The sequence below is a fragment of the Paenibacillus sp. FSL R5-0407 genome (assembly GCF_038009185.1).
In the GTDB taxonomy this organism is placed as follows: Bacteria; Bacillota; Bacilli; order Paenibacillales; family Paenibacillaceae; genus Fontibacillus; species Fontibacillus vini.
The window spans coordinates 2,457,672-2,515,342 of record NZ_JBBPAX010000001.1; the positions used below are offsets into that span (position 1 = coordinate 2,457,672).

General features: G+C 48.8%; 60 protein-coding genes and 1 riboswitch (2 of these 61 cut by a window edge). Of the genes, 17 read left to right on the top strand and 43 right to left on the bottom strand.

Translation table 11 applies throughout. The features are described 5' to 3' along the window. The 6 genes from NYE70_RS11855 to NYE70_RS11880 all read right to left on the bottom strand — a co-directional run. On the bottom strand, positions 1–6 hold the beginning of the coding sequence (locus tag NYE70_RS11855; protein WP_341046135.1) for a GT-D fold domain-containing protein. Its footprint begins 1,125 nt before the window's first position; only the first 6 of its 1,131 coding nucleotides appear in the window; its start codon is at positions 4–6; its stop codon lies off the left edge, out of view. 27 nt (positions 7–33) lie between these two features. Beyond that, entirely contained in the window at positions 34–765 is a 732-nt protein-coding gene (locus NYE70_RS11860; RefSeq protein WP_211023397.1) for a sugar phosphate nucleotidyltransferase, read from the bottom strand. A 14-nt stretch (positions 766–779) separates the two neighbouring features. Next, positions 780–1,523, bottom strand: a complete 744-nt coding sequence (locus NYE70_RS11865) for a glycosyltransferase family 2 protein (RefSeq protein ID WP_341046136.1) — start codon at positions 1,521–1,523, stop codon at positions 780–782. Further along, complete coding sequence (locus NYE70_RS11870) at positions 1,520–2,689, bottom strand: glycosyltransferase family 2 protein (protein WP_341046138.1); 1,170 nt, start codon at positions 2,687–2,689, stop codon at positions 1,520–1,522. Before NYE70_RS11870 ends, NYE70_RS11865 begins: the two co-directional genes overlap by 4 nt. A gap of 10 nt (positions 2,690–2,699) precedes the next feature. Beyond that, on the bottom strand, positions 2,700–3,518 hold the full coding sequence (locus NYE70_RS11875; RefSeq protein WP_213656156.1) for a glycosyltransferase family 2 protein: 819 nt from the start codon (positions 3,516–3,518) through the stop codon (positions 2,700–2,702). A 208-nt stretch (positions 3,519–3,726) separates the two neighbouring features. After that, positions 3,727–4,911, bottom strand: a complete 1,185-nt coding sequence (locus NYE70_RS11880) for a glycosyltransferase family 4 protein (RefSeq protein WP_213656157.1) — start codon at positions 4,909–4,911, stop codon at positions 3,727–3,729. Positions 4,912–5,400: 489 nt separating this feature from the next. Between NYE70_RS11880 and NYE70_RS11885 the strand changes: the two genes are divergently transcribed. Then, positions 5,401–6,504 (top strand): YheC/YheD family endospore coat-associated protein, encoded by a 1,104-nt coding sequence (locus NYE70_RS11885; protein ID WP_290406537.1) that lies wholly within the window; start codon positions 5,401–5,403, stop codon positions 6,502–6,504. Between the two features lie 70 nt (positions 6,505–6,574). Here the strand turns inward: NYE70_RS11885 and NYE70_RS11890 are convergent, their stop codons facing one another. From NYE70_RS11890 to NYE70_RS11900, 3 genes are read right to left on the bottom strand one after another with little or no spacing between them, the layout of a single operon-like run. Then, entirely contained in the window at positions 6,575–7,387 is an 813-nt protein-coding gene (locus tag NYE70_RS11890) for an energy-coupling factor transporter transmembrane component T family protein (protein ID WP_211023410.1), read from the bottom strand. Beyond that, positions 7,384–8,988 carry an ABC transporter ATP-binding protein gene (locus NYE70_RS11895; protein WP_341046141.1) on the bottom strand — a complete coding sequence of 535 codons (1,605 nt, stop codon included), beginning with the start codon at positions 8,986–8,988 and terminating at the stop codon, positions 7,384–7,386. Before NYE70_RS11895 ends, NYE70_RS11890 begins: the two co-directional genes overlap by 4 nt. 2 nt (positions 8,989–8,990) lie before the next feature. After that, a complete protein-coding gene (locus NYE70_RS11900) occupies positions 8,991–9,623 on the bottom strand; it encodes an ECF transporter S component (RefSeq protein ID WP_211023414.1) in 633 nt (210 codons plus the stop codon). 108 nt (positions 9,624–9,731) lie between these two features. Continuing rightward, positions 9,732–9,843: riboswitch (TPP riboswitch) on the bottom strand. 156 nt (positions 9,844–9,999) lie between these two features. Here NYE70_RS11900 and asd point away from each other — a divergent pair. After that, positions 10,000–10,794, top strand: coding sequence for an archaetidylserine decarboxylase (gene asd, locus NYE70_RS11905; protein WP_341046142.1), 795 nt, complete (start codon positions 10,000–10,002; stop codon positions 10,792–10,794). Positions 10,795–10,807: 13 nt separating this feature from the next. On the opposite strand, the gene NYE70_RS11910 is transcribed toward asd, so the two are convergent. The 3 genes from NYE70_RS11910 to pdxR form a co-directional block, all read right to left on the bottom strand. Beyond that, positions 10,808–11,689 (bottom strand): hypothetical protein, encoded by an 882-nt coding sequence (locus NYE70_RS11910; protein ID WP_290406540.1) that lies wholly within the window; start codon positions 11,687–11,689, stop codon positions 10,808–10,810. Positions 11,690–12,168: 479 nt separating this feature from the next. Continuing rightward, on the bottom strand, positions 12,169–12,954 hold the full coding sequence (locus NYE70_RS11915) for a helix-turn-helix domain-containing protein (RefSeq protein ID WP_211023418.1): 786 nt from the start codon (positions 12,952–12,954) through the stop codon (positions 12,169–12,171). 276 nt (positions 12,955–13,230) lie between these two features. Next, the gene (gene pdxR, locus NYE70_RS11920; RefSeq protein WP_341046144.1) at positions 13,231–14,703 is read right to left on the bottom strand and encodes a MocR-like pyridoxine biosynthesis transcription factor PdxR; all 1,473 of its coding nucleotides are present in this window, start codon (positions 14,701–14,703) and stop codon (positions 13,231–13,233) included. A 147-nt stretch (positions 14,704–14,850) separates the two neighbouring features. Between pdxR and NYE70_RS11925 the strand changes: the two genes are divergently transcribed. From NYE70_RS11925 to NYE70_RS11935, 3 genes are all read left to right on the top strand, one after another. Further along, the gene (locus NYE70_RS11925) at positions 14,851–15,465 is read left to right on the top strand and encodes a pyridoxamine 5'-phosphate oxidase family protein (RefSeq protein ID WP_341046145.1); all 615 of its coding nucleotides are present in this window, start codon (positions 14,851–14,853) and stop codon (positions 15,463–15,465) included. Positions 15,466–15,578: 113 nt separating this feature from the next. After that, positions 15,579–16,874: an aminotransferase class I/II-fold pyridoxal phosphate-dependent enzyme gene (locus NYE70_RS11930; protein WP_213656165.1), complete on the top strand. Its 1,296-nt coding sequence runs from the start codon at positions 15,579–15,581 to the stop codon at positions 16,872–16,874. A 110-nt stretch (positions 16,875–16,984) separates the two neighbouring features. Then, positions 16,985–17,101, top strand: coding sequence for a YjcZ family sporulation protein (locus NYE70_RS11935; RefSeq protein ID WP_211023426.1), 117 nt, complete (start codon positions 16,985–16,987; stop codon positions 17,099–17,101). Positions 17,102–17,294: 193 nt separating this feature from the next. Here the strand turns inward: NYE70_RS11935 and NYE70_RS11940 are convergent, their stop codons facing one another. From NYE70_RS11940 to NYE70_RS11950, 3 genes are read right to left on the bottom strand one after another with little or no spacing between them, the layout of a single operon-like run. Next, complete coding sequence (locus NYE70_RS11940; RefSeq protein WP_341046146.1) at positions 17,295–18,512, bottom strand: ABC transporter permease; 1,218 nt, start codon at positions 18,510–18,512, stop codon at positions 17,295–17,297. A 3-nt stretch (positions 18,513–18,515) separates the two neighbouring features. After that, entirely contained in the window at positions 18,516–19,262 is a 747-nt protein-coding gene (locus NYE70_RS11945) for an ABC transporter ATP-binding protein (protein WP_211023430.1), read from the bottom strand. 60 nt (positions 19,263–19,322) lie between these two features. Then, a complete protein-coding gene (locus tag NYE70_RS11950) occupies positions 19,323–20,849 on the bottom strand; it encodes a DEAD/DEAH box helicase (RefSeq protein WP_341046149.1) in 1,527 nt (508 codons plus the stop codon). Between the two features lie 398 nt (positions 20,850–21,247). Here NYE70_RS11950 and NYE70_RS11955 point away from each other — a divergent pair, with 398 nt between their 5' ends. After that, entirely contained in the window at positions 21,248–21,544 is a 297-nt protein-coding gene (locus NYE70_RS11955) for a transposase (RefSeq protein WP_211022752.1), read from the top strand. Between the two features lie 11 nt (positions 21,545–21,555). Then, a complete protein-coding gene (locus NYE70_RS11960) occupies positions 21,556–22,413 on the top strand; it encodes an IS3 family transposase (RefSeq protein ID WP_341047575.1) in 858 nt (285 codons plus the stop codon). A 278-nt stretch (positions 22,414–22,691) separates the two neighbouring features. Here NYE70_RS11960 and NYE70_RS11965 read toward each other — a convergent pair whose 3' ends face one another. After that, positions 22,692–23,468: an SDR family NAD(P)-dependent oxidoreductase gene (locus NYE70_RS11965; RefSeq protein WP_213656169.1), complete on the bottom strand. Its 777-nt coding sequence runs from the start codon at positions 23,466–23,468 to the stop codon at positions 22,692–22,694. 33 nt (positions 23,469–23,501) lie between these two features. Then, positions 23,502–23,963: a chemotaxis protein CheX gene (locus NYE70_RS11970; RefSeq protein WP_211023436.1), complete on the bottom strand. Its 462-nt coding sequence runs from the start codon at positions 23,961–23,963 to the stop codon at positions 23,502–23,504. A 236-nt stretch (positions 23,964–24,199) separates the two neighbouring features. Between NYE70_RS11970 and NYE70_RS11975 the strand changes: the two genes are divergently transcribed. Together NYE70_RS11975 and NYE70_RS11980 are read left to right on the top strand one after the other, a co-directional pair. Beyond that, complete coding sequence (locus NYE70_RS11975) at positions 24,200–25,102, top strand: LysR family transcriptional regulator (protein WP_211023438.1); 903 nt, start codon at positions 24,200–24,202, stop codon at positions 25,100–25,102. Between the two features lie 36 nt (positions 25,103–25,138). Continuing rightward, positions 25,139–25,948, top strand: a complete 810-nt coding sequence (locus NYE70_RS11980) for a histidinol-phosphatase (RefSeq protein WP_341046152.1) — start codon at positions 25,139–25,141, stop codon at positions 25,946–25,948. Between the two features lie 122 nt (positions 25,949–26,070). Here NYE70_RS11980 and NYE70_RS11985 read toward each other — a convergent pair whose 3' ends face one another. The 6 genes from NYE70_RS11985 to NYE70_RS12010 all read right to left on the bottom strand — a co-directional run bounded on the left by NYE70_RS11985 (position 26,071) and on the right by NYE70_RS12010 (position 29,818). Then, complete coding sequence (locus tag NYE70_RS11985; RefSeq protein WP_341046153.1) at positions 26,071–26,685, bottom strand: GNAT family N-acetyltransferase; 615 nt, start codon at positions 26,683–26,685, stop codon at positions 26,071–26,073. A 31-nt stretch (positions 26,686–26,716) separates the two neighbouring features. Continuing rightward, positions 26,717–27,391 (bottom strand): potassium channel family protein, encoded by a 675-nt coding sequence (locus NYE70_RS11990; RefSeq protein ID WP_211023445.1) that lies wholly within the window; start codon positions 27,389–27,391, stop codon positions 26,717–26,719. Between the two features lie 77 nt (positions 27,392–27,468). Further along, positions 27,469–27,912, bottom strand: coding sequence for an aminoacyl-tRNA deacylase (locus NYE70_RS11995; RefSeq protein WP_341046154.1), 444 nt, complete (start codon positions 27,910–27,912; stop codon positions 27,469–27,471). Continuing rightward, entirely contained in the window at positions 27,866–28,657 is a 792-nt protein-coding gene (locus NYE70_RS12000) for a DUF1361 domain-containing protein (RefSeq protein ID WP_341046155.1), read from the bottom strand. The genes NYE70_RS11995 and NYE70_RS12000 overlap by 47 nt, the downstream gene beginning before the upstream one ends. A gap of 98 nt (positions 28,658–28,755) precedes the next feature. Then, entirely contained in the window at positions 28,756–29,262 is a 507-nt protein-coding gene (locus tag NYE70_RS12005; protein WP_341046156.1) for a GNAT family N-acetyltransferase, read from the bottom strand. A gap of 1 nt (position 29,263) precedes the next feature. Further along, the gene (locus tag NYE70_RS12010) at positions 29,264–29,818 is read right to left on the bottom strand and encodes a GNAT family N-acetyltransferase (protein ID WP_211023451.1); all 555 of its coding nucleotides are present in this window, start codon (positions 29,816–29,818) and stop codon (positions 29,264–29,266) included. 48 nt (positions 29,819–29,866) lie between these two features. Between NYE70_RS12010 and NYE70_RS12015 the strand changes: the two genes are divergently transcribed. Then, positions 29,867–30,175 (top strand): MGMT family protein, encoded by a 309-nt coding sequence (locus NYE70_RS12015; RefSeq protein WP_211023453.1) that lies wholly within the window; start codon positions 29,867–29,869, stop codon positions 30,173–30,175. 407 nt (positions 30,176–30,582) lie between these two features. On the opposite strand, the gene nagZ is transcribed toward NYE70_RS12015, so the two are convergent. Beyond that, positions 30,583–31,899 carry a beta-N-acetylhexosaminidase gene (gene nagZ, locus NYE70_RS12020; RefSeq protein ID WP_341046159.1) on the bottom strand — a complete coding sequence of 439 codons (1,317 nt, stop codon included), beginning with the start codon at positions 31,897–31,899 and terminating at the stop codon, positions 30,583–30,585. After that, entirely contained in the window at positions 31,896–32,438 is a 543-nt protein-coding gene (locus NYE70_RS12025) for a hypothetical protein (RefSeq protein ID WP_341046161.1), read from the bottom strand. Before NYE70_RS12025 ends, nagZ begins: the two co-directional genes overlap by 4 nt. Positions 32,439–32,594: 156 nt before the next feature. On the opposite strand from NYE70_RS12025, the gene NYE70_RS12030 reads away from it, so the two are divergent. Together NYE70_RS12030 and NYE70_RS12035 are read left to right on the top strand one after the other, a co-directional pair. Next, positions 32,595–33,185, top strand: coding sequence for a bifunctional transcriptional activator/DNA repair enzyme AdaA (locus NYE70_RS12030; RefSeq protein ID WP_341046162.1), 591 nt, complete (start codon positions 32,595–32,597; stop codon positions 33,183–33,185). A gap of 1 nt (position 33,186) precedes the next feature. Next, on the top strand, positions 33,187–33,720 hold the full coding sequence (locus NYE70_RS12035) for a methylated-DNA--[protein]-cysteine S-methyltransferase (protein ID WP_341046163.1): 534 nt from the start codon (positions 33,187–33,189) through the stop codon (positions 33,718–33,720). A 388-nt stretch (positions 33,721–34,108) separates the two neighbouring features. On the opposite strand, the gene NYE70_RS12040 is transcribed toward NYE70_RS12035, so the two are convergent. The 4 genes from NYE70_RS12040 to NYE70_RS12055 form a co-directional block, all read right to left on the bottom strand. Further along, positions 34,109–35,851 (bottom strand): ATP-dependent helicase, encoded by a 1,743-nt coding sequence (locus tag NYE70_RS12040; RefSeq protein ID WP_341046165.1) that lies wholly within the window; start codon positions 35,849–35,851, stop codon positions 34,109–34,111. Between the two features lie 6 nt (positions 35,852–35,857). Beyond that, a complete protein-coding gene (locus NYE70_RS12045) occupies positions 35,858–38,008 on the bottom strand; it encodes an ATP-dependent nuclease (protein ID WP_341046166.1) in 2,151 nt (716 codons plus the stop codon). Between the two features lie 289 nt (positions 38,009–38,297). Further along, on the bottom strand, positions 38,298–39,176 hold the full coding sequence (locus tag NYE70_RS12050) for a hypothetical protein (RefSeq protein ID WP_341046168.1): 879 nt from the start codon (positions 39,174–39,176) through the stop codon (positions 38,298–38,300). Between the two features lie 403 nt (positions 39,177–39,579). Then, complete coding sequence (locus tag NYE70_RS12055) at positions 39,580–39,855, bottom strand: DUF6809 family protein (RefSeq protein WP_341046169.1); 276 nt, start codon at positions 39,853–39,855, stop codon at positions 39,580–39,582. Positions 39,856–40,002: 147 nt separating this feature from the next. Here NYE70_RS12055 and NYE70_RS12060 point away from each other — a divergent pair, with 147 nt between their 5' ends. Both NYE70_RS12060 and NYE70_RS12065 read left to right on the top strand, forming a co-directional pair. Continuing rightward, entirely contained in the window at positions 40,003–40,227 is a 225-nt protein-coding gene (locus NYE70_RS12060; protein WP_290406557.1) for a helix-turn-helix domain-containing protein, read from the top strand. 237 nt (positions 40,228–40,464) lie between these two features. Then, positions 40,465–41,277 (top strand): class I SAM-dependent methyltransferase, encoded by an 813-nt coding sequence (locus NYE70_RS12065; RefSeq protein WP_341046170.1) that lies wholly within the window; start codon positions 40,465–40,467, stop codon positions 41,275–41,277. A 29-nt stretch (positions 41,278–41,306) separates the two neighbouring features. On the opposite strand, the gene NYE70_RS12070 is transcribed toward NYE70_RS12065, so the two are convergent. Beyond that, positions 41,307–41,948 (bottom strand): hypothetical protein, encoded by a 642-nt coding sequence (locus NYE70_RS12070; protein WP_341046172.1) that lies wholly within the window; start codon positions 41,946–41,948, stop codon positions 41,307–41,309. Positions 41,949–42,121: 173 nt separating this feature from the next. Here NYE70_RS12070 and NYE70_RS12075 point away from each other — a divergent pair, with 173 nt between their 5' ends. Further along, on the top strand, positions 42,122–42,580 hold the full coding sequence (locus NYE70_RS12075) for a hypothetical protein (protein ID WP_341046173.1): 459 nt from the start codon (positions 42,122–42,124) through the stop codon (positions 42,578–42,580). Between the two features lie 2 nt (positions 42,581–42,582). On the opposite strand, the gene NYE70_RS12080 is transcribed toward NYE70_RS12075, so the two are convergent. From NYE70_RS12080 to NYE70_RS12090, 3 genes are read right to left on the bottom strand one after another with little or no spacing between them, the layout of a single operon-like run. Next, the gene (locus NYE70_RS12080) at positions 42,583–43,203 is read right to left on the bottom strand and encodes a sugar O-acetyltransferase (RefSeq protein WP_341046174.1); all 621 of its coding nucleotides are present in this window, start codon (positions 43,201–43,203) and stop codon (positions 42,583–42,585) included. A 16-nt stretch (positions 43,204–43,219) separates the two neighbouring features. Next, entirely contained in the window at positions 43,220–43,810 is a 591-nt protein-coding gene (locus tag NYE70_RS12085; RefSeq protein WP_341046176.1) for an MATE family efflux transporter, read from the bottom strand. Further along, positions 43,776–44,594, bottom strand: coding sequence for an MATE family efflux transporter (locus NYE70_RS12090; protein ID WP_341046178.1), 819 nt, complete (start codon positions 44,592–44,594; stop codon positions 43,776–43,778). The genes NYE70_RS12085 and NYE70_RS12090 overlap by 35 nt, the downstream gene beginning before the upstream one ends. A 118-nt stretch (positions 44,595–44,712) precedes the next feature. Between NYE70_RS12090 and NYE70_RS12095 the strand changes: the two genes are divergently transcribed. Beyond that, positions 44,713–45,633: an AraC family transcriptional regulator gene (locus NYE70_RS12095; protein WP_341046179.1), complete on the top strand. Its 921-nt coding sequence runs from the start codon at positions 44,713–44,715 to the stop codon at positions 45,631–45,633. Positions 45,634–45,654: 21 nt separating this feature from the next. Here NYE70_RS12095 and NYE70_RS12100 read toward each other — a convergent pair whose 3' ends face one another. The 9 genes from NYE70_RS12100 to selD form a co-directional block, all read right to left on the bottom strand. Further along, positions 45,655–46,671, bottom strand: coding sequence for a serine hydrolase domain-containing protein (locus NYE70_RS12100; protein WP_341046180.1), 1,017 nt, complete (start codon positions 46,669–46,671; stop codon positions 45,655–45,657). Positions 46,672–46,697: 26 nt separating this feature from the next. Continuing rightward, positions 46,698–47,522, bottom strand: a complete 825-nt coding sequence (locus NYE70_RS12105; protein WP_341046181.1) for a MerR family transcriptional regulator — start codon at positions 47,520–47,522, stop codon at positions 46,698–46,700. A gap of 137 nt (positions 47,523–47,659) precedes the next feature. Beyond that, entirely contained in the window at positions 47,660–48,286 is a 627-nt protein-coding gene (locus NYE70_RS12110) for a DNA-3-methyladenine glycosylase family protein (RefSeq protein ID WP_341046182.1), read from the bottom strand. Between the two features lie 132 nt (positions 48,287–48,418). Continuing rightward, positions 48,419–49,087, bottom strand: a complete 669-nt coding sequence (locus NYE70_RS12115) for a DinB family protein (protein ID WP_341046183.1) — start codon at positions 49,085–49,087, stop codon at positions 48,419–48,421. Positions 49,088–49,099: 12 nt separating this feature from the next. Continuing rightward, positions 49,100–49,852, bottom strand: a complete 753-nt coding sequence (locus tag NYE70_RS12120) for a MerR family transcriptional regulator (RefSeq protein WP_341046184.1) — start codon at positions 49,850–49,852, stop codon at positions 49,100–49,102. 142 nt (positions 49,853–49,994) lie between these two features. After that, positions 49,995–50,189: a hypothetical protein gene (locus NYE70_RS12125; RefSeq protein ID WP_341046185.1), complete on the bottom strand. Its 195-nt coding sequence runs from the start codon at positions 50,187–50,189 to the stop codon at positions 49,995–49,997. A gap of 551 nt (positions 50,190–50,740) precedes the next feature. Then, entirely contained in the window at positions 50,741–53,134 is a 2,394-nt protein-coding gene (locus NYE70_RS12130; protein ID WP_341046186.1) for an S-layer homology domain-containing protein, read from the bottom strand. 164 nt (positions 53,135–53,298) lie between these two features. Then, positions 53,299–54,333, bottom strand: a complete 1,035-nt coding sequence (gene mnmH / locus NYE70_RS12135) for a tRNA 2-selenouridine(34) synthase MnmH (protein ID WP_341046187.1) — start codon at positions 54,331–54,333, stop codon at positions 53,299–53,301. Between the two features lie 27 nt (positions 54,334–54,360). Continuing rightward, positions 54,361–55,410 (bottom strand): selenide, water dikinase SelD, encoded by a 1,050-nt coding sequence (gene selD, locus NYE70_RS12140; RefSeq protein ID WP_290406566.1) that lies wholly within the window; start codon positions 55,408–55,410, stop codon positions 54,361–54,363. A 176-nt stretch (positions 55,411–55,586) separates the two neighbouring features. Between selD and NYE70_RS12145 the strand changes: the two genes are divergently transcribed. Next, complete coding sequence (locus NYE70_RS12145) at positions 55,587–56,651, top strand: permease (RefSeq protein ID WP_341046188.1); 1,065 nt, start codon at positions 55,587–55,589, stop codon at positions 56,649–56,651. A gap of 52 nt (positions 56,652–56,703) precedes the next feature. Here the strand turns inward: NYE70_RS12145 and NYE70_RS12150 are convergent, their stop codons facing one another. After that, positions 56,704–57,671 carry the 3' portion of a LacI family DNA-binding transcriptional regulator gene (locus NYE70_RS12150; RefSeq protein WP_213655972.1) on the bottom strand. 61 nt of this gene lie beyond the right edge of the window, so the window shows 968 of its 1,029 coding nt (coding positions 62–1,029); the start codon falls outside the window, past its right edge; its stop codon occupies positions 56,704–56,706.

Sequence of the window (57,671 nt, forward strand, 5' to 3'; positions counted from 1 at the left end):
CCTCATCGTCCATCCTCCGCCTCAAACATCTCCTTACCGCTTGAATCTCTTCATCCGCCGCGAAGCCTCGAGCAATGAATCAAACGTCCCCGCATCCGTCCACCAGTTGCGAAGAATATCGTATTCGAGCTTTCCTTCCATCGCATACAAGTTATTAACGTCTGTTATTTCAAGCTCGCCCCGGTCCGACGGGTTCGTGGCCGCAATATGCTCAAACACACGGTCATCGTACATATAAATACCGGTTACGCAGTAATCCGATTTGGGTTGCTGGGGTTTCTCTTCAATGAAAGAGATCAGTTTCGGATGATCCTGATCGAACACCGGGACCCCGTATCTTCCGGGATCGCTCACTTTTTTCAGCAAAATTCTTGCAGTTCCTGCAGGCTGTCGTTGAAACTTCTCCGCATAAGGCTTCAAGGGGTCCAGAAACAGATTATCGCCAAGCAAGACCACGAACCGCTCCCCGGGAGCGATAAAGCCTCGGGCTAGTTCCAGCGCCTCGCCGATTCCTCCGGCTTCCTCCTGGATCTTGTAGGTTAAATTAATGCCCATAGTGCTCCCGCTGCCCAAAAAGTCGGTGTACAACCCGGCGGACTGTTTGCTGATGACAAGCAGGATATCCGATATTCCGGCCAATTTCAGCTGTTCTATTCCATAAGTGATCATCGGCGAATTGCCGACGGGGAGCAAATGTTTGTTAATTAGCCTTGTCAGCGGATATAGTCTCGTACCCGTTCCTCCCGCCAAAATGACACCTTTCACGAACTCTCCTCCTTTTAAATGAACTGACGTGGATCGATACCCCATTTTTCTATAAATCGACTGCGGTTCTTCTCGATGATCCAGTCCCATTCTTCCGAATGCTTCTCCTTAAAGCTCGCGCTGCCCTTATGGTAAATGAAGGTATCCTTGCAAATCAGAAGCCGGAAGCCCCCCATAACCGCCCGGAAGCAATAATCATCATCCTCGTAATGGCCGGGGGAATAAGCCTCATCCAGCGCTCCGATCTCATCATACAGACTCCGTTTGAACATAAAACAATAGCCGATGAGCCGTCTGACTTCCGTCCACTTGGAGGCATCGGTCCGGTTAAATGTCCGGGCATACTCGATCAGTTCATCGGGTTCGCTTAAACCGGTATCTATCTGCTGTTGTCCGCTGGCATAGTTCGTAATCGGACCCACAATTCCGATATCGGGCGAACTTTGCAAAGCGGCCGAAAGCTGCGAAAGCCAGCGCGGGGTCACCTGACAGTCATTGTTCAGCAGCAGAAGCTGGTCTCCGGCAGCAACCGCCAGCCCTTTGTTGCAGGCAACCGGGAAGCCCGTATTCTCGGGCAGCGAGATCAAAATCAGCTTTTCCTTCACGCAATATTCCTTGGTCCCGTCTTTCGACCCGTTATCCACCACAATGATTTCGTAGGGGGCATCCGTATGCTCACGAATGGACTCCACACAGTCAGAGAGTAAGTGAAGGCCGTTATAGGTAGGAATAATGATGCTCGTTAATATTCCGTTCATGGGCGGTTCCTCTCTTTCGCGAGCTGCGGACGTGACGAGGTCTGCCAGAACAGCCTTGCGCCTTTTCGGCGCATCGCCTCGTTCAACGCTTCAAGATGATCGCCCAAAATAAGCTGGAGAACGCTATTGCCTGCGCCGGAATTCCCTTCACGCATCCGGTTGCGCCCGATAACATCGGCTGTGCAGGGAGCGGATACCGTCAATCCTTCGAGCAGGGCCGCTGCCTGCGCCTTAGGTGGTACGGCAAGGATTCCTGTCCCGATGGTGTTTATCGCCTTGCGGGATAGTACATGCGGAACCGCGGTCAGCGAATTGCTCTTCAAATCCTGGCGCCCCAGAACCTGATTCAAAAACAACTTGCAACGGGTCACCTCATCCTGTCGTTCATAAAGAGGAAGATAGCCTGAAATATCATTCAGCACCACGTCAATACCTCTCTCTTGTTCATATAGAAAAGCCGCCAATTCTTCGGCAGGTACAGCCATATCCCCATCAACGAACAGCAAGGAATCACCACATGCCAGAGCCGCCCCGACGGAACGGCCGACGTCATGTCCAAGCCGCTCCGGATAATAGGCCAGAATCACGTTTTTCCGATCTTTCACTTTGCCGAAGCTGTTATCGGTGCACCCGTTAAGCACGACGACCATTTCCTGAAGCGGAATGCGTTCCAATTCATCCAGCAAGTTTCCAAGCGTTCTCTCCTCGTTGCAAGCGATGATGACTACCGACGCTTTTCCTGACAGGGGGACCGGAACCCCGTACAGACGGGGATTCTCTCTTTTGGAAGCGGCATAACCATCCCGGAAAGCTGTTCCCAACGCAAGGGCACGATCATAGGAAGGAGACGGATCTTCCGCTCGGCTGCGGAACCATTCAGTCAACAAGGACCGAAAATGCTCCCTTGGAGGGAGTGAGGTTCCAAGCCGCTCCAATCGCAAAGCTTCCGCCCCGGCGGAGACCCCGGCTCCATAAGCTCCTTTTAAATCGACTTTGGGCTCAATTTGGATTACATATTTCTTTGGCAATCTTTGTTTGACCCGGGCCTTGCGATTCGCTAGAAAAGGAGATCTTCGCTTGCCCGACCGGACGCGTTTGAGACGATTCGCCCGAATGACGGGCTTTTGGCGGTATTTCCGCGTTCTTCCAAGTACGGTTTTGTTCACGGTATTTTAATCACCTTGCCCTTTCGCGGAGTCGTCCCAGATCAGAGAAGCCGCCGCGCGAGCCCCGTTGCTTCATAGCTAACCCTGCCGCTTCCAAGTGATCTCCCAATACCAGCCCGGTCAGCAAATCTCCATGTTTGGAACGGAGCCTCGGGCGATTCAAACGGCCGACATCCACGGAATGCACCGGTCGGATCTTCAATCCTTCCAGGATAGCGGCTGTCTGGGCCAACGGCGGTTTCTCCAGCTTTTCATAACCGATTCGGCTAGCCGCCTGTCTGCTGAGCGCATGCGGCACCGCGGTTAGGGACGCGCCTTTCAAATCGGACCTGTTCAGCAATGTATTCAGAGTATGCTTAGCGCTGACAACCGGATGAACCTCCCGAGTCTGAACCGGGCCTTCGTAATCATTCAGGGCCAAATCACTGCCGGATAGAATGGCTGCAGTGAAAGGCCGAAGATCTTTGGCGGGAATCACCATATCCCCGTCTAAGAACAGCAGCACTTCCCCTTTAGCCTGCCTTGCGCCGACCGCTCTCGGGACATCATGCCCGAGCGGTTCTTTGTATTCGAGAACGATAGCCCCGAGCTTCCTGGCAAGCTGCGCGCTCCGGTCCGTACAGCCATTCGCCACAACAATGATTTCGGTCTTAGGATGAACTTTGGTCGCTTCCCGGATGACCCTCCCGAGCGTCCGATGCTCGTTCATAACCGGAATGATGACAGATACCACCGGTTCTGGAGAGCTGCGAAATGTGGCCTGATCCCGCCTCGTTCTACGGCGGGCAGGCCGGGTTTGCCGGGCTCGAAACCGGCGTCTCTTATCCATCAGGACCCATCCTTCCCGGATATTATTAATAGACGGAATATAAGATAGTTTATGCTCTTCTCTGTCCCACGCAACGGCAAACGTACAGAGGAGAGCCGAAGCACACCCAAATTAGCAAACAAGCAGAATGCCGCGGCGAAAGCCCGCAAACATTCTGCTCGATCGGCAACGAGGTGACGCTGCCATAAACATTCATATAAACTTGCAACTACTGATATAGTGAAGCGGCGGATGTAACAGGCTCTTTACCCTGTTTGGTCATGAGGCGGACCCATCGGTCAGCCGCATGATGCCAGCGGAAGCGGCTGCGCGCACTTTCAGCACCGGCAAGGCCCATGCTTCTGCAAAGCTCCGTATTGTCCAGCAGCCGGATGATTGCAGCAGGCAATTCATCATTCAGGCGCTCCGCAGGCAGCAGCAACCCCGATTGTCCATGCTCAACGACTTCCGGGATACCGCCGGCGCGGGAGGCTATCACGGGTACGCCCGACGCCATGGCTTCCACATTGACCAAGCCGAAAGCTTCTTCTTTGCCTGACGGAACGACTACCATATCAGCCAGATTGTAGCAGTCGGCTACCCCGGGATATGGCGTGAACGGCTGAAAAACGACATGCTCCGGCCAAGAGTCCGCCAGCGATTTCAAGCTGCGCACATACATGGTTTCCCGCAAGCTTCCATAAAAAGCGCTGCCGACAATTAAAAAGAGAGCCTCCGGATGTCTTTGGACAACGGCCGGGACTGCTTGAAGCAAGGCATGCACCCCTTTTTCGGGAATCAGCCTTCCTACAAACAGAACCACTTTACGCCCGTTCCAGCCGTAATCGTGAAGTCTCGCCCGACGCAGCGCTTCGCCTGCGGGGGTCCATCTCGGCACGAAATCCTCCGGACTCACCCCGAGATGATTCACCTCCACCGGAACCGAAAGGCCTGGGAAACGTCGCAGCAGCTCCTTGCGCAGAAACTCGCTGTTCACAATGATACCGTCAAGCGTGCGGAGCTTCTCTGATCCGCTCCGGTCCGGAAAGTCTCCCGATTGGATAAACGTCGTAGAGTGAAGGGACAAGAACACTTCCGAACCGGGCAACCTCTGCTTGATCCGGTAAGCCAGAAGAGGCCGATTATGGACATCGACCGCATCGGGCCGCCAGGACCTTAGATGGCGAAGTACCGATGGAAAATAGGAACTCCCGCCCGGCACTCTCAAGCAGGGAACACCTCCAAGCCCCTCCGGGGAAGCCGGATCCTTCCCGATTCTGCCAAAGATCCGAATATCAAGCCTGTCTGAGGCCAGCGGAACCATCTTTTCAATGACACGCTCCACCGAGCTGCTCCTCCCCGAAGGAATCACGAACGATCCTGGGGTGACCACCGCTACTTTACGGAAACTCACGGGAATACTCCCTCCTTGCCTCCATTTTCTTATAGAGGTTGTTCAAAAAGTCATCTTTCCACGACGAAGCTGATCATGATGAGAACTCGGCATCGAATCTTGAATTCAGCCGGGCCTTCCGTTGCTCACGTACCTCATGTACGCTCCGCTACTCAGCCCCTAGCTTCATCCAACCTTCTTGGTCCTAAAAACCTAACTTTTTGAACACGCACTTATATTGTAGTTATACGATGCGAGCGTATCCGGTGTGACTTATTTTTTAAAGTGTACGAACATCAAACCATAGTTTTCTCTTAACAATCGCTATAAAAGGCAGGCACAAAAAAGCCGGAATTCTCCGGCCCGAAGTATGTGGAATTACCCTGCTAAGTCAAATCAGGCTGTTGACTTCCCTCATCCGTCCATGCTGAATCGGGACGAACAACATAAATTAAAGGGAGCCACAATAAGGTTAAAGGAGATTACAGACTTGCAGAAGGAGGGAGGAACATGCCGCCCGATTATGTCGGTATTCTGTTAAACGCCAAAGCACACCAGGGAGCAGGGAAAGGCAGAACCGGTCAGGAGGCTCTACCCTTCTACGAAGAAGCCGCCGCCCGATACGATCTCAAACCTTGTTATCTGCGTCTGGATGATATCCATCCCGAATCCGGCAAAAGTCTCGTTTACCTGAAAGAAAACGATAGATTCAGGAAAGCGCTCATTGAAACCCCGCCGGTTATTCATAATCGTGCGATCTATAAAGCCCCGTCCGCGCTGGGGAAAATCCGGGGCCTGCAGCAGCAGGGAATAACCATTTACAATCACAACAACCGGTATGGCAAAGATGAAATCCACCGACTGCTGGCTGAGCATCCCCGACTCTCGTATCATCTGCCTGCTTCCCTGCGCGCCACGCCGGGAAATATTGGCCTGATGATGCAGCGCTACAGCGACTTGTTGCTCAAACCGGCAAGCGCTTCGGTTGGCCGCGGAATTATGCGCCTGAAGCTGGACAACCGGGGATGGTGCCTGCTCTACAAGGGACGCCGGACAGTGGACCGGTGGAAGGCGCTCCGTCTTGATAAGCGAACTCCATTACCAATCTGGGTGAAGCGAAGAATCACGCAAATTCCATACTTGATTCAGGAAAGACTGCCCCTGGCTGAAACGGATGGCCGCCCCTTGGACGTCCGCGTAACCGTTCAGCGGGGACTGACCGGAGACTGGGGCGTAACGGGGCTATATGCCAAGGTTTCCGCTCCCGGCCGTTTCCTTTCCAATCTTGCCCAGGGAGGCAGCGCTTTTCCGGCAGATTCGTTATTCCGCCGCATATTTCCGCCATCCACGGCAGCACGCGTCCTTGCGGACAGCCAGACTGTAGCCCTTGCGGCCGCCGCTTACCTGTCCGGCCGGTTGCCTCTGCTCGCCGACCTGGGCATGGATATCGGAATTACCAATGACGGGCGGATTTACATTATTGAATGCAACGGCAGAGACCAGCGTTACGGATTTCGTAAAGCCGGCATGAACGAAATATGGTTTGACACCTACCAGCAGCCTATGGCTTTTGCCCGCTATTTGCTGCAGCATCATTCAGGCCCTCGCGGATAACTCTGTACAGCAAAAAACACAAGTCTTACCGGAAAAAGCCCTGACATGGCGAATACATGATGAACGCTTATTACGGATTGGCGGAATACCTGACATCCGCAATGTGAAACAGCGGGAAAACGTCGCTAAGCATCAGGGCCAATACTACTGCCGCTGCGAATACCGCAGCGGCCAGCGGATCATAGCGCGTGAATAGCGAAGGATAATAGTAGGATCTCCGGCCGTTCCCGTTGAAAGCCTTCGCCTCCATCGCTACCGCCACGCGATGGGCTCTCCGTATACTCTGGGACAGCAACGGGACCGCGTACATCTTGATGCCGGCAAACCATCCCCGCGGCCCTTTCAGACTCCGCGCTCCCCGGATACGGAGGGCGTTCCGCCGGATCAGGAATTCTTCCCAAACCATCGGTAGCAGCCGGATCGAGGCCATAAAGCTGTACGCATATTTGGGGGGAAGCTTTACTTTCTGCATCAAAGCATAGAACAAATCCACAGAAGATGTCGTGAGAACAAACAACAGCCCCTCCGACGCAAAGGTTACGGATTTAAACCCGATATGAATGCCGCGGTAGAAGCTTTCCTCCGTAATCCGGATCAACCCCCACTCCCACCACATTTCATCCCCTTTACCGAAAAGGATCATCGTCGAAGAAGACGATATAAACACCAATCCGAAAGACAGCACGATCAACAACACCTTCCAGAAGGCATATCCGCTTTGCCAGAACAGCAGCAGCGTGAACATCACCGCCTGGTAGAACATAAAATCAAGCCGATGCGTAAACAAAGCCACGAAAAAGAGCAGGATGACAAGCACCAGTTTAAGTACCGGATTGGCTCTGTGCATCCATGTCGTAAAGGAAGGATTCAGCCATTTCTTCATAGCAATACCTCTACCGCGCCGGTCTCGCACACTTTATGCGGAAGTGAGGATCCCCGATTCGTATATCCGCAATCGGTCAGGGTCCCCTCTCTGACTTCCCATCGGCGTGTCGCTACCGCTTCCGCAATCTGTTCCTCGTGGGTTACCATCACGACCGCTGTTCCTCTACGCCGCATTTCCTCGCACAAATTCAAAATAGCAAAAGTGTTCACGGCATCCTGCCCGAACGTCGGCTCGTCAAGCAGCAGCACCGGTCTCTCCATGACGGCTGCTCCCGCCACGCTCAATCTCCGCTTCTGTCCGAGCGATAATTGATACGGATGACGCAGCTCTAATCCGACAAGACCGAACTGGTCCAGCGCATGATCTACTCGCCGCTGAATCTCATCCGAAGAGAACCCTTCTTCTATTAACGAAAAACCGATTTCCCGGTCGACCCGGTTCTCGACAAACTGAAATTCGGGATTTTGAAAGACGAATCCTATTTTTTTCGACAGCGCCAGGATTTGCCGGGTTCGAGTCTTCTTTCCGCCGAACCGTTCACCGCATAGAAGATAGCTTCCCTCGGAGGGAAGCAGTCCCATCAGTGCAAGCAGGAGCGAGCTTTTTCCGGCCCCGTTCGGGCCCGTAACCGCAATGAAATCCCCGGGGTACACTTCAGCCCGCTCGATCTGAATAACCGTGCGGTCCCCGCGAAAGCCTTGGAACTCGGAAAGCTCGATAACCGGCCGGAGTAATGGTTCCCCGGCAGTCAGCCGGGTGGAATTGGCCCAAAGCATTATCCCCTTTTCCGCTTCCTGTGCTTGGCCTTCCGATGCCCGAAAACGATCCCAGACGCCGGGATGCCAGATCCCGTATTCCTCCAATTCCGTTTGGCAGCGGACAAACAACTCCTCCGGAGCCCCTTGCCCCAACAATTGTCCCTGGGGGCCGAACAAGGCTACCCGATCCACCAGCCCCAGATCAAGCACCTCCTCGATCCGGTGCTCGACAATAATGAGTGTCCTTCCCTCGGCCACCCGGGAAACCGCCTCCCAGATTTGCCTTCGCCCCTCTGGATCCAACAGAGCGGAAGGCTCGTCAAGCAGCAGTACCTCCGGATCCATCAGCAGAATTGAAGCGAGGGCCAGCCGCTGCTTCATTCCCTGGGACAACGAATCAATCGGAAGATGAATCTCCGGCAGATGAAGCCCGACTTGTTCTAGAGCATCTACCATCCGCGGTCGCATTTCCTCTCTTGGAATTCCCCGATTCTCCAGCACAAAGGCCAGTTCCTCATCAACAAAAGGCATGCAAAACTGAGTATCTGGATCTTGGAACAGCATTCCCCACGATGGGGGAATCACTTGCTCCGAGCTCCTCATAGGCACCTCCACTAGCCCCGGAATGATGCCCGCAAGCACCTGCAGCAGCGTTGACTTTCCGCTGCCGCTTGGCCCAAGCAGCAGCAGTCTCTCTCCGCGCCTGACCGAGAAGGAGAGATCTTTAAACACAAAGGAGTCCGTCTCAGGATATTTGAGACGTAAATCCCGAACCGCCGCAGCCGTATTGAATTCCGTGTATGTACTTGATGCTGTGGCGTTGTTCCGCAAAAGATCCATCGTTAATCTTCCAATGCGGCGTAATCCTTCGCCGCAACGGGCCGAAGCAGCGAGGTGACGCCGGTCGCTTCTACCGCCTTAGCCAAAGCATAGGCCAGATAACCGGCAATCAAAGCGGAGCTGACTGCACGCATCGAGTATTTGGCAATGAGCATCCAAGTGCTATAGTCAGCGACGTAACCGTAATAAATATCGGGGATCAGAGAGCCCACGGAGGCGCCGACTCCCGCCAGAGCAGCCACGGAGCCGGAAAATTTACGGTAACGGAACAAAGCGAACACGAGCTCAGCTCCTAACCCCTGGAGCACACTGTATAGCACCAGTTGAATCCCCCATTCGCTCCCGAACAAAATCTCCACGTGGGCCGCCGCCACTTCGGCCAGAACAGCTACACCGGGTTTTCGAATCAGCAGAAAGACGAGGGTTGCAGCAATAAACCACATGCCGTAGACCAGTTCGTCCGCTTGAAAGAACAATGGGGAAAACAGCTTGTAGACGGAAGACCAGAAGTGATAGATTACTCCGAGCACAAGCGATACCAGTATCGTCACCAGAATGTCGCTCAGCTTCAGACCCCTTCTCTGGGCGGGAATAGGCGCCCCAGGGCCATTTCCTTGATTCAAACTCTCTTGCATGATAAATCCTCCTTTTGACTAAATAGTGGTTTGGACGCAAAAAAACCGGCTGAATAAGCTCAGACGGTTGCTAGGTCCACGGGAGAAAAGCATGAGTAATAAACATGCATTCCGGAACGTTAGATTCTCTACGCTGGCATTATCCAGTTCAGATTAACGGTCTGCAGCGGGTTAAGCTGCCATCTCAGCCTGATTCACTCAAGCCCCCGTATCCCTTATGCGATTGGAATAAATATACTCTAGAACCTTCCAAATAATCAAGCAAAAAAACAAGAAGGCACTTTCGCAGTTGATTTCAAGCCTATTCTATGTCAATATTAGCGGAAGTGGAAAAGGGATTATTGTCCCGTTGATCATGGTGTTAGGGGGATACGACTTGGCCGCAAACTGGATGAAATGGATGACAGAACTGACCTCCCGAAAGTGGATTTCCAGGCTAATGGGCCGGTTCTCGCATTCGCAAGCGAGCCGCTATTTAATTCCTTGGTTCGCAAAATCATACGGTATTCCGCTGCATGAGGCAGAGATGGAATTGAAAGAATACCGTACGCTAAACCAATTTTTTACGAGAAAACTAAAGAGCGGCATGCGGCCGATTGCTCAGCTGGAAGGCGGGTTGATCAGTCCGGTCGATGCGCTCATTACTTTTATGGGGGAAATCCGGTCGGGCACGATTCTGAATGTCAAAGGCCAGGATTACACCCTGAAAGATTTGCTTAACCATTCACCGCATGCGCAGACCTATGAGCATGGATACGCCTTTGTCCTTTATCTGAGCCCGACCGACTATCATCGGATTCACGCTCCCGTAGCCGGTACCTTGGTGGAAAGCGAGCATATTAAAGGCCGTGTGTATCCCGTCAATGATTTCAGCATGCGGAACATGAAATATGTGCTCAGCCGCAACGAGAGGTTGATAACTTACATATCGCATGAACGCGGAGAGATTGCCGTGGTCAAGGTCGGAGCGATGAACGTAAGCAGCATCCGCTATACCGACGATCAAGCCGAGCGATGGAATCAAGGTGACGATCTGGCCTACTTCGAGTTTGGTTCCACAGTGGTGCTCTTGACCGAGAACGGCACCTTCGAGCCGTCCCCGGAGCACGCCATCGGCCAAAAGGTCAAGATGGGCGAACTCCTGGGGCGCTTTTACCCGCCTTCCAAATAACCCGAGGGGCCAGTTACTTTACGGTAATGGCCCCTACGGATGACTTCAGCGACAGAAGCGGACCTCCGTCTCCCCGCTTGCTCTTGCCTTTCGGTGCCCCATCAACCCCGCCGATATCGGCATTCGTTTCCAGATCGCAGTTCACCGAATCGGCCAGCGTGGCTTCAATGCTTCCAATATCCGCATTAACATATAAATTCCCGCCGCTCTCCATCCGTCCTATGCTAAGCTCGATACTGCCCGTTGAGGTGTTCACCTTCGATTCACCCGTAATTCCCGCATCCACAATTACAATTCGGCCTACGTCATTATCAACATCATAGCTTCCGCTCAGCCCGGTAAGAGTGATGTCTCCGACATTGTTGGTCACCCGGAAATCGGTAATATGTTCGGGAAGACCGATCGTGTAATCAATGCTGAACTCGGAATAATTGTATTTCTCTTTTGCCCACTCCCAAAGACTTCGGTCCGGATCGTCCTTCGCATGTGTAGATACGATAAGCCCTTCTCCTTCAGGGGTGATGGATACGGCCGCCTGGTCAAGCACTTCTTGCAGATCAACCTTACGGAAGGTGCTCTTGTGCGCCCAAATCTTCGCTTTTACCGTAACTTCGTTTCCCTTCGTCCCCTGAATCTCCACATTTCCCACACTGTTATCCAGCGTAAGCTTTGAAGCCGAATCGCCTTGTGCCGAAGCCGAAAGCTCCAGCGTCGTTCCGTTTTCCTTCAGTCTTTCTACCTGACCGTCGACGGTTTTTTCTACCGTTTGCCCGATCGCCCCTGTCGCCGCTTCGGCGATTTCCTTCGCTTTTTCGTTCGCTCCCGAACAAGCGGTAAGCATAACCAATACTGCTGTCGCCGCCGCAATCGCTAACGGTTTATATTTTGTATTCATTCTTTGTCCTCCTCATATGGGGTTCTCTATGTATTCTTGTGCGCTCATTTAAATCGATGCTACTATCGTAATCCCCCGGAGGATAAATGAACACTGGCTGCAGACCAGATTCCTCCTGGACCAAAGTCGGAAGGACAGCCGCCTCTAAATAACCCCATAAAAAAACAGCCGTCCAGAGCAAGCTCCGATCGACCGTCTTTATCAATCATATCTTATTTGAACACCGGAATCGTAATTCCCGGCGCATGAAATTAATGTTGGAAATGACATATCATATCCCAGCCAATCGGCTTAAAACCAGGTTTCATCATCCCGGTCGGACCGTCTTGGCCGACGAAAACGGTAACGAAAAATACCGCTTCCCGGTACTGAACATGCTCTGCTGCGCATCCGCCGTCTCTTACTCATTGCTGTACACCTCCTCCCGGACCTCGGCTATAAAAAACAATTACCCGCCAAGAATAAAGGTGAAACAAGAATCAGCGAATTTCGGACGGACTTTTTCCGGTATACTGCTTGAACTGACGGCTGAAAAAGAAAATATCGCGGTATCCAAGCGCGTCGGCCACCTCGGTAACGTTCATGCCGGCGTGCAAAAGCAGATGCTGGGCCCGGTCGATCCGGGTCTTGATGATGTAGGATTGCACGGATAACCCGATGATTTCCTTGAACTTAATCGAGAAATATCTTGGCGACAATCCGGCACGCGCCGCTAAATCTTCCACTTTATGCGGCAGCCCCGGGTGCTGCGAGCAATAATTCGCCACCTCTTGAATCACTTCGTTCAGTTGATGGCTTACTTTTTTCTCCCGGGGCACTTCCCGCTCTTCCCGGAGTAAATAAATCAGCAGCTGCTTTAAAATGAGGCGCGCTTCCTCTTCGGCTCCGTACGCCTTAACCAAAAACAGCCGGACATAACGCGAAAGCATGTATTCAAAATCCAGCCTATCCTCCAGCTTCCGGTAAGATGAAGGTACCTCGGTGACAGGCTCGTCGACGTCAAAATGAATATAAGTTAAAACTAACGGACGCTGCGGATTATGCGTAGCGCTCGTATGATCGCCCTTGCGGAACAAAAAACAGCTTCCCGGGCCGACCTGAATGGGTTGATCGTTCAAAACCACCGTACCTTCGCCGCTCCATACATAGAATAAATCGTAGTTTTGCAGCGCTTTTTCCCGCTTATGCCATTTCCAACCTGGTTCGCATACGATCTTGGCAAAGGCCGGCTTCAAAATGAACGAGGACGGGGATATATGGAGCATCTCCTTACCTCCTGAAGACTATTAGAGGTTGTTCAAAAAGTCATCTTTCCACGACGAAGCAGATCATGAAGCGGATTCGACGTCGAATCTTGAATTCAGCCGAGCCTTCCGTTGCTCACGTACCTTTTGTACGCTCCGCTACTCAGTCCCTAGCTTCATCCAACCTTCTTGGTCCTGATAACCTGACTTTTTGAACTCGCACTCTTAGAATTTGAATGATACCTGCATAAAAATACAGCAAGTATTATTTCGATTATACTCCTAATCGCAAATTTCTTAAATATCCTTCCACGCAATAGCCATTCGAAATAAGCCTTCTATGATTTGGTCGTCTTCCAGATGGGAAAGGCTGAAGCAAGCGGCAGGCGGGCCGGGGGTCAACCGGTAAACGTCACCGTCCCTAAATTGCACGCCACGATTCCGGGCCGCCTCCTTAAAAGCTGCATATTTCTCCGGCGAACGCAGCCAATCCGCAAATAACAACAGACCCGCATCCGCCTGCTTAAGCGCGAATAAACCAGGGACTTCCGCCTCCAGCGTGCGGCGGAACAGCTCCTGCTTCGCGCTGTAAATTCTGCGCATCCGCCGCAGATGCCGCTCGTAATCGCCCCGGCGCATGAAGCGGGCCAGCGCCCGCTGCTCCAGCCGGGCCGGGGGCACCGGCTCGTAAAGCCCTTTGGCCAGCAGGACCGGCGGGACCAGGCTGCGGGGCAGCACGGCATAACCGATGCGCAAGGAGGCGAACATCGTCTTCGAGAACGAGCCGATGTAGACGACGCGCTCATCGTGGTCCAGCGCCTTGAGCGGCTCCAGCGGGCGGCCGCCCCAGCGGAATTCCGTGTCATAGTCGTCCTCGACGATGACGGCATTCCGCGCCGCGGCCCACGCCAGCAGCTCCTGCCGCCGCTCAGGCGAGAGCACCGCCCCGGTCGGGAACTGGCGACCGGGGGTTACAAACAGCACCCGCGCGTCCCAATCGCGCGGGATGATGCCATTGCCGTCCACCGTCCCGGGGACGGCGATCCCTCCGCAGGCGGCCACCGCCTTGGAGATCCCGTGGTAACACGGGTCCTCCAGCACGGCCTGCTCGCCCTCACCCAGCAGCAGCTGGGTGAGCAGCATAATCGCCTGCATCGAGCCATTGAACAGGCAGATTTGCTCCGCATCTGCCGCAATGCCGCGGCTGCGCCGCAAGTACGCTGCGATGGCGCCGCGCAGCTCCGGATCGCCCGCCGCCGTGTCCGCGGCGGGTCCGCCGCCTGGGCCGCCTGGGCCGCGCTTCTCCCGGGCGGCCCAGGCGAGCGCGCTCTTCCACTCGGCGTGCGGAAATGCGGACGCCGATGGTCCGGCGTCCTTGAACGAAATGACGCCGCTCGCGGGACCGCTCTCCGGCTCGCCACTTCCCGGATCATCCGGCGGCGCCTGCTCCATCACCCTTGTCCCCCAGGGGGACAAGGAGATCTCCGCCGCCTCCCCGCCGGGCTCTGCACTGGGCCGCATCACCTTGGACACGAACGTTCCGCTTCCCATCTCGGAATGGACGTAACCCTCCGCTTGCAGCAGGTCGTAAGCATGGGCCACGCTTCCCCGGGACAAGCCGTAGATCTCAGCCAATTCCCGAGAAGAAGGAAGACGCGTGCCCGCCGGGAGAGTTCCGTCATGAATGGCAGCCCGGATCGCATGATATAAAGCGAGATATTTATACCGGTACTGCTCGCTATAAACATCTAACGGAATGGAGAAGTTCAAACCAAACCCTCCTCGAATTTTCAAAGTGGACTATTAAAATTAATGTAAATTGGTTCTTTTTTTATGTCAATTCCGGAAATAAACTGTTAGAAATATACGGGTTGTTCGAAATCGAAATGCAACCCATTCAAGCGGAGGGGAACTGAAATGAGAAGAAAAGAATTTGCAGTAGAGGAAGCACAGGAAGTCGAGGCCTTTTTGAAGGAGATGAGCTTCGGATTTCTCGGCACGGTCGGAGAGGACGGATGGAGCCGGGTAACCCCGCTCAACTTTGCGTATGACGGACAAAATTTTTATTTTCATGGAAGCTTGGCCGGGGAGAAGATGAAGCATCTTGCGCATGATCCGCGAGTGAGCTTTACGGTAGCCAAGGAATATGCGATCATTCCGTCTTATTTTACCGATCCGAATCTGGCTTGTCCGGCTTCCGCCTTTTTCAAGAGCGTAATGGTCCGGGGCAGAGCGGAAAAAGTTCAAGATCCGGAGGAAAAAGCGACGGCATTGACTCTATTTATGGAGAAGCTTCAGCCGGAAGGCGGCTACGACCCTATTCGGGCCGACGATCCTCAGTATACCGGACAGCTTAAGAGCGTCGCGTTATTTAAAATCGTTCCCGAAGCGGTCAGCGCCAAATTCAAATTTGGACAAAATATGAACGAACGGAAGTTTTCCGGGGTTATGGACGGGCTTCAGGAGCGGAACCTTCCGCTCGATCCCGAAACGATTGAATTAATGAAGAAATTTTGTCCGCGGCATGCTTGAATTCCCGGGTAGAGCGCGATTTGACCGTGACGGTAATGGGACGAAATGATATAATGTTAGGCAGTCAAAACGGAACTGTCCATTATCAAACCCGATCGGAAGGATGAAACGTGATGAACCCACTCGCGGAGCAGTTAAACGAGAATTTGAAGTCCGGCAATATCCATGTGTACGAAATGCTGTCCACTCTTGGCAAGGAAATTTATTTTCCGAAAGAAGGCATTCTGAGCCAGTCCGCTGAAGCGACGGCCGGAGCGAAAAAATACAATGCCACGATCGGCATCGCAACCGAGAACGGCGGACCGATGCATTTGGCCGCTATTCAAGACACCCTGTCCGCTTATAAGCCGCAGGATTTGTACCCTTATGCGCCTCCGGCCGGCAAACCGGAGCTTCGCACCGTATGGCGCGAAAAAATGATCCGGGAAAACCCGTCACTTGCTGACCGCAGCTTCGGCAATCCCGTCGTTACCAACGCGCTTACCCACGGCCTCAGCATCGTTGCCGACCTGTTCGTCGATGAAGGCGATGCGGTCATCTATCCGGATAAAAACTGGGAAAACTACGAGTTGACGTTCGGCATCCGTCGTCACGGCTCGATCGTCAACTATCCGCTGTTTACCGACGATATGAGATTCAACAGCCAAGGCCTGCGCGAAGCTCTCCTGGCCCAAAAGGACAAGGGAAAAGCGATCGTCATTCTGAACTTCCCGAACAACCCGACCGGATACACGCCGGGAGCCAAGGAAGGCGAAGAGATCATTGACGCTGTCACGGAAGCCGCCGAAGCGGGAATCAACGTCGTGGTGGTTACCGATGATGCCTATTTCGGACTGTTCTTCGAGGACTCCTTGTCGGAATCGCTGTTCGGCAAGCTGGCCGGACGCCATCCGCGCATTCTGCCTGTCAAGGTTGACGGCGCTACAAAAGAAGAGTACGTATGGGGATTCCGGGTCGGGTTCATCACTTATGCCGCCGAGGAAGCGGGAGTTCTGGCCGCCTTGGAGCAAAAAACGATCGGCATTATCCGTGCGACCGTATCCAGCGGCGCCCATCCTTCCCAGACCTTTGTGCTTCAAGCCTTGAAGTCTCCGGAGTTTGAAGCTCAGAAGGAAGATAAATTCAAGGTCATGAAAGGCCGCGCCAACAAAGTCAAAGCCCTGCTGGACAGCGGCAAATACGGAAATGTATGGGAATACTACCCTTTCAATTCGGGTTACTTCATGTGCCTCAAGCTGAGCACGGTGAATGCGGAAGAATTGCGTCAGCATTTGATCCGCGAATATGGCGTAGGCACCATCGCCCTCGGCGATACCGATCTGCGGATTGCCTTCTCCTGCATCGCCGAGGAGAATCTGGAGGATCTGTTTGATCTCATATACCGGGGCGTTCAAGATTTGCAAGGCTAGGCTGAACCCATTTACGCAACTTCCCGTTATATCCGCCCAAGCACTCAGTACGCCCTGCTCATAGAATATTTTGTACGAACGATCTATTCTTTGAGAAAGGGGAATTGTACATGAGCGGAGTTGGAGATGAAGGAAGAGGCGGCTACGGCGGCGCTTTTACTAGCACAGGAGTAATTTTGGTACTCTTTATTCTGTTGGTAATTATCAGCCGCACCATTTTCTTATAAGAAATTTATAAACGTAAAGAAGACCGCCGGAGTAAGTTCCGGCGGTCTTCTTTTGCATGTACTTGAGATCTTGCATGCTTCTGCATGTTTTTGTGATCTTGAATGCTTTTGCATGATTTTGTGCTCTTGCATGCTTTTGAGCTCTTGCCTGCTCTTACATGCTCTTGCCTACTCTATCATGCTCGCGCATGTTTCAATCCTCTTCTTCTTCCTTCCATTTACGGTTCCAGGAAGACTTCATTCCGAAGGCCAAGCCGACCCCGACAACAAGACTGCCGATAAGGATCGTCAGATTGCCCCCAGGAGCAAATATCATCGGTACCCACATCAACACTGTGATCGCCAGCAGCACGCGCGAGGCCAGAGCCACGACTTCCTTCTGCCGGGAGCCGGCGGGAATCGGGTAATAAGCATCTGCGGGAGTATCTCCATGAACATGGCGAAGGGCGGTCAACTGCGTACCCGCCAGGAAAATAAAGAACAGGTACAGCACGGCGCCAAGCCAGTTTTTCCCGTTCCAACCTACGACCAACATGCCCAGCAAGGTCAAACGGACTACGATACCAAGCAGCTCGCCGCGCAGAAACGTCTTGACGAGCAGGAAGCGATACGCTCCCTCGCGCGACCAGGAAATACCGTTACCGATCTTGGAAAGCCAGCGCCGGTGGGCGACTTTTTGTCCTTCTGCGGGAACGTCCACAAACCAGCCGAGTAAGAGCATAACCCGGGCAGCGCCGGACTTCTCCGCCGCAATGAGGTTCTCCCAGGGAACAGCATGCTTCATCGGGAAACGCAACGCGAGTATATAATTGATACCGACCAGCAGCATGAACAAGACGCTCTTCCATGCCGGTTGCCATAACCAAGCCGCGAGCAGCAGCAAAATAAAACTCCACCGGAGCAGCCTGTATCCGGTTCTGGCCCGGGCCGTCGAAATTCTCAGCTCCTGCCAAGCTCCATAGGCACTCAACAACTTGAGAAACAACAGAACGAGCAGAACGACCCAAAGCGGAAGCTTCACTTCGGCCTCACTGCGGATGTACATAGGCCATAAGATCATAAGAACGATATAAAGCCCGATCAGTTTATAAATGATACCGCTGCGAAACGCGGGCTTGAAATACGCCTTCATCCCGGTTTCCTGGGGCAGCAGAAAAACAACGTCCGCCGGCTGCACATACGTCCGAAAACTGGAATATACAGTCAATGGGCCCAGCAGAATCAGCATGATCCATTGGACCGGGAGACCTGTGGGCATATTTTGCAGGAAAGTCGTATACCAGGCGGAAAATGCGATCAGCAGCAGCAGGAAGAGGACCGCCACTCCGCTCTGAAAGACGTACGGCAGATACGGGAGCACTTTACTCCAGAAGGACGACTTGCGCCGGCTGCGCAGCTCTCGAAGCTTCATGGTTTATTCTCCGCCCTTTACTAAACTGTAGAAAATATCCTCAAGCGCCGCTCCGGGCATGCCGGCCTGTTGAGCGATTTCCGTTAATGATCCTTGCGCGATAACCACTCCGCGGTGAAGCACGATAAAGCGGTCGCAGTAATTCTCGATCGTGGATAAAATATGCGAGCTAAGCAGGATCGAAGCTCCCGCCTCTTTCATTTCCATCATGAAATCAAGCAGCGAACGGATGCCCAGCGGATCAAGCCCGAGAAACGGCTCGTCGATGATATACAGCGGCGGCCGAGCAACGAACGCGCACATGATCATGACCTTCTGCTTCATACCTTTGGACAAATGGATGGACAGGCTGTCCGCCTTTTCCTCCATATGAAAAAGTTTAAGCAGCCGCTGACTTCTCTCACGGTAATCCTCGGTCCCCACCCCGTAAGCCCGGGCGGCAAACTCAAGATGTTCCCGTACGGTCAACTCCTCATACAGCATCGGAGACTCCGGGACAAAAGCCAGCGAGCTCTGGTACCCTTCCGGGTCCTCATCCCGGGTCTTCCCCTGTACAGCTACCCCGCCGCGATGCGGAGTCATCAGCCCGAGAATATGCTTCATCGTCGTACTTTTCCCGGCCCCGTTCAATCCGATTAGGCCAACCATTTCCCCCGGCTTCACTTCGAAGTTAATATTATGGAGCACCGGGCGCCCGAGGCTGTACCCCCCGGTCAGCTCTTCAATTTGCAATACGGGCGTCTCACTCAAAACGGCTCCCCCTCAATAAATATTGATTCATCCGATTCCAGTTTGATTTTTCTGCAAAAGCTAGCTTCGCGACTGTTTATCTTTCAGCCACTTAGGAGCGCCTTTATTCTTGCGGTCCTGCTTGCGGTCGTTTTTGCGGGCACTTCCCGGAGCCGGGTTTCTCGTTCCGGCGGAACTGGTGCGGGCCGGTCGGACCGCATCGCGTTCGGCAGATTCCTTAGGTACGCCATTTTCGCGCTCGGATGGAACATAGCCGGTTTGAGCCTTGGCTCTTCCGCCATTTTCAGCTCCTCCGGATTGGACTCGTCTTCCTTGGTCTCGTCCTTGGTCTCTTCCTTGTTCTTGACCTTGGTATAGTCCTTGCTCTCGTCCTTGCTGCTCTCGTCCCTGTTCACGACCCTGGCCTGGGCTCTGCCCCTGCCGTTGTCCGCCCTTGCGTCCGCCAGATTGATCACTCGGATCTATGACCCGGCCGCCAAAGAGCCCGCGCTCCAAAATATCGATACCCAGCTCCCGTGAGAACTTACGCATAATAAATTGCTCTTTCGGCGCGATGATCGACACGGCCAGCCCTTTACGGCCCATCCGTCCGGTCCGGCCAACCCGATGCACATAGTGCTCCGCATCGATCGGTGGGTCTAGATTGACAACAAGGGACAACTCTTCGATGTCGAGTCCCCGTGCCGCAACATCCGTAGCCACGAGCACCCGGATTTTCCCTTCGCGGAATTTGCGGAGGGTTACGCTTCGGACCGTTTTGTCCGCATCACCATACAGCGCGCCTGCGCTTAATCCGACGAAGTTCATCTTTGCCTCAACCTCGGCGATATCCGCCGTGTTGTTGATGAACACGATGGACCGGGCCGGATCGTAGTGCCGGATCACCCGACGCAAAGTATCGATTTTGTCCCGATCGCTGATAAAGTATAGATGCTCCACACTCTTCGAGGTCCGATGCTCCGGTTCGATTCCGACCTCTACCGGTTCCCGCATTTCCTTGCCGGCCAGCGTCCGGATTTCCGGGTTAATCGTTGCCGAAAGGAACAGAAGCTGCCGTTCGCGCAGCGTCCCGCGAAGGATATGCTCGAGATCGGCTGTGCCGCCGAGCTGGAACATTTGGTCGACCTCGTCGACGACAACCGTACGGACCGTGTGCAGCTTCAGCTTGCGCAAGGCCACGATCTCCCGGATCCGCCCCGGCGTCCCGACGATAAGCTGGGGATGCAGCTTCAGCCGCTCAAGCTGGCGCTTGATCGCCGCGCCGCCGATCAGGGCTTGTACCCGTACTCCCAGTGACTCTCCGTATTTTTCCGCTTCCCGGACAATTTGCATCGCCAGTTCCTGGGTCGGGGCAAGAATAAGCCCTTGCAGCGTTTTAGCATCCGCATCGATGTTTTGCAGCAGCGGAAGAAGGTAAGCTAATGTCTTGCCGGTCCCGGTTTGCGATTGAGCAAGCACATCCCGCCCTTCCAACGCGGCAGGAATGCTTTCGGCCTGTACCGGTGAAGGCTCCGTTATTCCGTAATCGGCTAATTTTGCGGCAAGCGCCTCATGGATTCCAAGTCCGGTAAAAGTAGTTATCGTCATGAATGTTCATCCTTATCTTAAAAAGATCATTATTTTCATTATATGCCAAAATCCTAATCCAACCAAATTCATTATAAAAAACCTCTATCGTGGGTTCCCTTTGAAATACAGCCCTTCGTGCAAAATGTTCAAATAATGTGGAGAGGGGGGAACCTCATCACGCTGAGTACAAAAGAGAACTATTCCCGCTGAGTAAGGCAGGCCTAAACTCGTTGACTTGTTGTCCGTTGACTCGCTAACTAGTACAAAATAAAAAAATAGCTGTATTTTCTGCAGTTAATTTTTAGCTTTTAGCCTTTAAAAACAAATTAACTGCAAAACTGCAGCTAGAATAAAAAGTAGACACCTCTTAATGTCACACAGATAATAAATCTATTGAGGCAGAAAGGGTGTCGAGAATGAGTGAGTCTAGGCAACGATACAATGAAACATTTAAGCGTGAAGCCGTAAAGTATGTGCAAGAGCAGACGAAGACGTTGGAGCAGGTGGCCGACGAACTGAACATCAATCCCGGTACGTTGAGAAACTGGGTGGGTAAGTACCGTGAGTTTGAAAATGAACCGGTAAACCAAGGAGAATCACTTCGACAGCAATCCCAGCTCATTGAAGACCAAAAACGTGAGATCGCGGACCTGAAAGAAGAGATCGAAATTTTAAAAAAGGCCGTGCACATCTTCGGGAAAGAAAAGAACTAAGGTTCCAGTTCATCGAAGATCATCGCTCCGAGTTTCGATTGGAGAAGATGTGCAAAGTGCTGCAAGTTTCCCGGAGTGGATACTACAAGTGGCAGGCATCCGAAGCCTCCGAGACAGAGAAGCGTCGAGAGAAACTCGTAGCACGTATTAAATGGCATTTTTACGATTCCGATGAAATCTACGGCAGCCCAAGGATACACAATGAATTGGTAAAAGAAGGATGGACGGTATCGGAACGAACCGTCGGCCTCATCATGCGCGAAAATGGGTGGCGCTCGTGCATGGCTCGAAAATTCAGAGTCACCACCACAGACTCCAATCACGATATGCCCATCGCACCGAATGTACTGGATCAGGATTTCTCTGCCACCAGGCCTAATGAAAAATGGGTGGCTGACATTACCTACATCCCTTGCTACCAGGGAAAGCTGTACCTTGCCAGCATTTTGGATCTATATACAAAACAGATCGTTGGATGGAGGCTCAGCGATAAAATGACGACGGACCTCGTCCTTGAAGCACTAAATCAGGCGTACGAGGCTAAGAAGCCAAAGAGTGTAATTCACCATTCCGATCGCGGCTCCCAGTATGCCTCCAAGGAGTACCGTGAACAACTGGCACGCTTAGGCATACAGCCAAGCATGAGTCGTAAAGGTAACTGCTATGACAATGCCTGCATCGAGGCGTTTCACAGCATCTTAAAACGTGAATTCATCTACAGCAGGCCAAAATTCAGGACCAAGGAAGAGGCTCAACAGAAGCTGTATCGTTACATTGAGTTCTTTTACAACCGCAAGCGCTCAAATAGCACAATTGGTTACATGTCACCGGTGCGCTTTGAACAGATGTACTACCAATTTACAGCTTAAGGGTGTCCACTTTGTTGACAGAAGAGCAAACCTCCAGTTAATTTATCCAAACCAACTAATTATTCGTCCGTTTCACTGAATTAGCTGTAGAAATTACAGTTAATTCGGCTGAACTCGATAAAAACGAGAAAATAACTGTAGGTTTTACAGTTAAATATTTTTCAGCTCCAAATACTCTCCGGTTTTCGCCAAAGCGGGCTCTCTTAGCCCCTAACCTCGCCCCCCACAACACACCCTTACATAGCCACAAAAAAATCGGCTGTCGCCAGCCGATGTCCTTATTTCTTATTCAACATGCGATAACTCACAAGGTCCGCCAAACGGGGAAACAGTTGATACAGTTTGGCTCCCGCTCCCGCAATCCGGGGCAGATTGATCTCGGCCGTTCCGGTGCGAACGGCGGATACCATCGCTTTAGCCACCCGTTCCGGTTTCATCATGAACCATTTGACGTTCGCGACGTAATGACCGTCCGGGTCCGCCAGGTTAAAGAACGGTGTATCGATCGGTCCCGGATTGATCGTTGAAACCGTAATCCCGTACTCCCGGACCTCTTGGCGCAGTGCGCTGCTAAAGCCAAGCACCGCATGCTTCGTCGCGGTATAGGACGTCGATTTCGAGGTGCCGATCTTCCCGGCGATGGAGGCGATGTTCACGATCCGTCCGGAGCGCGCCTCTTTCATGTGAGGGAGAACGGCTTTCGTGCAACGAACCATGCCCATATAATTGACATTCATCATGTCATCAAACTCCTGCAAGGGCATCTCGTCAAAATAGGCGAACTTACCGTACCCCGCATTGTTAACCAGACAATCCACACGTCCAAACTCGGCGTATACTGTCTTAAATCCTTGTTCCACCGAGTCATCGTTACCGACGTCAAGCTCCAGAATCATACTTGGCCCCATCATCCCGGAGTTCACCGCTTTGAGCTTATCCGCCGATCTTGCGGCAAGCACCACGGTCGCCCCTTGCTCCGACAGCATTTGCGCGGCCAGGGCTCCGATTCCGCTGGATGCCCCGGTCACGACGATTACTTTATTGTTAAGTGACATGATCTTCATCCCTTCAGACATTTCATGTCCATTTTAAGAGATTAAGACTTGAATATCCAGTTCCCCGATTCCGTCCATATGCAGCGGGATGCACAGTGCTTTCCGCGGAACGCCGGAATGGTTCTCTTGCTCCGATTTGATCACTCGCGGAGGAGTAATATCTACGACATAACCTTGATTGGATAGAATCGTGCTAGCGTTGCCGCTGATCATATTGCCCAGTTCCGAAATAGCGCTCTGGCCCATTTCATCCATTTCCGTCAAAACAAATCCGCCCATCATGGCGGACACGATCCGCAGGGCTACCGTTTCCTTCAATCCGAACATGACCATGCCGCTGAAATAACCCGTCATATCGATTTGGATCCAAATATGATCTTGAACTGGCATGATATCCTTCACGCCCAGACTCCCGGTAGATGGAGATACTTGAATCACCTGCTCGATTACCGAACATGCGGATTCCAGAAAAGGATTGATCACTTCTGCTCTCACTATTACGCCCCTTTTCACATAGAAGTACTTAACCGATACAAAAGTCCCGACTTTAGATGAAATATATTATACTTTATTCCCAGATATAAGTCATTAAAAATCGAACGGTGCAACCTCTATAGCGAAATAGCTCGATTCCGATTCCATGATTGTCAGGGCTCTGCAATTGATTTAATTAAGAAAAATCCTCTATAATTAACTAAATATGAAGACTACGGAGGAAAGGAGGATTCGGCATGAATATCAGCCAGTTGGAAACGCTTATCACGATATCGAAAACAAAAAGCTTCCGCAAAGCCGGGGAACTGCTTAATCTTACCCAGCCTGCGGTATCCGCGCAGATCAAAAGCCTGGAGGACGAATTTCGCACCGTGCTCGTCGATCGCAATCAACCTGTAACATTGACCGATCGGGGACAGGTATTTCTCGAAAAGGCAGAGCAAATACTAGATATTGTCGAAGAACTCAAGCAAAAATTGTCCGACTTGGAGCACACGCCGCAAGGGCATATAGTCCTAGGTACAACGACCTCCATCGCCATTCAGATTTTACCGCGGATTCTGTCTTATTTTCAGGATCAGTTTCCTTTAATCAAAACGACAATTCAATCCATGCCCTCAAGCCTGATTTATCAGAACGTGGAGCAGGGAATGGTCGACATAGGGATCGGTTATTTGATTGAAAATAACCCGCAGGTCCTTTCTTCGGTACTTTATTACGATACGTTTGAACTCGTCGTATCTCCGCTCCATCCATTGGCAGGCAAAACCATTCCCACCCTTGATTCCCTGCGTGAAGTTCCGCTCATTATGCTGTCCCCGGATACGGTTGGCCGGCGCTTCGTCGATGAAGTGTTCAAAGCGCATGACATCGAGCCTCATATCGTCATGGAGCTGTCCAGCAGCGAGGAAGTAAAACGGATGGTCGAAATCAATCTGGGAGCGGCCATCATCTCCAGGCAATCCATTCTCCGTGAACTGCGGCAGGGATCCTTAAAGGTAGTGTCCATTCCCGAACTGGAGGTTACACATCCCGTAGGTGTTATTTATAAATCCAGCAGATACGTCAACTCCGCGATGCAACAGTTCTTAGGCGATCTGAAAGGCATGCCGGAGACCCACTTTATCAGCTCTGAATAATCCTAATCCGCTTGTTTAGACGAAAGGAGACACAGCATGAAGTTTGATCTGCACACACATCATTTTCGCTGCGGCCATGCCGACGGGAACATCCGGGATTACGTGGAAGCCGGCATTGCTGCCGGACTGTCGGTCATCGGAATCAGCGACCATACGCCGTATTTCGGTAACCCCGAGGAGCACCCTTTTCCCCATATCGCAATGGCCAAAAAGGAATTCGCAAATTATGTCGAGGAAGTATTGAAACTGAAGCAAGAATACGAGGGCAAGATCGATGTTCTGCTTGGCATTGAGTCCGACTTTTTCCCGGCTCACGCCGAAACGTACCGCCAGGTTCTGTCCCAATATCCGTTCGACTATATCATCGGCTCCGTTCATAGCGTCAATGAGGTTAGCATTTTCAATAAAAGACGTTGGAAGGGCTTGAGCGAAAAGCAGCGGATCGCGGACAAACAATCATATTACGAACTAATCCAGCAATCGGCCCGGAGCGGAATGTTCCAGATCCTCGGCCATATCGATGCCATGAAGGGCAATTATCCGGCCTTTTCCGATATCCCCGCCGCCGAAGTCATCGATGAAACCTTGCAGGTCATTGCGGAGCACGGTGTAGCGATCGAAATCAATACATCCGGCAAGACGAAGCTGTCCGGAGGATGGTATCCTTCCGATTCCATATTGGAACGCGCGCTCCATTTCGGGGTGGATGTCACTTTTGGCTCCGATGCTCATACGCCTAAGCGTGTAGCCGACGAATGGGAAGACGTGGCTAAACGTCTGAAAGAGATCGGTTTTGACGAATGGGTTTATTATAAAAATAAACAACGGGTTGCTGTTCCTCTTTAAATACCTTTAAGTTAAACAGACAAAAAAAAGGGAACCCGCACGTTACTCGCCGGATTCCAAAAGACAAATATATTCAAAAGGGGGTCATGTATTAAGTGTACCCTCTTACTATTAGGGATTGATCACAGGTATATTTCATTTGTGTAACAAATCCTCTTTTGTTCCTCAGCAGGTTCCGGACGGGTTAAATTATAGCATTTCAATGGTTCGCCCGACCCGTTACCCGGATAAACATTTATACTTGTGGCTTCCCCGTCCTCGATCAACGAAAATCCGCATTTGCGCAAAACTTGTTCCGAAGCCGGATTGTCGACGCTGCATCTCGCTTCGATCCGGTTCAGGCGCAATGTCTCAAATCCAAACTTAAGCAGCGATTTGGCCGCCTCCGTCGCCAAACCCCGATTCCAGAAATCGGGAGCAAGCAGGTAGCCCAGTCTCGCTTTCCCGGCTTCGGGTGCCCAAAATTGGAGAGAGCAAACGCCGATCAAGCCGCCCTTTTCCTTTCGTTCAATCGCAAAGTGAAGATCTCTCAGGCTTTGGTACGTGTCGTCAAAATAACGGAACAATCGGGCGGGAAACATCAGGGTTCCCCTTTGAAAAGAAGTTTGACGGCGCACCAAAGGATCGGTGACGCATCCAAACAAAGCGTCCGAATCTTCAGCCCCGATTTTTCGAAGTAGCAGTCTTTCACTCTCCAGTGTCGGAAACTTCTCCCTTAAATGATTCCGCAAGTCCATCCTGACCGTCTCCTCTCCGGCTCTTCTTCGGCTACAATCCGGCGTCTTCTTCCAATTCGTTCTCGTCCAGAACTTCGTCCGGTGTCTGGTTCCCCGTTTCCTTCATGAAAATTTGCCGAAATACTCCGATCATGGACAACGCATATGCTACCGTAATAAAGCTGAAAAAAATCTCCATGACGACCACCAGGCGGGACGTATTGTCTACCGGTCTTACATCCCCGTAACCTACTGTAGTGAACGTCGCCACACTGAAATAGAAAAACGTAATCAATTGGGAAAGCGTGCCCTCTCCTAAGTTGTCTCCCGCAAAGCTGCCGCCTTTAAATAGCTTGTATATCGAAGTATACACCACCGTAAAAAAAACGATGCAGCTTAGTGTGGCGATGCTGATCCGGATGACGGCCGATTTCAGGCTGACCTCCCGCTTCACTGCGGAATCGGCAATTTCGCGGAAAATATAGAGGATATAGAACACGACCGAGCCAAGGACAAACAACAATATGATCGCCCGAAGCAAGGCGTCGGACTTCAGCACCGAACCGAAATCGACCCAGCCGAGAAGATCCTCCAGCGAAACAGCGACATAAACCAGGATCGGGGCCAGCAAAATGACCCGGCTGGTTACCCGCTTGTCCAGCAAATAAAAAAGAAGCGCCAACCCGATCAGCACGACGACATTTAGCCAAAGGATCCATGAATGCATCTTGATCTACCTCCCGGATTCTTCATCACCGCGGGAATCCTGATCATCATTACCCAAACCGCCGTGCTTAGTATCTGTTAAAGACGGGCAATCACCCTGTTTAATCTTTCCACTTCGGACGGTTTGATCTTCAAGGTGGCTTCCGGTACCCCGGTGCCGCCGAAAATCCACTCATACCTAAACAGCTTAGAGTCCAAAATAACCGGCAATCCATGGCCTAATAGGGGAACGCACCCTATCGTGAAACCGGTGACTTCTAATACCTCCTGGGGCTTCGCCAGCTTGAGCTTGTTAAGACCAAGCTTTTGTGCAAGCCCGGCAAAATCGACCCGCCCATAATCCCCCGAGATGATCAGAGCCGCATACTCCTCATCATTTTTCAAAATCAGCGTGGGAGCTGTCTGTCCCAGCTTAATTCCAAATAAGTCGGCGCCATCTTGGGCGGATACGATAGGTTTTTCGTGGCCTAGGATTTCAAATTGAACCTGGTTTTCTTGCAGGAAATGCACTAGTTTCTCCATGTTCGTTCTCCTTCTTGATTAGAACCGGATTGCCACGCATCGAACCAAACAAATAAAGTAAAACATAGCAAAAACAAGTAATCATGAACATCCATTTACAAAAATGGATCGCATGGCTCAAATTATCCATATTCGTGAAATACACCGCAATATCCTTCAATAACCGACCGGGATGACGTACAAGATCCCAGCTATTGAATCGGAAAAAGCGACCCAGATAAATTCCGAAGCTGCTAAAGGCGAGTACGGCAAGCGCGAAGATCCATCCGGTAATCCGGCCGAAGGCATTGCGGACCAGCCGGTGAACCGAAGCCAGCGAGACCGAGCCTAGAGCGAGTCCCAACAAGGCCACGAAAAGCACGGTATATAAATGGTCCCAGAATAACATTTCCGACCAGAATCTGCCTGTCGAAGAGATTGGGTAACGCGCGAACGGATGTAATAAGTCCGTAACTAAATAAGCCGCATTGGGATAAAAGAAAAACCACACAAGTCCTACTGCAAGAAATAGTATACCTTTGAGTAACCGTGCTCTCATGAGACTGATCAAATCCAGACCAATCGCAAGTCCGGCCGGAATCCAGGCCAAGAACGTATTCCACACCAGAAATAAATAAGGCGGTCTTCCCCCACCCGGCAGCCGAGTATCCGCCACGTATTTCATCCCTATGACTGTAGCTACAAACATAACCGCATATAAAAAAAGCTTGGCGGGGTAGCCTAATTGCCGAAGCTGTTGCTGCACTTTGCTTTCCTCCCGTCTGTTTATCCTTCTCTATGTCTTCACCATACTTACAGCCTATATACGTATGGAGTTGGAAGATAGTTACGACAGGAGTGCTGCTACGCGAGCAGCTTGGCCATATAAAGCTCATCAATGAACTTGTCGCCTAAGCGGATCGAATCCTTCTTGAAACCTTCAATTTCAAAACCTGTCTTTTTGTATAAAGCAATTGCCGCCGCATTATGAGCCATCACCGTGAGTTCAAGCCGATGGAGGTTCCTCGCTTCCGCCCAACGGTGGAGCTCGGTGAACAGCGCGGTCCCCACGCCTTTTCCTGAATAGGTTTGCAAGATGCCGAGTACCAGATACGCCGAATGCCGGTTTCTTCGATAGGATGAGCCATAGGCTCCTAAATATCCGACCAGTTGCCCGTCCATTTCGGCCACGAATATCATCGAATCGTCTGCTGCCAGCAACGCAGTGATTTTCTGCCGCTGTTCTTCCGGAGTGATCATCCGTTCCCCCGGCTCCAGGAGCATGAATTCCGTCTCCCTGTCTAAACGGAGGCAAAGTTCCAGAAAAGCCCCCGCATCTTCTTCCTTGATGTTCCTGATATTCACGTTCATTTCATTCAATCCTCTCGTTTCGCAGCACCATATGAATATGATCTTCCCAAACTCCGTTGATCCTTAGAAAATTCAGGGCCACTCCTTCGTGATAAAAGCCCACCTTTTCCGCCACTTTGAGCGAAGCCTTGTTCCGGGGCATAATGTTCGCTTCGATCCGGTGCAGTCCCAATTCGTAAAAAGCGTAATCCGCCACCGCAGCTACCGCTTCCGTCATAAAGCCGCGGCCCTGTGCCGATTGGTCGATGCGATAGCCCAAATGACAGGACTGGAATACGCCATACACGATGTTGCTGAGCGTAAGGGAACCGATCACCTGGTCAGGCTCCTCTTTCCGGAACATCCACAGCTTATAAAGTTCCCTTTTTCTGAATTGCGAGAATTCCTTGGCCAGTAAATCCGCCTGATAGTCGAGTGTGTAATAATCCTCGCTCCGCTTGGGTTCCCACGGTTCGAGAAACTCCTTGTTCCGCAGCACAAATTCCAGTACGTCCGCTGCATTGCTTTCGTCCAGCACTTTCAAAACCAACCGTTCCGAGTGTAAAATAGGTTTCATAACCCGCCTCGATTCTAAAGTTCATCTAATGACTTAAGGAGTGCCCATATGCAGCCGTTTACCATGCAAGTTATTGAAGTGATATTATCCATCCCGGAGGGAAAAGTCATGACCTACGGACAAGTGGCCAGAGCGGCGGGAAGCCCGCGCGCGGCGCGGCAAGTCGTCCGGGTCTTACATTCGATGAGCAGCAAATATAGTCTGCCGTGGCACCGGGTCATCAATGCGCAAGGCGAGATTGCGGTAAAGGATGACGAGTCTTTTTTTCTGCAAAAAATGTACTTGGAAGCGGAAGGGGTCACCGTACGGGAAGATGGGCGAATTGACCTCGCCGAGTATCAGTACGAGCCCTGTTGAATGAATATTAGTTGGGTCTGGTGCGTGTAAGGAGCTAGCGAAGTCGCTTGATGGGGCGGTTGGTGTGCGGCCAGTGTATGAGGAAGAGGGCTGGGCCTCGAGAGTAGCTTCTGGCTTTCCGGGAGCAACTTTGGCTTTTAACGGCGCCTCTCATGTGCTTACGGACATAGCGGCCCTTATTCGGCCCATTTCCCTTGTTTTTGTAAACTAACGGACACCACGGACCTTAAACGGCGGTTTTGCCGAGTGATAGGCCTGTTTTTGGCAGAATAACGGCCTGTATGTCCGTTAGATTCTTAAATAAGCTGATTTGCCCCCAATAACGGCTGTGGTGTCCGTTAGAACTCTCGAAACCAAACGTTACTCCATCCACCGCCACCTTACAGAACGCCTCGCAACCAGTCCATTTATTGCAAACCGTAATTCTTTCGCGCCTCTTTGATGGCGGCATTAACCGCCTTTACATCCGGCCCGTTCATCGGCTCTCCGCTCAGCTTATACTTCGCTTTAAGCTTCAAAATAGTGCCAACCCGCTCGTCGAGCATCGTTTCACTGATGATCCCTTGTTCGACCGCTTTAGTGATCGCCCGGATGACCGCCTCTTCTTTGTCATAGTCGTGACCGACCAGAACGATATTTCCGCCTGCTGTGATGAACTCAACCGCGGCCTGCTCGATGCTGTAATTTTCCGTAATGGCCCCCATCGTCATATCATCCGTAATAATAACACCTTTATAGCCGAGCTCTTCCCGGAGCAGATCATGAATGACCGCTTTGGAAAAAGACGACGGGTGATCGGGATCCAGCTTCGGCAGCAACAAATGGGCAACCATGACCATATCCGTGCCGTTCTCAATCGCATCTTGAAACGGAACCAGTTCAAGCTCCTTTAGCCGCTGCAGATCATGATTCACTACAGGCAGACCGAGATGGGAATCCACCGAGGTGTCCCCATGACCCGGAAAATGCTTCACCACGGGAATCACTCCCTTGCCGCTCAATCCCCCCATTGCTGCGAGGCCCATTTTGCTCACCGTTTCCGGTGTATCCCCGAATGAACGGTCCCCGATCACCGGATTGTCAGGATTGCTGTTCACATCCAATACAGGAGCAAAATCCAGGTTCAGGCCAAAACCGGACAGCTCGTCGCCGATGACCCGATAAAAGTCTTCCGCCGCTTTCGGATCGCCTGTATTCCCAATGCTTGCCGCAGTCGGTATTTTTGCGAATTCCTTAGGCATGCGGGTTACCCTTCCGCCCTCTTCGTCCACGCCCAGAAACAGCGGAAGCTTGTTGACGGAGTTATCCTCCTTCAACCGGTTAATCAAGGACAGCGCCTGATCGCTATTTTCAATATTATCTTTATAAAAAATAAATCCTCCGACACGATACGTCTCAATCAGCTTACGGGTATGCTCGTCCGGTGCAGTCCCTTCCATCCCGACGAGGACCAGCTGGCCGATCTTTTCGGTAGTGGTCAACTTATCCAGTTGTTCGGCAACGGCGTCCGTCGTCTCTTGTTGCGGTGGGGTCGGTTCCGTGTTCCCCTGCTGCTGCGGATCGTTTGTTGGGGGCGAGGATGGAGCCGCGCTCCCGCCCTGGTTCACGCCAGTTCCCTCGGACTCAGGAGAGGCCGAGTTTCGGGGAGCACATCCTGCGATCGTAAGAATCATCAGAGTTAACACCATCGTCCATATCAACCATTTCTTCTTATTTCTTTTCATAATTCCTCCAATCCGGCATGTCCTTCTGCCGTTTCCCAGCGATGCTCGTATTTTTGCAGTCGGGGATGAATAACGGAAGGCTGCTCCGTCAAAATAAGCCGAATGCTTTTAATCCATTCCTCAAAAGAAGAGAAGGATGCAAATAAATTCGCCGTTTCCGGCGTTATGAGCAGAAAGTAAGGAGCGGGGTATTTTTCCGCCAAAAAACGGAGCGCCGAGTCGATCGGCGTGTATTTTTTGCGTTTCCCCTCCCAGCCTTCCACGGTGATATCCGCATGCATTCGTGCCCGCCGCCAGTCATGCAGCTCGTCCTCCCTTTTATAAAAGGAACGCACCGGCTCTTTGGACATTCGTCTAACCGTCTCCTCATGAAGAGGATACAGGACCAGCGTACCGAAGGAGCGCTCCTCCAAAATCGAAACGGCGCGTTCCAGCTCCGCTTCGGACGTATTCTCGAATGTTTCGTAATAGATTAACGTACCTTTTCGTTTCGGGACAGGCGGCTCATAGCCAAAAGGGACTTGAATATTTTGTCTCATGTTCGGGTTCCTCCGGATTTGAAGTGGATATTCTAGTTAAAATTACCCTGCCAGACTTGATTTATTCCATTATAACGCCCATATGTTGCAATTTCATTATCTTGCTTTTTCATCCTAAAATGAGTACATACGTTCAGGCCAAGGGGTATAATGGGCGTGGAGGTGAATGATGTGGCCGACTATATAGTGACTGAGGCTCAATGGCTGTCTATAATTCAGAACGATGCCGCTAGTGACGGAAAGTTCTTTTACGCCGTAAAAACGACGGGCATTTTCTGCCGTCCTTCCTGCAAATCCAAGCCTCCCAATCGAGAAAATATCACCGTGTTTCCGAACGCCGATCATGCCCTTTCCGCCGGATACCGTCCGTGCAAACGCTGCAAGCCTACCGGCCTGCGGCTTCCCGATGAGGAATGGATCTCGGTGGTGGCCGAATATATCGATAAGCACTATATGGAGGAATTAAGCCTGCAACTGCTCGCCGACCTCGCCCATGGCAGTCCTTATCACCTTCACAGAACATTTAAAAAAGTGAACGGGGTCACGCCAGTCGAGTATATTCAAAACATCCGGATCGAACAGGCCAAGTCGCTCTTATCGACAACGAGTCAGCCGGTGGCGGAGATCGGCAAGCAAGTCGGACTCTCCAATACACCTTATTTTATAACGTTGTTTAAAAAACTCACCGGCCTTACGCCGGCCAACTATCGATCATTGTACACTACGATCTCAAAAGGGGGCAGTTAATATGACGCAGAACGACCCGATTTACTGGAGTCATCTATTTAACGAAAATTGGAGCCTAATTGTTGCCGCCGGGGAACAAGGGCTTTGCTATGTGGGCTCCCAAGGGGCAGATGTGCAGGAACTGGAAAACTGGGCGAAGCGCCGCTTCCCCGGTCGTCCCCTGATCCGAGATGAAGTCCGGCTTCAACCTTATGCTGACGAACTCGAAGCCTATTTGCTCGGCAAACTCACGAGCTTCTCCGTTCCCTTCGAAGCAACGGGAACCCCGTTCCAGCAGGCTGTCTGGAAGGCGCTATGCGACATCCCATACGGGCAAACTGCTTCGTATTCCGACATCGCCCTCCGCATCGGCAAACCATCCTCTGTCCGCGCCGTCGGAACGGCGATCGGGGCCAATCCGGTGCTGATCACGATTCCTTGTCATCGGGTGATTGGGAAGAATGGGGGGCTGACCGGGTATCGTGGGGGGCTTGAGATGAAGAGTAGGTTGTTGGAGATTGAGGGGAGAGGGGGTAGGGTTTGGGGGGAGAGGTAGGTGGTGGAGTGTGAGGATGTAAATAAAGTATGAAATTTAAATTAACAAAAGATAAGAAGCTGCTTTCTCACTGCATCTATATCTCTCATAAAATTCTCCGTTACCCTATAAATAATTTAACCTAACATATTGGTATCCACGAAACGCACCAGCCTTAGATATCACTTATCTAAAGGTTGGCGCGTTTGTGTCTGGGCTTCCTCCATTATACATCTGACAACGCTACGTTGCGTGCTAAGGCGTTATTTGATGATTAAGAGCCCATTAGTTCTAGTCTTTTCTGTATTAATAATGTATTACGGATTTAAGAGGCTTAAGATAAATGAAGAGTTGTTTTGCTTTCCTTAATATGCCGAATATTAAAGTTTATGTTCATGCTTCCTTAAGATCAATCCAAAGCAAAATCCTCACACCATCCTACTAGCTCTTCAGTCGGCATGAGCGGCGTACCATTTTGTGTAGTTCGGCCCTGCTCAGAGATCAAATATAAATTCTGCTTTGCTCGAGAACACACAACGTATAGAAGCTTTGAAGTTTCAGCTACTCTATTTTCATAATTACCATATACAAGGTTCCAATTAGGTATATATCCGGTTAACAATCCAAATACAATAACTGTTGTATACTCTTCACCCTTTACTCCATGATACGAATTTATTACTACTCCTTTTTTCTCACGGAAACACTTATTAAACGACTCCATATCAATTGATAAGTTGTACCTTTCAATTCTGTCATTAATTTTCTCTAAAAAATCAATGTATGCTTTTTTTAGATATGTTTCTCGCTCCATATCTATCTTACAGACCGACAACAATGAATCTACAGTATTAGTAAATGTCTCTATTCCGTTTTCATCACATATCTTTGCACCATTAATACTTTTCAAGACATAATAGCAGTCTACATAGTTAGGAAGAACTATTTTATAGTCATTCAATAAAAGCGAGATGATTTCGTTAGCAACCCTTTTTCGTAAATCGCTATTTCTTCCTGGCTCTGAGAACTTAATCTGTGAGATCAAATAAAACACATTCATCGGATCATATTTAATTGGCGTCACATCGGGCGCATCAAAGTTAACCTGTGGCAATCGTTCTCGCAATGACTTACTTGCTGGATAAAGCAACCTCCATTGCGGTGCAACGACACATATTTCATTTTCAGCAATCCCCAAATCAAGTTGTTCTTGAATAATAGCAGCAACTCTATTAGATATATTATCTTTATTCGTGAGTGTATCATATGTTATTACACCCCTCAGATTCTTAAATTTTGACTGAGATGAAACAACAGAAGAATCAATTTGAAACTTAGAATAAAAATCAATTATTCTTTGCGTTGAACGATAGCACCCATCAAGATGATCCACTTCAAATCGCGTTCCAAACAAACTATCTAATTCTTCCTTATTCTTAGCTATCCCTCCAATGCCACCATAGATAGCTTGATTAATATCACCAATAAAAAAGCACCGTATCGCTTTATTCTCGCGAAATATACTACCTAATATAAGATATTGGAGCTCATTGGTATCCTGATACTCATCAACATGTACGCTTCGCAATAAATTGGATATATTCTTACGAATAAAACCATTCTGACTCAGCAACTCATACGACAATTGTAATATCATGTTAAAATCAATTTCTTTGTTCTCTTCCAGTCTTTTATTGTATTCCTTAACTACTGCAGGATACGCAAATGGATTCTCATTAAAACCAAGACGTATTTGTAATTGTTTGCATATCTCGTTCGTATATCTATTCTGTACAAACTCATCAATGATTCGATACCCTCGGCTAATCCGCTTTGAATACATTGAGTATGGTCTAATAATAAATTCTAAGCAGAACTGATGAATGGTTCCTGCCCATACATTCTTCAGATCAATATCAAAGTTCCATAGCCTGCTCTTTATTTCTTCTGATGCACGATTAGTATATGTAATTGCAATATTCAACTTATTAGAAGCTGAATAAATAGTTGAAAGGTACGCCAGTCGAAATGTTAGTGTTCTGGTTTTACCACTACCTGGGCAGGCTGTTAATATTAAATTCTTATCACTAATACAAATTTCCTTCTGTTTAGGATTTAAGTCATTTAAGAACCATAAATACTTATCTTCCACAAACTATCACCACCAGAATGCTTCATCTATTTTTTGTATAAATATTGCAGGCATATCTTTTGGAAACGTTATGCAATACTTCTCTATGACTTTCTCCTTATCCTCTAAATTATGAACATGGGTTATATCAGAAAGAATACTTTGCGCTGCTGGATTACTACTAGGATAGAAGCCCATAGAATACCCTATCATTTTTAATTTTATGTCTGAGGTAACTACCTCCTGACACGCAAATGCAATTGCATCTAATATATAATCTGGAATTTGCACTGATTCATCTATAGTACTTGAAAGCAGAGTGGCATACCATCCCTTTCCAATAGATTTTGCTAAAGTTAAAACAGTATTGGCGCAGTCTTCACCACCTGCTTTCAATGCCTCTTTATGTCGATTAATAGTCGCTTCTTGCGAATAATGGGATTCGATTATGTCCTTTATAAAATATCGGTTATCTTTATACTTCGCAAATTCAATCTCAAAGGTACTAGTAGCATAAAAATTCGATACCCAACAATTTTCGGAGAATAAATCATCAAGCTTTGCTTTTCTAGCCTCTCCCTTCGTCTGGGCATTTCCACTATAATGTGCACTGCCTTCAGCAACCGCCTGAATATCTTTATCTGTAATAATGGAGCAATACCGCTGAATTCTTTCGTTATCAAATAATGACGCAATGTACTCAAATGCGGTACTTCCTACATTAACTAATCCTATTCCAAGTTCATCTAAGGAGATACCTAATCCCTTCTTGACCAAATTAGGTATTAGAATTTCTTCTCCGTCACCTTCAACAAGCAGAACCCCTTTTGAAAACAAGAGTACCGAACGTTTAGCATCTAAGTATCTTTCAATACATTCAGATAATTTCAAGTTTTTTAAACGTAATTTACTTTCCCCAAACTGATCTAGCTTTTCAATTGGCTGCATTACACGAGACACAACCCCATTGGTCTTAATCAAGTTGATTTTTCTGATTTCTGATGCTTCTGATAGATGGGCTGAATGCGTAGTCATAATTACTTGAGTGTAATCCTTAGTTAGTTTCAAGTTGTCAAAAAGAGTCTTTTGAATATGTGTATGAATATGTGCCTCTGGTTCCTCAATAATCATGATATTAATAAGCTCACGTGTACGATTGAATTTGAACTCAACTAATTTCAGAGCCATATAAATCATATTTAAATGACCAAGTCCCAACAATTCCATATCCTTTTGATTAGATGGCTTTATAGATAAATACCGCGATAATGCATTTATTTCATCGTTGAGTTGTGATTCCAACGCAATCTCAGGTGAATAGACCATTCCTATCATGTCTACAAGCTTAGAATTAATTTGTGCTCCAATCTGACCAATTTCCTTTATTTCAGAAATTGAAAGGTTTAATTCACTAATATTTTCTTTTATTCTCACAATATCAGCAGGATCGATTTGTGCCTCGATAGCCTCTACAATTCTCCTAATAGGATTCCTTGGTTTACGCATTTCATTTGCGACATCCCGTAAGGCATCCACAAACATAACAGAGATATGATCCTGAACATCAGTAATGTTTAACTTACATCCCAAGACAGCCGTGTCATCATCATCAGGATTAGTATATGATCCGGTTTTAAAATCACCCACTATTGACTTGTATACTGTAGGGTCAGTAAAATCTGTCTGGGAGCGAGATGTGTAATAAAATTCATAGTCAGATAGCTTAATTTCCTTACGTAACTCTTCAAATTCTTCTTTTGTATTTGCTTCAAATAATTTTTTTCGTATTGATTTTTGCGGACGGATAAAAAGTGTAACTGTTCCGATATCACCAGCATCACTATTAATATACGATTTAAGAAATATTGGATTTTCATCTTCAGGTACAATCTCTGCACAAACCTCAGTCTGCTTATCAATGGATGTTATATCTACGAAGACAGCAGAAATTATGATCCAGTGTCCCCTCCATTCTCCGAGATCATAGGCAAAGTCGCTTTCCTTCAATCGTTTACTATTATAGTAATAGGAATCATCTAATAGTAGACGTAATGCTGTTACCGCATTGGATTTGCCTGAATCATTCTCTCCAATAATCGTATTTGCTCCTTGTGAAAAATTAAATCTAACTGCCTTTAAGTTTTTGTAATTAACGATTTGTAGGTATTTTAAGTACATAGTTCTTCCCCCATTTCAAACTTCTTCTGTTATAGCAATTAAGTGAATTTTACATGATCACACTCTTTTATGACTGATGTTTACCCTTCAGTTCAAGCATTTTTGAGCTCTACATCTATTTATAAGGTTTTTAAAGACGCTCTTTATCTACATAACTAAGTAAATATCTTTATTTTAAGGACCTAGCGTGACAACTTGAGTGAGGTTAAAAATCGTCTTGTATCACTTCTAAAAAGTATAACGTTATCCATACGCAGGGTTGTATACCAATCATTTAGGGATCATTTAGTTAAATATAATTATATGGATTTGGATTAATCGAATTGCTTGTAATAATCTCATAGTACTTCATATCGTTTATTAGTAAATGAAACGGGCTAATGATATGAACATTTACATCTTGTTGACTTCCTTTTTTAAATCGAATCATTCCGACACATATAATAACAAGTTCTTTATGAGCAAATAATTCAGATCTAATTTTATCAACAAAGGAAATCAATGCTGATTTTGTGGTTTTTTCTGGATCCGCATAGAATGCTTGAGGCAAATAGATACTAACTCTGTACTGGGGATTTTCAAGATTCAGATAAACATAGCCGTCAGCTTCATGAAAATAAATATGTTTTATCTTACCGAATACGCATTTTCTATATCCGACATAATCGGGGGTTATGTGTTTTGAATCTAAACTAAAGATTCTTATTTCAGAAATACCAAGCTGATCTATTTCACCATTATCAATCCTCTCTAGTTTACTTGTTTGATCACCTTGTAATGTTCTTCTTGTTGTATATCTTTTGTTTTGCTTTTTTCGTTTTTCAGTTGCTTTTAAATTCTTACTTTTATTAATTATAGTGTTAATTATGTGTTCATCAGTAACTGGAGCAGACTCTATTTGATGAAGTATGTTTTTCCGTTCAACTTCTCCTTTATCTTTGAGAAAATACGGACATTCGATATCATGAAGATCACCTTGACCATTCCAAGTACTAAAAAATTTCACTCCATTTCTACGGTGCGTAAATTTAATCATTGCATCGCATTCATCACTAATGCAGTAAAGATGTTCTTGATATTTTGATTCATACAAGCCTTTATCAAGATATTCGTAGTAGACTTCTTCTGTATCATTACCATTTTCATAATAGGCCCACTCTATTTTCACATTTTTCACCCTCTTGAAAGTATATTTATTTTATATTGCTGCAATGTTTGCTTCTCTTAGTATTTCTTTAGTGAAAAATATCGATTTTATAACATCTCAGATCACTTTTTTCATATATATACTTTAACTTAATATTCACGAATTTCGTTTAATACGACAATATAACCAAATATTCTTATAATGTCCCTTGTATTTTTAGTCCCATAGAACTAGTTCTATTTTACCATGTCTGGAATTAAATGACGAACAAATATTTTTTTCTCGAAAAACAAAAAACTCTCGCTAAACTTAATAGCAAGAGTATCAGATTGATAACTTATTAACATAACCTTAGGCACATTCAGTTGCCAGATTTAATTTTTTAAAAAACACTCTCCCAAGGCAGCCCTCTCAAATCTCACTTCTAACCCCCTTCCCCATAAAAAACCTCTATCATTACCAAAACTCCCATTCTAAACCCCTGAACAAAGGCTTCGCTCGTAAGCATGGAGTTAGACTCCCCGTTTAGATCCAAGATTTTCTCAAGAACTTTGAAGTCGTCCTCTGAGAATCTTTGTTTGAGTTCCTCCATCAAATCTGAAATTTTTCTATTGAGCAGGCGATATTCAGGAACCGTTAGAACCATTCTCTCTTGAGGGTTCAAGTTACCTCTGTAAAGTTCCTCTAGAATACTTTTCATTTCACTCTCTCCCTTTCAGACTTATGTAATCATTAAGAATATTGAAATGCTGCCGACACTATAGATACAAATTAAATTTTATGCGAAAAATGCATAAAATTCAATATGCAGTTTTCGCATAATTTAAACTTAACTTGGGTGATAAAGATGTATAAAAGAATACGTGATTTGCGTGAAGATAAGGATTTAACGCAACAGCAACTTGCAGACAATCTAAATATCTCTCAAGCAACCTATTCCCGGTACGAAAGCGGGAACTTAGATGTACCGAGTTCCGTGTTGATCAGGTTATCGGAATTTTACAACGTAAGTATTGACTACATTCTGGGTCAGACGGATATTTCGAAGCGATTTAATGGAATGCGCAAATGAAAGACAATGATCCGGCTAATTCCAGACGGATCATTGCTTTTTGTCTTTCTCTTTTACACTGAGTAATCACTCGCCTCATCTTTACCCCTTCCCCCACAGAATAGCTCCACCCTCTCCCGGGATCAAACATTCGATATGTGGAACATTTTAGATAGATTTCCCCCTCGAAAAATGCTAGATTACTCTATAATTCATATCCTTTATGACTATATTATTTATATTGGAGGATGCTTCCACATGGACAAAAATTCCGGTTATAGAACGAACGTTATAGGCGCTGGCGAGGCGGGACGGGCCGTCTCGGTCGATATGGACAATGATTCTATACATAAGACAAACGTCGCTTTTTGGGATACAAAAGGAAATGAAGTTTTAGGAGCAACCGCACTACCTTTGTACGGATCATTTGTCTCGGAAGAAAATTGCAGACTTTTTGGCGATGTATCAGGGAAAAAGATACTGGAAGTGGGCTGTGGAAGCGGTCAATCCTTGCAATATTTGGGGGAACGCCAAGCAGGTGAACTATGGGGGATAGATATATCGGAACGACAGCTCGAAAAGACCACCCAACTATTGACGTCAAGCGGTCTTTCAGCCAAATTGATTTGTTCTCCTATGGAAGCAGAATGCGGTATACCGGAGGATTACTTTGACTTCGTTTATTCGGTATATGCCATAGGCTGGACCACGGACCTTGAGGGTACTTTTAGCCGGATCGCTTCTTACCTGAAAAAAGACGGCGCATTTATTTTCAGTTGGTCCCATCCTATCCACAAATGTGTGGTTGCTGAGAATGATACGCTTATTTTTAAAAAGAGCTACTTCGATGAATCTTGGTATTCGGTATCTCTGGATGATAGTACGCTAACCTTGTCGGACCGTAAACTATCAACCTATGTGAACGCGCTCTCCAGAGCGGGATTCGTCATTGAGCAAATGGTTGAGCAATCCGACGATGAATTGTTGCAAGCGCGGAGCGAGAACAATGATTTTGCCAAAAAAGCAAAAATGCTTCCTGTAACTTTTGTAATCAAAGCAAGAAAACTCTAGGAATCGACTTTTTTAATGGGAACGAGCACCTATCCTGTTTTACTCTGGTTTGCTTTATCTTTATATTCTTTTATCAAATGATAGATGTCCATCTTCCATATCTGGTCTTCTTTTTGTAGTCCCAATGCCAAGGAATGTGTCATTGTTTCTATACTGACCGTAACAAGGACCGTGACCTTATTCTCTTCGGATGTACTTTCATCGACTTTTATAGAATCATAATATCTGTAATGGACAGCTGTTTCAGAATCATAGGTCATGGCATACTCAAAATACTCTTCCCGAAACTTATCTTTGTCAGGCAGCTGTCCGCCATTAAAAGTAATATCATATAGCAAATCCGGATCCCCTAAGGATAGACAGTATAGATATATCAACACTATGTCCTCAGGGGTAAAATTGTAAAGGTAACTCAGTTTCCTCTCCTCTTCAAATCGGGTGAATGCCTCTTGTTTCTCTAAGGAAAGTTGTTTCAGATACGAGAATTTTTCAATGGACTCTTTACCAGTTGTCGTGCCTATAGAATTATTGTCAGTTACTTTTACTTGGTCATTTTTTGTGAATTCTCTCGTGGTTTCAGACCGTACGGTCTTATCTGAGTTATCAGGACTGCATGCCGTCACTAAGGACATTATAGCTAACACTAATAAAACTAAGCCTGTTTGCTTCAAACTATCACTCCGTTACATAAGGAATTCAATCCAAGAATTACCCCACCCATTCCTTACTTTACCATATATCACCGGTAATTAGTGGAATCCAGGCTCTCACAACCAATCTGCATCATCTTTATGTTGAAACAAAAACCTCCACCCTGTCGTCTGTTTGGATGGAGGTGTTCATTTTGAAAAAACTGGTTTTCATACTATTCCTAGCTCTTATGGGCTGTCAATCTGCCGAACCGATCTCACCCGCCGCGGTAGCTTCAGATGCAAACCACGATCCCTTCTCCGTACGGCTTTCGCTTCCGGAACAAGTGAAGGTGAATGAGCAATTTACCATGGAGGCGGAGTTAAAAAATAAATCGGACCGAGCTTTCGAAATCATGACCGGGGAGCCGTTATTTTTCTATGTCATCCGAGACAGTGACGGGAACTCAGATCCTATTCTGCGAACGGATATCGGGGTTGTTCGTCCCCTGGGTCCGAATAAAGCCATTTTAGAGAAGTACCCGTATCGCTTTAAGAATCCCGGTGTCTATGAGATTACCGCTGTAGCGGAATTTACATTACAAGGCGAAGACGACAACAATCAAGTCTACAAAATAGAGACCGATCCAAAGAAGATCGAGGTAATAGAATAGAATTATCTCAAGCTCGCTTCCTCATCCAGATCTTCTTGAGTTATCACTCTATCCTTATAGTAATATTTCATATCCTGTTCATTAATAGTACGCAACACTCTGCAAGGATTGCCGACAGCAACAGAGTTTGCCGGGATATCTTTGGTCACTACACTTCCAGCACCTATGACGCTGTTTTCTCCAATGGTGACCCCCGGACAAATAACACAACCTGCTCCGATCCAACAATTATCTTCGATCCTCACTGGATCCGCATACATATATTCCCGGAGTGCCGGATTAATCGGATGACCCACGGTGGCGATAGTTACAGCCGGGCCAAACATTACATTTTTACCGATGATAATTTTTGTATCGTCAACAAAATTACAATTAAAGTTAATGTAAGAACCCTCTCCAATTTCAATGTTCGTTCCATAACAGAAGTAAAACGGAGGCTCGATCCATGCCTTTGTTTCTTTACCGAATATTTCATTCATCAATCTGGAACGCTCTTCTAAAGTATCCGGTCCGGTCGCATTAAATGCAATCATTCTTCTTTTTGCATTGGCTCTATCTTCCGGCAAACCCTCACAGTAATCCGTAAATAATTTTCCCGCCGCAATTCTATCTCTCACGGTCATGTTAATCTCACCTTTCTTAATTAAATTCCCGAGTAATATTGTTTAGCCACCTGTATTGGCGGTATCGAATGATAGCAATCGGCATCTTGATCATCTCATCTAAACTGATCACCGCAAAAAGAACAATAGGATGTACGTGCCACACAAATGCACTTAAATAACTTAATGGCAGAATGATTCCCCACATCACGACTAAATCGCACCAAAATCCAAACCGTGCGTCTCCTCCTGCCGGGAATATGCCGCCGATAATGGATGAGTTCACCGACTTACCAATGCAGTAATAAGCGCATATATAAAGCATCCCATTCAGATAACTCTGTGCAGTACCATTCAAATTCACTAAATGAAAGACAGCGGGTTTCAATACCAAAATGAAGATTCCTGCCATGGTCCCGAATACCAGTGCGTACACACTGATTCTCCTACCGGCTCTCATCGCCATCTTCCTATGATTACTCCCTAAATATTTTCCAACAAGCACTGCGCCGCCACTAGAAATACCGCTGCACAACACAATGGCCAGGTCCTTGATTACTGCCGCAATAGAGTTAGATGCAACCAGATCGGCACTAACATGCCCCATAATAGCGGTTGTCGCAGTCAATGCCCCCCCCCCATATCATGTAATTTGCTTGAACGGGAAGGATGTATTTTAAAAAATCTTTACGCAAGTTACATTCCATTTCATCACGAAAAGGCAGGCGAAAGCGAACACGTCCACGTGTTGCAGAATAAAGGACGCAGCATCCAAGCTCGATAAAGCGTGCGCAAACGGTCGATAAAGCAACACCCATGATGGCCCTCTCGGGCATTCCAGGGAATAAAAGAAATATGCATATTGCGTTGAAAGCGATGTTCAACATCAGGCACAAGGTGCTGATCAAAGCACTTATTCGTACATTCTCCATACTCTTCATCGTACTGAGATACATCTGCGAAAACCCCATAGCGATATAAGAAAAGGAGATCAGCCGTAAAAAATGCGAGCCATAGGTTATTAAATCACTATCATTGGTAAAAATGCGCATCAGCATATCCGAAAAGCATAACGAAATGAGGAAAAAGACCAAGGATATCCCTAATGAAAACGGCCAAGCATTGTTTAGAACACGTTGTATTGCCCCAATATCATTTTTTCCCCAATACTGTGCGGTAAGGATGCCTACCCCGGTTGCAAGACCCATGTAGAACAGAGTCAGCACGAAAGTGACTTGCCCTGCCAAAGATACAGCCGACATCGCCGATTGATTGACGGAGCCTAACATCAACACGTCGACCATAATGACGGATGCCGAGATCAGGTTCTGCAGAGCAATTGGAATTACCAGACTTATCAATTGACGATTAAAATCACTGTTGGGAAATGCTAATTTTGCATCGGTTTGCACCACTCTCCTCCATCCATTCAAGAAATATAATATAAAAATAGTACACTTTATTTTAGAATTCCATCAGAATTGACTATAATAATATCAAAATCGTATTTTCTTTAGGAGAGATGCAACGGTGAGCAGTAATCTAGAAGTGTTTTCTGATTTTTCAGAGCGATTAAACTACAACTTGCCGAATTTCCAGCTATATGTTCGTCAGGGCACTCTTCGCCAATTTGACAGCTATGCTGCAGCATGCCATTGGCATGCTGATTTGGAGTTTATTTTAGTCCTTCAAGGTTCAATAGACTTTTTTGTAAACGGGAAGACGGTGCATCTGGAAAAGGGAAATGGGATATTCGTGAATAGCAAACGACTTCATTATGGCTTTTCTTCCGATATGACCGACTGTTCTTATATTGTGGTCGCCATTCACCCTTCATTGCTCGGTAAGGATTCATGGATCGGAAAAGAGTACTGGGAAGAGAAATTCGGTTCCAATTCCGATGATTATGTGTTGCTGACGAATGACATCCACTGGCAACAGAAGGTTTTGCTCTCGCTGACAGAGATATATGACGAGATGCACAGTCAGACACGTAATCCACTTCGATTACTATCGCAGGCCATGTCTCTGTGTGCATGCATGGGAGATCATTTAACATCCAATTCTGGACAAATTACAGATGATCCGTTTTGGACCGTGGTTTGGAAGATGACTGATTTTATTCATAAGCACTATGATAACAAGATTACGCTTGATGAGATTGCCGCCACAGGTTCTGTATGCCGTAGCAGATGCTGTGAACTGTTCGGAAGTTACTTGGGTCAGACGCCGAATTCCTATCTAACACGGTATCGAATCCAGAAAAGCTGTGAAATGCTGCAGGAGACAGATAGAACGATTAGCGAGATAGCTATTTCTTGCGGGTTTCAAAGTGCAAGTTATTTTTCTTATGTGTTTCGTAAGGAGTTGGAGCTGACTCCACAAAGTTACCGCAAGCAATCCAGTACCTTCCAACGCAAAAACCCCAACGTAGAGTCGGGGTGGTTTTAAGGCTGATGCGCTTATTTAACTCTATGTTGCCGGCAAAATCCTCTCTTTAATCAATTCCCACCGGTCCCGGGGATTCATCATGAATCCCGAGGCTATCGCAATGACCAGGTCTTTTTCCGGAATACAACAGATGACATTCCCGCCATCACCCATGGCCATATAAGCAGAAATGCCCTCCTCCTCCCTCAGCCACCATAAGTATCCGTAATGGTTAGGGTTCATTGCCGTGGACTCGAGCATCCAGGACTCAGGGACAAGCTCACGGCCGTCCCATATCCCGCGGTTTAAACACAACAAACCGAAACGTGCCATGTCGCGTGGAGTCAGCGTTAATCCCCATCCCCCGGTAGAGTTTCCGCTCGGGTCTTTGACCCAACCCTTCACCTTGGCTCCAAACAATTCATCAAAACCGAAATTTTCCATCGGATAATCCGGAATCGTCCTCATCCCTATAGGACCGAACAAGGCTTCATTGGCGAATTCACGGGCGCTTTGGCCCGTGGCACGGGTGAGAATGGCGGATAGCAGATGCGCTCCCGCGGTGGAATATTTAAAAACGCCTGGTTCCCCTTTTTCCCCCAACATTTGAAGCGTATACTCGACCCAGTCGGGCTGCATGCATAGCTTGTCCAACGGTTCCTGCCAATCCTCAAAAGGATAAGGAGCCGTCATCGTGAGCAGGTGACGCAGCGTGATTTCTTTTTTTACCGGGTGATCACGATCAAGCGTATATTCCGGAAAAAAGTCCAACACCTTCTGATTCACATCTCGGATCACCCCAACTTTGACGGCCATCCCGACAAGGACGGAGAGGACCGTTTTGGTCACCGACGCCACATGCTGCGCATCGTCCGGTCCGTAGCCGTTGAAGTATTTTTCATAGGTTAAAAATCCGCTTTTCACGATCACGATACCGTTCATATTGCCGTAATTCGACGTAATCTCGGATTCCAGCCCCGATAGCTGATTCGCATCCATCCCCAGACTTACGGGATCGGCGACTTGCCAGACATCACTCGGCCAAGCGTTTTTTGGCATGTGTTCATCCCCTTGATTCAACCTTGTTATTTTTTCTTAACAGGAAAATACACTTCGGTCACCAGCCCCACTTCATCCATGGTGTTAAAAGGATCGGTCAAGTAGATTTCATAAGGAGCTCCCGTCAGCTCATACCCTTCCCGCTCCACCCATTCCCTCAACCTTGCATAGACCGAGGTCAGTTCCTGGTAAGCACCCTTTAAAACCGACTTCGCGCAGAGTTCTCCGGAAAAATCCCTCGTCCCCTTCACCGCCTCCTTGATAGGGATCGCAAACTCCGTATCATTGCCGGCCGGATTATAATCCGGGCTGTGATAAATGGTCATCGGCGTCCCTTGTACGGTTAGTTTCCCAGTTGCGATCGTTTCATAGAGTTTGGCAAAATACATTCCATAGCCAGCCGCATATTCCTCGCTGCTCAAATTTCGACGGAGGGAGAGGAGCTTCAGCGGCCGTGTCTCCACCAGCTCCACTTCGATGCGGTCAAGGAAGGACATGACGGATAATTCTTGCTCCAGGCTGCCGATGTCGGAGTTCATTTGTTCCAAGACCGAGGCATAGGCCCGGATCTTCTCCTCGATCTCCCCTCTCTTGCTCTGCAAACGGAAGCGCAGCTGTTCCTCGGCTTGATCCGCTTCCCATGCTAGCACCTCTTTGATTTCATCCAGAGAGAAGTAATAAGACTTCAGCCGCTGGATTAGGAGCATCCTTTTGAGCTGGGCAATCGAGTAATATCGGTACCCGTTTTCAGGGTGGATCTGATCCGGGTGAATCAGTCCGATCTCGTCATAGTAGCGCAGCGTTTTAGTCGACACCCTGCATATTTTCGAGAATTCTCCAATCGAGAGCATGCGGTCACCTCCTCTGTTGTTTACCAGTGTGAGCCTTCCCCTAAGGGCAATGTCAACTCCTAATTTATAAAAAACAAACAAGCAACCTCAAGAACACGGGCCGTTCTTCAAGGTTGCCTGTTGTTATAGCCTATGTGTCACCCGTTTTGCCGAAACGATATTTCCCACAAGTATATGGAGGCGACCGAACCGTATGGCGAGTATCTGAGGCGGTATTGTTCGAATTCCTCTCTCGTGAGGGCCGGAAGCCCGTACAGATTCATAATGCCGCGACGAATCGCAATATCGCCCCAACTGACAATATCCGGCCGCTCCAGGCAGTTCATGAGCAGCATTTCCGCCGTCCAAACGCCAATGCCGGGCAGCACCGTCATCTTAGCGGCGACTTCCGCATCCGGCAAATTTCGGAGACCCTCAAGGTCGAATTCACCCGAAGCGACTTGCGTGGCGATCCAGTGGATGCAGAGTGCTTTTTTCATGGTAATGCCGCAGCGCTGAATCTCATCGGCCGAGGCTGCCGCCAAACGTTCCGGGCGAATATCGCCAAAAGCTTCCTGCATGCGATTCCAGATCGTCTGCACGGCTTTCACGGAAATGAGCTGGCCGACGATCGCGTGAACAAGCGCGGGGAACAGCTCCGGAATAATCACCCGGTCCACCCTACCCCGGCGGGACATGAAGTCCCCGAGCACCGGGTCCGCTGCCGACAAAGCTTCAATTTCCTTTGGTCCGTATTCAAAAAACTTGGTTACCACGGCGCACATGCCGATTCCTCCCCAGTAATCAGATTCCAGCGGCCTTTGTCCGTAAAGACGACAAAAGCCGTACAACTACTATAGCGTATCGGATAGCAGAATGTACGGCAGTTGGATTGAAACAGCAAGATAGTGAATATCTTATTTTTTTAGTCGCTGCGATTTGTTGAGATGGACGATGAGATGCCGGGTGGCCGGCATCAGGATGATTCCCGCCTTGGTCAGGCCGGCCCAGTAATCGAGCAGCCACTCGCCTTCTTCGCGGACATCCTTGTTACTTTTGATCTGGGCGATCCGGGAAGGATCTATCTTCTGTTTCAAATCACCGGGACGCAAAGCCAAGACGATGTCACGGGTACGAAGCCCCACCGCATTCCGGTAATCCCGAAGAGCCTGGATATCCACGGAAGCGCTAAGTTCTCTAACGTCCTCGTCATTCATTCCGTTGCCGGTGTCACGATACCGGATTCCTATTTTGCCGGGCCAATCCTGTTCTTGTTCGTCAAACACCTGCGGCCGGTCTCCCACCAGGGTGTTCAAAGTAATATCCTCGATCCGGGTGGAGTGGTAAATATGCCAAGCAATCGAGTTCACGCCCGGCTTGGGAATCCTCCGGAAATTTTCCTCGCTCATATCATCCAGCACTTCGTCCTCGAATGACCACGCATCCGGTTCGGCGATTCGGGCCGAATGAACCGCTGCATGCTGCGCCAGTATGATTTGAATGACAGATTCGTGATGCTCCGGTTTGGCGATGATCGCTTTCAATTCTTTTTGCCGGGTATTCCAAAGAACTCGTTCGTTCGACAATGTTATCCTCCCCTATTCTCCTGACTTGGCCAGCGCTTCAGCAGCAGCGTTCAAATAGTACGCCAGACCGGTTTGCTGCCCCTCCAGCATGCTCCGGTGAAAATCGTCCTCCAGAAAAAAAGAGGTTTGGAGCGCAAATTCGGCAACCGTAGCGGGATGACCATGCTTTTTCAAAAAATGTAGATGTCTATGAATTTTGTTCTGTATGCTCTCGTCGTCATATTTGAGTCCGTTTCTTAGGCTCTCAGCCATTTCTCCCATAAACTGAGCGGCTTCCAGAGCCTGTTCGTTCAGCGCCGGCACATCCAAAGGTTCCTCGCCGATGACGTCCACATCGTAGGTTTCCTGCAAATAACGATTTTGCTCTTGCAGTGCCTCCACCCACTCTTCTTCGCTGTTAAACCCTTTGAACATTTCGCCCTGATCCATGATTTCTCCTCTTTCCGTACAGATGATCGATTTTTCCAAAGTTAATAAAATATGCTCGAGTCTTTGTTTCTGACGGGCAAGAAGCTCTTTTTGCTGCGATAAAATAGCCAGACGCTCGGGATTGTCGGCAAGAAGTTGTTTAATCTGATCCAAGGGGAAATCCAGCTCCCGGTAAAACATAATTTCCTGAAGCCGCTCCAATTCCTCGTTTCCATACAGACGATATCCCGATTCATTAACTTGAGCCGGTATAAGCAGGCCTACCTTGTGATAGTGATGCAGTGTCTTGACAGTAACGTTGGCGATGGAAGCCACTTCTTTTACAGTGAACAGCATTTTGTGTCACTCCTTTCACTTTCAAGCCTAATCCCTCCTCCAAGGTAAGAGTCAAACAAAAAAACTAATCTGCTTTCTCGCTTGACCCTCCTCTTAGGTCAGAGCTTACGCTAAAGTCCGTAATATGGCTTTACGGTCCAAACTAAGTCAAACATGCTATGCATGTCACGTATGCCACGTTTGCCACGTTTGCCACGTATGCCACGTATGCCACGTTTGCCACGTACTCCACGTATGCCACGTTTGCCACGTACTCCACGTATGCCACGCACTCCTCGCCCCTCGTTGGATATTTTCCAATGATATCAACCAAATCGCCGCAGATTGTCTCTTTCATTGGAGAAAATCCAATGATATAGCCGATAATAGCCCATTTTGCACGAACTATGAGATTTTGATTGGATATTATCCAATCAACCCCCGAAATCCCCCCGCCAAAGCGCGACTCGTTGGAATTTATCCAACGAGTCAAATTGATTTTACTGGATAGTTCACTTAACAACGTGCCACAGGGCCAGTCTAACAATAATGCAGCAGTTAAAACTGGGTCCGCTCGAATCCATCTGGCCTAACTGACCTAACTCGCAATCCTCCACGCTCAACGCACCACGTCGTGCACTATCTCAACAGCTAAAACTAATTTGCACTTAATCCATCGCACCTCACCCTCCATCCTCAACTATTAACGTGCCACGGTCGCTCTATAACGCAACAGTAGAAGCTAGTTTCCTTTATCACAACGTTCTCTATGTTCTCTATGTTCCCACGACCCCGGTGCTTAGCCCTACTCACTCCTCAACACTCAACGCTCCCCAGTTCCTCCCCCACGCAAAAAGGCCGCCCCGCGCAGCAGCAACTGCTACCGGGACAGCCCCTCTTACAAGATATCTACTGAGCGACTGTTTGATCCGTCTTGCCTTGCAGCTTCACGAGCTGCATGATAACCGTCGCCGCATCCGCTTTCGTGACAGTGCCTTGCGGATTGAACTTGCCGTTTTGGCCTTGCAGCAGCCCCAGTTTAACGGTAAGCGCCACTTCGCCTTTGCTGCCGATCAAGGACTTGTCGCTGAATTGATTCAAGCTCTCATCCTCGGCCAGGAACCCTGCCAGCTTGTTGTATTTAACAATCGTTGTCAGCATAACGGCGAGCTCTTCTCTCGTCAATTTGGAATCGACCTTCAACACGGCATCTCGCTCGATCCATTTATATTGGGCAGCATAGGCTACCGCATTATAATATGGACTATCCACAGGTACCCCCGATACCGGCTTTCGTTCTCCCATTCCATAATAACCGCCATAGTCCTTATAATAAGGAGTTACGGCTTGAGCCATCATACCCAGCCATTCGCCTACCGTAATTTCTTGATTCGGCTTCGCGTTGCCGCTCTCATCAGGCACTATTACCCTATGCTGAATCAAGGTCATGAGATCCTGCTCGGCCGGATGCCCTTTCACATCGGCAGGTATAGTCACGGAAGGATTTCCGTCCCCATACCGGATGTTATCATAGGTCGTCACCCATTGCCCCGAAACGGCATCAATAACTTGAAACGGGCGATCCGGATTTTTGGACTCCGCCCCATACGCGAGCCAAGTTTTCTGCTCGATATAATTGTTATCCACAAAATGACCGCCGGTATTCATGTACTGCAGCTTCATGACGTACAGATCCCGGTATGCCTTCAGAGCTTCTTCTTTCGCCACTTTTGCGGTCGATGGTCCGGTAATTTGATCGAGTCCCGGCGTTCGGCCGAAACTGTAATATTTCAGGTTACCGTATAAATCAAAGGATAGCGAAATTCCGCCGTTACTTACCGGGACTCCTTGCACAAATCTAGTGAAATGATATCCATAGCTCTTCTTATTCTGGTTGTTAGAATTGGCCTCCTTCTGCTCCGCCAGCTTATAATCCCGGCTTGCATTTGGAGCCAAAGCATTTACGAGTTCGATCGCTTTCTGACGGACTGTCGCTTGGCTCAGCTTCACAGCTCCGGCTGGAGGACTTGATGCGTCTTCCTCCCCCATTCCCGCGTATTCTTCCATGCGAAACTCAAGAATTTGTCCTGTCAAAGCATCAACCTCTGCGATTGTTTGTGACGAGAATCCTCCCGCGTACAATCTTCCCGGCTGTTCTCCCCAGGTCAATCTCCACAATTTGCGCTCAGGATCGGCGTAATCGGAATCAAGCGATGAATACAATAAAGTTCGACCCTTGGGAATCGTAAAGACTTGTTCCACCAGTTTTTTCGCCTCGTCAGCTGTCAGTTCTGTCTTGGCCGTACGAGGAGCAAACTGTTTCTTGCCCGCCGGGACTTCCGCATATACGGTCGAGGCTGCATTCGCTTCTTCCCCCTGATAACTTAGCCTTTTCCCGGTTAAGGCATCAATCGGATAAGTCGCATTCTCCGACGGATTCCAAGCCAGTATATATTTGCTGACCTTATTATCCTTGTATATCGGAATATAACTGAGCTCGACATCCAATTCTTTAGCAAAAGTTTGCTCTGCAACGGTCTGGGAAATGGCAGCCGTCTTCTCCGGGTAGTTCAATTGGTCATAGGATTTGGAAAAGGAGATCAGATCGCCGTTGCCGTTGAGCGATACATTGACGTATTCGGGTGAAGGAATTCCATTCTTCAGCAGGCTAAAATAGAAACTGTATTGAACCGGTCCGAACAAGGAAGTCTCGTTCAGTCCCCAGGACGAGTACCCCTCCTGTTTCAGATCGCTCAGCGTAATGGAGGGAGCCGCTTTAACGATAAATGCTTTGGCTGCTTCCAACGCTTGATCCCGGGTCAGCTTTGGAGGATAATAATTTTCATTTGCTTCTTGGGCGACACTTAAATAGATACTGATCAACTCTCCGGTCAATGCATCAACCTGGGAACTAAAACCATATCCCATGCTTCCCGACGGATAGGTCCATTCGATATTCCAAACCATTTGATTCGGTGGGGGAGGATATACATTCGTTACCCCCAGCGTGATATTCTGCGCGACGGCATCCTTCAACTCCGGCAACAGTGCCTTCACCTTCCCGACAGCCTGCTCTTTTGTAATTTTGGCTTGAGACGGATCCGGTGCGGTTGTTCCCGGCATCGGAATTTCACCGGCAGCAATCTTCAACCGGGTCTCGACCGGCAAATAATCATAAGTTCCAGAGCTTGTCTCAGCTCGGGCCAGCCCCGCAGGCAGCAACACTGAAACCGCTACCAAGCTGGTACAAGCCAATCTCGTCATCCGGTTGAACTGGCTTGCCCTCGTTCTTTTCCTATTCAACTCTATCCCATCCTCTCTCCTGGATACTTCTCTCCATTCTAAGGCGTTTTAAACAAAATATCCAGAATTACCCTGTATTCCGCAAAAAAGAGACCGCCCGCCAAACCATCAGCGTACGGTCTCTACTCCATTTCTATTCACTTTGTAACTCATCCATTTACACGTTAAACCGAGGTTCGTTCCAGCAATTGCTCGACCGCAAGAACCGCCTCATCTACCGAATTGGCACGGATGGTCGTAAACTCGGCCCCCTCATACTGCTCCTCCGAATGTTCATACCGCGGATCGTAGTAATAGAGCAGTAGAAGCTCCACGGCCCGGTCGTAGTTGCCGTTCTTCAAACTTTCTCCGATTTCTACGGCGATGGGCCGATGAATGCGGGACTCGATTTTTGAAAATGCCTTGGCGCAAGCCTCCGGATGATCCCAAGGCTGGTAATCTTCCAGGATCGTCTGCACGCGTGCTTCAATCGGAAGCTCTACCCGGATATGGGTACCCTGATCCTTCTTGGCCATGACCAGCTCCGGAATAACAACCTTCCCGATCCGCTTGCTCTCCGCCTCCATGAGTACATAAGGAGCCTTCTGATACAGCAGCAGTTCATCCAGCAGCAAGGCGTCGAACGTTTTCTGGTTATGGGAGCGAAGTCCGATTTCGCCGAAAACCGATCCCCGATGCCCGGCCATGTCCTCCAGGTCAAGGACCGGATAGCCCTTTTGTTTCAGCTTCCGTAACAGTGCCGTCTTGCCATTTCCGGTATTTCCATGAATGACATAAGCCGGGGGTTCGAACGACATCGTCTCCAGCATAGCTACGACCCATTGGCGGTAAGCCCGGAAGCCGCCGGACAACCGGTAGGCATGGATGTTCATCAGGGACAACAGCGTTGCCGTCGTTTTGCTGCGCATACCGCCCCGCCAGCAGAACACGGCTTTCTTCTCTGGAATCGCCGCAAACTCTTTAATAAATGCCGGCAGCTTGGCCGAAACGATCTCGAGCCCGCGTTCCTGCGCCGCATCTACACTGACCTGCTTATACAGCGTCCCGATCTCCGCTCTTTCCTGATCGTTAAACAGCGGAATGTTGATACTGCCGGGAATGCTGGACTCCGCGTACTCCGAAGGAGAACGGACGTCGATCAGGACCAGTTCCCCCTTTTTGCGCACAGCCAGATCTTCAATGGTTATGTCTTGAAACATGATGTTTGACTCCTTCTATAAGACTTCCTACTCCACAACGATGCGTCCAGGATGTTGTTCGGTAACTTCCCCGATCAGGCTTGCCTCGACACCGGCTTGCACAAGCGCCTGCAGCAGCTCATCAGCTTGTCCGGCCTCCACCGAAATGAGCAGGCCGCCCGAGGTCACCGCATCGCACAGAATCCAGCGGCCGATTTGGTCCAGCTCCGCAGGGAAATCGATATCCCCCTCGACATGAGCAAAATTGTTTTTCGTTCCGCCTGGTACATTTCCTTGCTCGGCAAGCTCCCGCACGCGCGGCAGAACAGGAACATCGCTATGTTTAATACGGATTCCGCATCCGCTTCCTTTCGCCATTTCCAACGTATGGCCCATCAGGCCAAAGCCGGTCACGTCCGTGCAGGCGTGAACATCGTAAGGCTCCATCGTCTCGGCAGCCGTCTTGTTCAAGGTCGCCATCACGCGGGTAACCCGTTCCGTCTCTTCCGGAGTCAGCGCATCCTTTTTAATCGAAGTCGTCATAATGCCTACCCCGATCGGCTTCGTCAGGATCAGCTTGTCCCCGGCCTTCGCTCCCGCATTCGTTCTGATTCTGTCGGGATGAACAAGGCCGGTCACGGCAAGGCCGAACTTGGGCTCCTTATCGTCGATCGAGTGACCGCCTACCAGCGTAGCTCCCGCTTCCCGGACTTTATCCGCAGCCCCGCGCAAAATATCCGCCAAAATGCTTTTATCCAAAGTGGAAATCGGAAAAGCTACAATATTAAGCACGGTCAGCGGCTTGCCGCCCATGGCGTAAATATCGCTGATCGCATTGGCTGCCGCAATTTGGCCGAAGGAATACGGATCATCCACGATCGGCGTAAAAAAATCGACCGTCTGCACCAGAGCCATGTCCCCGGACAAACGGTACACGCCCGCATCGTCACTCGTATCCAAGCCCACGAGCAAGTCGGGGTTCGGCTCCGATTGAGGCAAACTCCGGATAACCTGCATCAAATCGGCAGGGCCGATTTTACAGCCGCAGCCCCCCTTACTGGATAATGAAGTCAACTTTACTGAATCCGCTGCTGCCATATATGAATCACTTTCCTTCCGTATATAAAAATATATTTAAAGATCTTTCAATGCCTGCTCCACTCTAAATCGTACTCCAATCGGCCCGGGAAAGGCAAATCAATAATGCAGCCTTGTCTCATTATGTTATACTGTAATTCGTGTCTTTGAAAATAACAAACTGTGGGGGAACATATATGGCAACATCAACGAAAACACACTCTCTCCATCCACGTACTCCTCGTACGCTCAAGACTATATTCTTCGTCGTACTCTTTGTCATCATTGCCATTGCCGGCTTAAGTTATGTTAAGTGGTGGCCGTATTATGAAAAAGCATTCAAAGCCGCGGCGAACCACTCGATCGGCTCGTCGATTCTCGGCTCGGATGTCTCCGCAGCTCCTTCTTGGAGCTCAGCTATCGAATACGCGGCCGCCTATTTCAAATCGGTATGGAAAGCCGCCGTTCTGGGCATCCTGCTCGGCTCCCTTGTACAAGTACTGCTGCCGTCCAAATGGCTCTATAAAGTGCTTGGCAAAGCCAACTTTAAGAGCACGCTTCTCGGCGGCGTCGCTTCCTTGCCCGGCATGATGTGCTCCTGCTGTGCTGCGCCCGTCGCCTGCGGTCTTCGCCGTAATAACGTCTCGGTCGGCGCAAGCCTCGCCTTCTGGATCGGCAATCCGGTGCTGAATCCGGCCACGCTCATATTTATGGCGTTTGTGCTCTCGTGGAAGTTTACCCTACTCCGGCTTGCCTTCGGGTTGATCTTGACCTTCGGAGTCAGCTACTTTGCGAACCGGTTTGCGAATACGAATGAAACGGCAGCAATCCCTGAGCCGCCCGTTCAGGAGATGGAAGAAGAGCAACGCTCCTTCTGGGTGCGATGGCTCAAAAGCCTAGGCCTGATGATTCTTAATGTCGTCCCGGCTTACGCCATTTCCGTTCTGCTGCTGGGTGCCTTTCAGCACACGATGTTCCCTGTTGCACTGGGAACCGGTATCGCCGCCATTATCGTATTTGCCATCGTAGGTACGCTGTTCGTTATCCCGACGGCGGCGGAAATTCCGATTATCCAGTCCTTCGTAGCCCTGGGCCTGGGGACCGGCCCGGCGGCGGCCCTGCTGCTTACGCTGCCAACCGTCAGCCTTCCGTCCATGCTCATGGTCGCCCGGTCTTTCCCTAGAAAGGTGCTTATGTTCGTGTTTGTCTCCGTGGTTGCGATCGGCATCGTGGGGGGCATCGCAGGCTCGTTCTTCCTGTAAAAAATCATTGAAAAACCCGGCCCGCAACCATCGTTGCGAAGCCGGGTTTTGTTTATTTCCTTGCGGTCGATTCCCGGATCATCAGTTCCGCCGGGAATGTTTTATGGGCGTGAGTTATTTTTTTATTAATCAGGTCAAATAAAATTTTGATCGTCTCCTCGGCAATTTCCTCGACCGGCTGACGAATCGTCGTAATGGATGGATGGTAATAGTAGGTGATATCAAGTCCATCAAATCCGGCGACCGCATAGTCATCCGGAACCGATTTGCCGCTCTCGAAGATCGCCTTGCAGGCTCCTACGGCCAGGCTGTCGGATACGGCAAACAATGCCGTGAATTCCTCGCCGGAACCGAGCAGTTCCTTGGTCACCTCGTATCCGTTTTCCATCGAATAGCTCTCTATGCTTTCTTTCATGCTGTAAACCAGCTTTTCGTTCAATTCCAGACCGTGATCCTCAAGCGCCTGCTTATAACCTTCATATCTTAATTTACCGATACTGACATCATCCATGGATGCCGTTATGATAGCGATCTTGCGATGGCCCTGGTTGCATAAATAATCTACCATCTTGTAGCTTTCTTTAAAGTCGTCGACGGAAACCGAAGAATACTCATGCGGATCGTAGTCCGGCGTCATGCCGATCGTACTGAGAACGAAGGGTACCGTAAGCTGGTCCAGCTTTTCTTTGGAATGAGAGAAATATCCCCCGAGAAAAACAATCCCCTTCAAGCGCTTCTCCTTTTCCAGTTCGATCGCGACTTCGATTTCATCCTGGTTCTCATCCACCCTTTGCAGAATGAACGAATATTTCTTTCTTTGAATCTCTTTTTCAAATACCTGAATCATTCGGTTAAAAAACGGATTGGTAATCCCCTTGATCAGCACGGCTATCGTCTTGGAAGCGGAACGCTTCAAATTCCGGGCGCTGTTGTTAGGAACGTAATGATTTTCCTTGATGACCTGCATAATCATTGCTTTGGTCTCTTCGCTGATGTCAGGATGATTATTGATCGCCCGGG

Coding starts and splice junctions, on each gene's coding strand:
- NYE70_RS11950 (WP_341046149.1), bottom strand. CDS start 20,849: ATGACGATAACTACTTTTACCGGACTTGGAATCCATGAGGCGCTTGCC.
- NYE70_RS12125 (WP_341046185.1), bottom strand. CDS start 50,189: ATGAAAGAGACAATCTGCGGCGATTTGGTTGATATCATTGGAAAATAT.
- NYE70_RS11940 (WP_341046146.1), bottom strand. CDS start 18,512: ATGAAGCTTCGAGAGCTGCGCAGCCGGCGCAAGTCGTCCTTCTGGAGT.
- NYE70_RS11955 (WP_211022752.1), top strand. CDS start 21,248: ATGAGTGAGTCTAGGCAACGATACAATGAAACATTTAAGCGTGAAGCC.
- NYE70_RS11895 (WP_341046141.1), bottom strand. CDS start 8,988: ATGGATCTTTTGCGGAACAACGCCACAGCATCAAGTACATACACGGAA.
- NYE70_RS12015 (WP_211023453.1), top strand. CDS start 29,867: ATGCAGCCGTTTACCATGCAAGTTATTGAAGTGATATTATCCATCCCG.
- NYE70_RS11910 (WP_290406540.1), bottom strand. CDS start 11,689: ATGAATACAAAATATAAACCGTTAGCGATTGCGGCGGCGACAGCAGTA.
- NYE70_RS12060 (WP_290406557.1), top strand. CDS start 40,003: ATGTATAAAAGAATACGTGATTTGCGTGAAGATAAGGATTTAACGCAA.
- NYE70_RS11990 (WP_211023445.1), bottom strand. CDS start 27,391: ATGCATTCATGGATCCTTTGGCTAAATGTCGTCGTGCTGATCGGGTTG.
- selD (WP_290406566.1), bottom strand. CDS start 55,410: ATGGCAGCAGCGGATTCAGTAAAGTTGACTTCATTATCCAGTAAGGGG.
- NYE70_RS11980 (WP_341046152.1), top strand. CDS start 25,139: ATGAAGTTTGATCTGCACACACATCATTTTCGCTGCGGCCATGCCGAC.
- NYE70_RS11935 (WP_211023426.1), top strand. CDS start 16,985: ATGAGCGGAGTTGGAGATGAAGGAAGAGGCGGCTACGGCGGCGCTTTT.
- NYE70_RS12105 (WP_341046181.1), bottom strand. CDS start 47,522: ATGCTCTCGATTGGAGAATTCTCGAAAATATGCAGGGTGTCGACTAAA.
- NYE70_RS11890 (WP_211023410.1), bottom strand. CDS start 7,387: ATGAAGAAATGGCTGAATCCTTCCTTTACGACATGGATGCACAGAGCC.
- NYE70_RS12065 (WP_341046170.1), top strand. CDS start 40,465: ATGGACAAAAATTCCGGTTATAGAACGAACGTTATAGGCGCTGGCGAG.
- NYE70_RS11885 (WP_290406537.1), top strand. CDS start 5,401: ATGCCGCCCGATTATGTCGGTATTCTGTTAAACGCCAAAGCACACCAG.
- NYE70_RS12035 (WP_341046163.1), top strand. CDS start 33,187: ATGACGCAGAACGACCCGATTTACTGGAGTCATCTATTTAACGAAAAT.
- nagZ (WP_341046159.1), bottom strand. CDS start 31,899: ATGAAAAGAAATAAGAAGAAATGGTTGATATGGACGATGGTGTTAACT.
- NYE70_RS11965 (WP_213656169.1), bottom strand. CDS start 23,468: ATGTCACTTAACAATAAAGTAATCGTCGTGACCGGGGCATCCAGCGGA.
- NYE70_RS11875 (WP_213656156.1), bottom strand. CDS start 3,518: ATGGATAAGAGACGCCGGTTTCGAGCCCGGCAAACCCGGCCTGCCCGC.
- NYE70_RS11925 (WP_341046145.1), top strand. CDS start 14,851: ATGAGAAGAAAAGAATTTGCAGTAGAGGAAGCACAGGAAGTCGAGGCC.
- NYE70_RS12110 (WP_341046182.1), bottom strand. CDS start 48,286: ATGTGCGCCGTGGTAACCAAGTTTTTTGAATACGGACCAAAGGAAATT.
- NYE70_RS11995 (WP_341046154.1), bottom strand. CDS start 27,912: ATGGAGAAACTAGTGCATTTCCTGCAAGAAAACCAGGTTCAATTTGAA.
- NYE70_RS12045 (WP_341046166.1), bottom strand. CDS start 38,008: ATGTACTTAAAATACCTACAAATCGTTAATTACAAAAACTTAAAGGCA.
- NYE70_RS12100 (WP_341046180.1), bottom strand. CDS start 46,671: ATGCCAAAAAACGCTTGGCCGAGTGATGTCTGGCAAGTCGCCGATCCC.
- NYE70_RS12120 (WP_341046184.1), bottom strand. CDS start 49,852: ATGCTGTTCACTGTAAAAGAAGTGGCTTCCATCGCCAACGTTACTGTC.
- NYE70_RS11865 (WP_341046136.1), bottom strand. CDS start 1,523: ATGAACGGAATATTAACGAGCATCATTATTCCTACCTATAACGGCCTT.
- NYE70_RS11900 (WP_211023414.1), bottom strand. CDS start 9,623: ATGCAAGAGAGTTTGAATCAAGGAAATGGCCCTGGGGCGCCTATTCCC.
- NYE70_RS12080 (WP_341046174.1), bottom strand. CDS start 43,203: ATGACCGTGAGAGATAGAATTGCGGCGGGAAAATTATTTACGGATTAC.
- NYE70_RS12005 (WP_341046156.1), bottom strand. CDS start 29,262: ATGAACGTGAATATCAGGAACATCAAGGAAGAAGATGCGGGGGCTTTT.
- NYE70_RS12010 (WP_211023451.1), bottom strand. CDS start 29,818: ATGAAACCTATTTTACACTCGGAACGGTTGGTTTTGAAAGTGCTGGAC.
- NYE70_RS12145 (WP_341046188.1), top strand. CDS start 55,587: ATGGCAACATCAACGAAAACACACTCTCTCCATCCACGTACTCCTCGT.
- NYE70_RS12055 (WP_341046169.1), bottom strand. CDS start 39,855: ATGAAAAGTATTCTAGAGGAACTTTACAGAGGTAACTTGAACCCTCAA.
- NYE70_RS11915 (WP_211023418.1), bottom strand. CDS start 12,954: ATGCTCCATATATCCCCGTCCTCGTTCATTTTGAAGCCGGCCTTTGCC.
- NYE70_RS11985 (WP_341046153.1), bottom strand. CDS start 26,685: ATGGACTTGCGGAATCATTTAAGGGAGAAGTTTCCGACACTGGAGAGT.
- NYE70_RS12025 (WP_341046161.1), bottom strand. CDS start 32,438: ATGAGACAAAATATTCAAGTCCCTTTTGGCTATGAGCCGCCTGTCCCG.
- NYE70_RS11975 (WP_211023438.1), top strand. CDS start 24,200: ATGAATATCAGCCAGTTGGAAACGCTTATCACGATATCGAAAACAAAA.
- mnmH (WP_341046187.1), bottom strand. CDS start 54,333: ATGTTTCAAGACATAACCATTGAAGATCTGGCTGTGCGCAAAAAGGGG.
- NYE70_RS11930 (WP_213656165.1), top strand. CDS start 15,579: ATGAACCCACTCGCGGAGCAGTTAAACGAGAATTTGAAGTCCGGCAAT.